The following is a 57,671-nucleotide window of genomic DNA, read 5'->3' on the forward strand; positions in this document are numbered from 1 at the left end:
GTGTGGAAGAGCGGCAACGCTTGAAGCTTACCGGTACTAATAGTTCGATCGGCTTGATCGTTCTCATTCCCTATGCCCATCACCAGCGCAATCCAAAGGATTGTCGCCGAGCGACAATCCTTTGGATTGCGCTGAGATGGATGGCACAAAAACAGCTTCTCGAGCAACGTGCGCTTTGCCGACCTGGTGGTTATGGCGGAGCGGCTGCACCCGATCCCATTCCGAACTCGGCCGTGAAACGCTCCAGCGCTGATGGTACTTCGTCTCAAGACGCGGGAGAGTAGGTCGCTGCCAGGTCTGCAAAACGCACGTCGCAAAAATCCAAATCTTCTCCTTACCAAAAGGCCCGCCAATCGGGAGCTCGGGCCGCGCAAGCGGCCCTTTCATTTGGCGAAAGCTTGAACCCAGNCGTCGCAAAAATCCAAATCTTCTCCTTACCAAAAGGCCCGCCAATCGGGAGCTCGGGCCGCGCAAGCGGCCCTTTCATTTGGCGAAAGCTTGAACCCAGTAAGCCAAGGCTTACTTCTAAGATTGACGCGGGGTGGAGCAGCCCGGTAGCTCGTCAGGCTCATAACCTGAAGGTCACAGGTTCAAATCCTGTCCCCGCAACCAAATACACAAAACGGCCCGCCTCGCGCGGGCCGTTTTGCGTTTGCGGCCTGCTGGCCGCCTTCTCCGGCACGGAAGCGATCATGCGGTTCAGGCCGCGTCTCTAGCGCAGGCTTTCCAGCTCGCGGATGCGTTTGGCGCCGTCGGCCTCAAGCTGCCGGGTAACGCCGCCGATCAGCGTTTCGGCAACGACGAAAAGGGCCGCCGAGGAGTCCCAGGCCGAGGGCACGGCGGTGCGCCCGGCTATGACATGGCGGGCGAAGCGGGCGATCGGCGACAGCCACTGGTCGGTGAACAGCACGATCTGCACGCCGCGCTGATGCGCCGTCTCGGCAAAGCGGACCAGGCTGTCCTGGTAGCGCCTGATGTCGAAGATCACCAGCACGTCGCGCTTGCCCATGTCGATCAGCCGGTCGCGCCAGACGCTTTCCTGTCCAGCGAGGTGAAAGACATTGGGCTGGATGATGGCGAGGTGGGCGGCCATGTAGCGCGCCAGCGGATCGGTGAAGCGGCCGCCGATGAGGAACGTCTTGCCGCGCCGGTCGGCAAGCTTTGCGACGATGTCGGCAAGCTGCTTGTCGGACAAGTGCCTGAACGTCTCGCGCAGGTTGTCGAGCGTCGCCTCCAGCATCGGCGACACCGCGCCGCCGTTCGGCGATGGCGGGTTGAGCGTCCGTGACGCCGGCGACTGCAGTTGCGCCGCCAGTTCGTCCTGCAACGCCGACTGGAATTCCGGGTAGTTCTGGAAGCCGAGCCGGGCGACGAAACGCAGGATCGTCGGCGAGGAGACGCCAGCGGCAGCTGAGAACTCGGCGACCGTCTTCAGGCCGATCAGCGGATAGTTGGCGATCAGCGTTTGCGCTGCGCGGCGTTCGCCCGCCGGCATCGTGCCGATGCGGTCCGAGATCAGTTCGGCAATGCTCGAAATCATCTTTTCCCCACCCGTGGCCGCTTTGCTGAAATCGCATTGGCCCGAAATCGCGTTTGACAAAGCCGGATAAACTGTATGAAATCATCCACAGGGACGCAATGAGACAAAATACGTAATATACGATACAGCGCTCTCCGGGGACTAAAACAATGGAGACAGCACGGCCCGCCAGCCTTGCATCGCCTGAAACCGTGAGGGTGACCAACCCCGGCGGATCGAGCCCTTTCGTGCTGACCTGCGACCACGCCTCCAATTTCCTGCCGCTGGAATTCGGAACGCTCGGCCTTGCTGCCGAAGAGCTTTCCCGCCACATCGCCTGGGATCCCGGCGCGCTCCCGGTCGCCCGCCGCATGGCAGCGGCGCTTGACGCGGCGCTGGTCGAGACCCGCATTTCGCGCCTTGTCATCGACTGCAACCGGCCACTGGATGCGCCTGATCTGGTGCCGCCGGTCAGCGAGACCACGACCATTCCGGGCAATGCCGGCCTGTCGGAGAAGCAGCGCGCCGCGCGCATCGCCCTGTCCTGGCAACCCTTCCATGATGCAGTCGCGAGCATCATCGACAAAAGGCTGGCGCGCGAGCTTGATACGCGGCTGGTTTCAATCCATTCCTTCACCCCGGTCTACAGGGGCAATAGCCGGCCCTGGCACATCGGTATCATCCATGACGAGGATCGCCGACTGGCAGCGCCGCTTGTCGCCGCGCTGCAGCGGCTCGCCGGCGTCACGGTCGGCATCAACGAACCCTATTCGCCGGCCGACCGCGTTTATTTTACGCTGGAAAGGCATGCGCGCCCGCGGGGGCTACCCTGTGCGATGATCGAAATCCGCAACGACGAAATATCCGACGAAGCCGGGCAGCGAAAATGGGCGGATCTGCTCACGGGGATTTTTTCCGATCTCGAGCCGTCATCCGGATCCCAGGGATCCGGCCGGCGCGGGCTCGGCCATCCGGTGGAACCAGTCAACTGACAAGAAGAAGGGGACTTTCAAATGGCAGGCGGTGATACGAAGCAAGTCGGCAGCGTCGCATACGCGAAGCGCGACAAATCTTATTTCGAGGACCGGCAACTGGTGCGTCATGCCAATGTCTGGCATCTGTGGGCGCTCGGCGTCGGTGCCGTCATATCCGGACATTTCTCGGGCTGGAATTTCGGATTCGGGACAGGCGGCTGGGGCGGCATGCTGGTGGCCGGCATCATCATCGCCATCATGTATATCGGCCTCGTCTTCTCGATCGCCGAGATGAGCCCGGCTTTGCCGCACACCGGCGCTGCCTACTCCTTCGCCCGGACGGCGATGGGGCCGTGGGGCGGCTTCATCACCGGGCTTTGCGAAAACGTCGAGTATGTCGTGACGCCTGCCGTCATCGCCTTCTTCATCGGCTCCTATATGGGAGGCATCTGGTCGGTCGCCTTTCCCGACTCCAGCGTCTGGCCACCACTCTGGTGGCTGGTGACCTATGCCGTGTTCCTGGCGTTGAATATTTTCGGCGTCGCGCTGTCCTTCCGCGTCACACTGATCGTCACGCTGCTGTCGCTCGCCGTGCTGATCGTGTTCTGGATCAGCGCCATTCCGAGCATGGACTTTTCGCGCTGGGCGCTGAACATCGGCGTCGGCCCGGACGGAGCGGCGATGGAGCTTCCCGAAGGCAATGGCTCGATGTTCCCGTTCGGCTTCTCGGGCGTGCTGGCGACGTTGCCTTTTGCGGTTTGGCTGTTCCTGGCGATCGAGCAGCTTCCGCTGGCGGCGGAAGAATCGGTCGACCCCAAGCGCGACATGCCGCGCGGCATTATCGCCGGCATGCTGACGCTGATGGTCTCGGCCTTCATGATCGTGCTGCTCAACCCGTCGGTCGTCGGAGTCGGTTCGTTCAAGCTCGCCACCTCCGGCGAGCCTTTGCTTGACGGGTTCCGGGCGATTTATGGCGACTCGGGCGCAGTGCTGCTTGGCGTCATCGCGCTGATTGGATTGATCGCAAGCTTCCACACCATCATCTTCGCCATGGGCCGCCAGGTCTATTCGCTGAGCCGCGCGGGCTATTTCCCGTCGGCGCTGTCGGTCACCCACAAATCCTACAAGACGCCGTATGTGGCGATGTTTGCGGGCGCTATCGTCGGCTTCGGCATCATGCTGATCATGTGGTTCGCGCTTGGCGGCGCTACGGCCGGTTCGCTCATCGGCTCGGTGTTGCTGAACATGGCGGTGTTCGGCGCCATGTTCTCTTACATCCTACAGGCGGTGTCTTTCATCTTGCTGCGTCAGAACCAGCCGAACATGGAACGTCCCTATCGGAGCCCGCTCGGCGTCCCGGGCGCCGTGCTGACGATCGTCATCGGCGTGGTCACCCTGCTCTACCAGATTCAGGACGCGAACTTCACCAAGGGCGTGGTGTGGGTGGCGCTGTGGTTCGCCATCGCGATCGTCTATTTCGGGCTGGTCGGCCGTCACAAGCTGATCCTGTCGCCGGAAGAAGAGTTCGCGCTGGAGCACGCGCAGAAAGCCTGACCTGTCTCGGGGACCCAAGAAACACCCGGCCGCTTCCCGCGGCCGGGTCCAGATTTGAACTCTCGAAGCGCCACAAAGGCGGCGGAGCTTGCAAGAATGGCCGGAAATTTTTCGTTCGATCAGTTGAAGAAGGCGGTCTCCAGCGGTGAGGTCGACACGGTGCTGGCCTGCATTGTCGACATGCAGGGGCGGCTGGCGGGAAAGCGGTTCCTGGCACAGTATTTCGTCGATTCCGCCCATGACGAGACGCATGGCTGCAACTATCTCCTGGCCGCCGACATCGACATGGAACCGGTGCCCGGCTACAAGGCGGCGAGTTGGTCGAAGGGTTACGGCGACTTCGTCATGAAGCCCGATCTGTCGACGCTGCGGCGCATTCCATGGCTGGAAAAGACGGCGCTGGTGATCTGCGACGTGCTCGACCACCACACCCATGACGACCTGCCGCATTCGCCGCGCGCCATCCTGAAGAAGCAGGTCAAGCGGCTGAGCGAACGCGGCTATGTCGGCTATTTCGCCTCCGAGCTCGAATTCTATCTGTTCAACGAGACCTACGATTCCGCCCGCAAGAAGCACTGGCAAGGCCTCGACACGGCCTCGCCCTATATCGGCGACTATCAGATCGGCATCACCACCAAGGAAGAAGGCGTCATGCGCCGGCTGCGCAACGAGATGCAAGCGGCCGGCATTCCGATCGAGAACTCCAAGGGCGAGTGGGGGCCCGGTCAGGAAGAAATCAATGTGCGCTATGCCGAGGCGCTCGACATGGCCGACCGCCACGTCATCCTGAAGAACGGCGCCAAGGAGATCGCCGAGTCCGAAGGCAAGGCGATTTCGTTCATGGCCAAGTACAATTACGGGCTGGCCGGCAATTCCAGCCACATTCATAATTCGCTGTGGAGCGCCGACGGCAAGACGCCGCTTTTTTATGACAAGAATGCCGAATGGACGCTGTCGACGCTCGGCCAGCAATGGGCGGCGGGCCAGCTCAAATATGCCAAGGAATTCACCTGGTTCCTGGCGCCCTACGTCAACTCCTACAAGCGTTTCCAGGCCGGCACCTTTGCGCCGACCAAGATCATGTGGAGCGAGGACAATCGCACCGCCGGTTTCCGCCTGTGCGGCGAGGGCACCAAGGGCATCCGCATGGAATGCCGCATCGGCGGCGCTGATCTGAACCCCTATCTCGCCTTCGCCGCGCTGATCGCCGCCGGCCTTGCCGGCATTGACGAAAAGCTCGACCTGCAGAAGCCCTTCGTCGGCGATGCCTACCAGGCTTCGCAGCTGCCGGAAATTCCGAAGACCCTGCGTGATGCCACCGAGACGCTGGCGAGATCGGAGATGCTGAAGCAGGCGCTCGGCGACGGCGTGCTCGAGCATTATGTCCATACGGCCCACTGGGAGCAGTTCGAATACGACCGCCGCATTACCGACTGGGAACTGCACAGGGGGTTTGAAAGGTATTGACGGCGTTGCGATTCACGCAATATTGTTGCGATTATCGCGCAGCGATATGCAGGAGGCAGCGTTGGCCAAAGGCAGAGTTCCCAAAGGTAGAGTTAATGTCGACAAGGCGTGGTTCGCGAGTCGGATGAAGGAGCACAACCTCACGATGCGCAGCATGGCTGATCGCCTGAACATGCACTACAGCGCCTTGTCGCGGACACTGAACGGTGAGCGGCGTATGCAGGTCGACGAGATGCGCAAGATCGCTGAGATTTTCGGCCGACCGGAAAGCGAGATCCTCATGCATTATGATTTCCCGGCCACTGAAGACGCAAAGCCCGGTGCTCAAGGGAGCGATCAGACGTTCGGCGAGTCTGCTGGCGGAAATGCAAGAGCGAGGCTGGCGCAGCGTGATAGTCCGGGCTTCATGGAGGGGCAGGTGGATTTTAAGGAAGACGATATGAGCGGCAACAAGGAGGAGTACATCGTGCCGCCTCGAGGCGCTGATCCGTTGTTTGGATGCATGGCCGGGACGCTCATCCTTCTTCCGGATGTCGATTACACTGCACCTGCAGATCCGGATTGGGGCAGGGTTTATGACGACTGATGGAGTGCTGCTCGACACATGCTTCATGCTGTGGCTGTCAACAGAGCAGCCGGTCGCGAGAACGGCGGTCGAGAAGGTGACCAGCGCGCGAAAAAATGGCGGCGTGATCGCCGTTTCCGTCATGTCCGCTTGGGAAATCGGAATGCTTGTCGCCAAAGGCCGGCTACCGTTTATCAAGTCGCCGCTCGCATGGTTCGAACGGTTCGTGCAAGCCGGGGCAACGAGTGTTGAGGGTATCGACAGTGAGCTTCTAGTCGAGTCTTCGTTCCTGCCTGGCGCCGTTCACAATGATCCGACAGATCGGATCATCATAGCTACGGCGCGTTCGAAGAACCTCGAGATTATCACCCGCGATCGCGCCATCCTTGCCTATGGCGCGGCTGGCTTCGTCAAAACAGTCCCTTGTTGATTTGGAGACGTTTACTTGGAAACCGTGAAAATAAAATCTCCCGTCGATGGTTCGATCTATGCCGAACGGCCTGTGGCCACGGACCAGGCGATCAATGCGGCGGTCGAGCTTGCCAAGGCGGCGCAGGAGAAATGGGTTGAGACGCCGATCGTCGAGCGCGGCAAATACATGCTTGCCATGCTGGAAGCGTTGGTCGCCATGACCGACGAGATCGTGCCGGAGATCGCCTGGCAGATGGGTCGTCCGGTGCGCTATGGCGGCGAGTTCGGCGGCGTCAGGGAACGCACCAACTACATGGTCGAGATCGCCGAAGGGGCACTCAAGCCGGTGATGGCCTCCAATCCGAAGGACGGGTTTCGCCGCTATGTGAAGAAGGTGCCGCTCGGCGTGGTCATGGTGATTGCGCCGTGGAACTATCCCTATCTCACCGCCGTCAACACTATCGTGCCGGCGCTGATGGCCGGCAGTGCCGTCATCCTCAAGCATGCGGCGCAGACGCTGCTGGTCGGCGAACGCTTTCAACAGGCGTTCGACAAGGCCGGCCTGCCCAAGGGCCTGTTCCAGAACCTGGTCATGAACCATGCGCAGACCGAAAAACTGCTCGGCTCGGGCAAGATCGATCATGTCAACTTCACCGGCTCCGTCGCTGGCGGCCGCGCCATCGAGAAGGCCGCGGCGGGCACCTTCATGACGCTCGGCCTCGAACTCGGCGGCAAGGACCCGGCCTATGTCCTGGCCGACGCCAAGATGGACCATGCCGTCGCCAACCTGGTCGACGGCGCCTTCTACAATTCCGGCCAGTGCTGCTGCGGCATCGAACGCGTCTATGTCCATGAGAAGGTCTATGACGAGTTCGTCGAAGGCTTCATCGCCGAAACCAAGAACTACGTCGTTGGCAACCCGCTCGACCAGGCGACGACGATGGGGCCGATGGCACAGGCGCGCTTCGCCGACCTGATCCGCGAGCAAAAGGCCGAGGCGCTGCGCAAGGGCGCCAAGGCGCTCATCAACATGAAGGTTGCCAGCGACGAGCAAGGCTCGCCCTATCTGGCGCCGGAAGTGCTGACCGAGGTCGACCACCAGATGAGCGTCATGCGCGAGGAGAGCTTTGGGCCGATCGTCGGCATCATGAAGGTGCGTAACGACGAGGAAGCGATCGCGCTGATGAACGACAGCCCCTACGGGCTGACGGCCTCGATCTGGACGCGCGACACCGATCAAGCAGCAGCGATCGGCGACCGCGTCGAGACCGGCACCGTGTTCATGAACCGCTGCGACTATCTCGACCCGGCGCTGGTCTGGACCGGCGTCAAGGACACCGGCAAGGGCGCGGCCCTGTCGGCCATCGGCTACGACAATCTGACGAGGCCGAAGTCATATCATCTGCGTGAAGCGATCTGAATTTCTGAAAGATAAAAATGACAAAATTGATTTCCAAATGGAACTATCCGACAACCGTGCGCTTCGGCGCTGGGCGCATCAAGGAATTGCCTGATGTGCTTGATGCCACCGGCATCAAGCGGCCGCTCTTCGTCACCGATCCGGGGCTGGCGAAGCTGCCGGTGGTCGCCTCGACGCTGAAGATCCTCGACGACGCCAAGGTGCCCTATGGCGTGTTTTCCGAGGTGAAGCCGAACCCGGTCGACTCCAACCTGACCGCCGGCATTGCCGTGTTCAAGAAGGGCAAGCATGACGGCGTCATCGCCTTCGGCGGCGGCTCGGCGCTCGACCTCGGCAAGCTGATCGCTTTCCAGGCCGGCCAGGCGCGGCCGGTCTGGGATTTCGAAGATATCGGTGACTGGTGGACGCGCGCCAACTCCGATGCGATCGCGCCGATCATCGCCGTGCCGACCACGGCCGGCACCGGCTCGGAGGTCGGCCGCGCCGGCGTCATCACCAATGAAGCGACCCACACCAAGAAGGTCATCTTTCATCCGAAACTTTTGCCGGCCATCGTCATCGCCGATCCGGAACTGTCGGTCGGAATGCCGGGCTTCATCACCGCCGGCACCGGCATGGACGCGCTTGCTCACTGCCTGGAGGCCTATTGCGCGCCGGGCTATCATCCGATGGCCGACGGCATCGCCGTCGAAGGCGTGCGGCTTGTCTTCGAGAACCTGCCGAAGGCCTTTGCCAACGGCAAGGATCTCGTCGCCCGCGCCCACATGATGAGTGCGGCCGCCATGGGCGCCGCCGCCTTCCAGAAAGGGCTGGGCGCCATCCACTCGCTGTCGCATCCGATCGGCGCGCTTTACGACACCCATCATGGCATGACCAACGCCGTGTTCATGCCCTATGTGCTGGCCTTCAACCGCGACGCCATAGAGGCGCGCATCGCCCGGCTCGCGGCTTATTGCGGCATCAAAGGCGGCTTCGACGGCTTCGCCAAGGCCGTCATCAAGCTGCGCAAGGAATTGAAGGTGCCGCACGCGCTGCCGGGCCTGATCAAGGGGCTCGACATGGACAAGAAGCGCAAGGGCCTGATCGCCGACATGGCGGTGGTCGATCCGACCGCCGGCGGCAACCCGGTCAAGCTGACCAGGAAGGCGGCGCTGACGCTGCTCGACAATGCCATTGCCGGCACCGTTTGAGACGGTTTTCGCGCCGAAAATTGATCTGGGAAATGAGGGCAAAGAAAGGGGAAGAGATGAAAGATAAGACCGAAATTCGTTAGCCGGAAAAATAGTCGCGGAGCGATTGCTACAGCCGGTTAAAAAGAGTTTACTTTTTCGTACTGCAGGGCATCGCTTTCACAAAGCTTTCATCGGGCTGTCACACGAAAACGATACCGCATCGCAGGCGTCCAACGGCGTCAGTTCAACGGAGAGAACACATGTTCAAATTCACGGGAAAAGTGCTTTCCCTTACGGCCGTCGCCCTGATGGCGACCTCTGCCATCTCGTCGGCGCAGTCCATGGATGAACTGGTCGCCGCCGCCAAGGCGGAAGGCCAGCTCACCACCATTGCGCTGCCGCACAGCTGGTGCGGCTATGGCGACGTCATCGCCGGCTTCAAGGCGAAATATCCGGAAATCACCGTCAACGAGCTCAATCCCGATGCCGGCTCCGGCGACGAGATCGAGGCGATCAAGGCCAACAAGGACAATAAGGGCCCGCAGGCGCCTGATGTGATCGACGTCGGCCTGTCTTTTGGCCCGTCCGCCAAGGCAGACGGCCTGATCCAACCCTACAAGGTGTCGACCTGGGATACGATTCCTGACAGCGCCAAGGATGCCGATGGCTACTGGTACGGCGACTATTACGGCGTGCTCGCCTTCGGCGTGAACAAGGCCGTCGTGCAGAACTCACCACAGGACTGGGCCGACCTGCTGAAGCCGGAATATGCCAACTCGGTGGCGCTCGCCGGTGACCCGCGCTCATCGAACAACGCCGTCATTTCGGTTTACGCTTCGGGCCTCGCGGCTGGCGGTACCGGCGGCCAGGATGCCGCCGCCAAGGGTCTGCAGTTCTTCAAGCAGCTCAACGATGCCGGCAACTTCGTGCCGGTCGATGGTGAAGCGGCAGCTGTCGCCCAGGGCACGACACCGATCGTGATGAACTGGGACTACAACCTGCTTGCCATGCGCGACAAGATGGCCGGCAATCCGGAAATCGAAATCGTCGTGCCAAAGAGCGCGGTGGTCGCAGGCGTCTACGTACAGGCGATCAGCGCCTATGCGCCGCATCCGAACGCCGCCAAGCTGTGGATGGAGTATCTCTACTCGGACGAAGGCCAGCTCGGCTGGCTGAAGGGCTACTGCCACCCGATCCGCTTCAATGACCTCGCCAAGAAGGGCGTGATCCCGAAGGAGATGCTGGACAAGCTGCCGGCCGCCGAGAACTACGAAAAAGCGATCTTTCCTACTTTGGAGGAACAGAACGCTGCCAAGAAGGAAATCAGCACGAACTGGGATGCCATCGTTGGCGCCGTCGTGAAGTAATTCATAGGGCGCCGGGCGGTTCGCCGCCCGGCGCCTTATGCCAACTTCGGGAAGTCCATGGCAGACTCCACAATGTCCCAGACAGCCAGCGTCAGTCCTGGCGCGCCGGAGATCAGCCGCCTTCGGCTGCCACTGCATTGGTTAGGCGTAACTCCATTCTTCATTTTCGCGCTGGTCTTTTTGATCTTGCCCACGGTAGGGCTGATCGCGGGCGCGTTCAAAAATGCAGCCGGCGACTATACGTTCGACAACATCATAGCGTTGTCGCAACCCAAGCTCGCCGCGGCCTATTGGGTATCCATTCAGATCAGCTTTGTCTCTGCGGTCCTTGGCGCCTTGATCGGCCTGGCAATGGCGGTGGCAGTGGTTCGCGGAGGCTTGCCGCCGTGGTTACGCTCGGCAACCTTGACCTTCTCGGGCGTCGCCTCGAATTTTGCCGGCGTGCCGCTGGCATTCTCGTTCATCGCGACTCTAGGTCGGCTCGGAGTGGCGACGATCCTGTTGCGAGACATTTTCGGCATTAACATCTATTCGCTCGGCTTCAGTATCTTTTCGTTCTGGGGCCTGATCCTCACCTACCTCTATTTCCAGATTCCATTGATGATCGTCATCATCACGCCGGCGGTCGATGGGTTGAAGAAGGAATGGGGCGAAGCTGCCGCGACGCTCGGCGCAACCAATTGGCAATATTGGCGCATGGTGGTAATCCCGGTGTTATGGCCGAGTTTTCTCGGTACGACGGTCCTCCTCTTTGCCAACGCGTTCGGTGCGGTCGCAACGGCCTATGCACTGACGGGGCCGTCACTCAACATCGTGCCCATCCAGCTGTTCGCGCAGATTCGCGGCGACGTGCTTTACAATCCGAACCTAGGCTACGCGCTTGCATTCGGCATGATCGTCATTACCGGCCTGGCCAATCTCTTCTATATTTTGTTCCAACGGCGAGCCGAACGGTGGCTGAAATGAAGCAAGGCAGCCGTTTTTGGGCCTGGCTCGTTTTTGGCGTGGGAACCACTTATTTTGTCCTGCCGCTTGTGGCGACCTTTGAATTCTCCTTGCGTAAGCGGCGAGGGGAATACTCCTTTGACGCCTACCGCTCGGTCTTCGAAGATCCGAATTTCCAGGCGACATTTACCTATTCCGTCGTTGTGGCGGTATTCACCATCCTTTTGGGCGTGCTCCTAGTCGTGCCGACGGCTTACTGGATACGGCTGCGGCTACCGAATCTGCGGCCGGTCGTAGAGTTCATCACCCTGCTGCCGCTGGTTATTCCCGCCATCGTCATCGTCTTCGGCTACATCAGAATGTTCGGTTCGAACTCAACGCTGCCTTTTCTGGCGACAGCGCGCGGCACCGATGCTCTGCTGGTTATCGGCTATACGACGTTGGCGCTGCCTTATATGTACCGGGCGGTCGATACCGGTCTCAGGACCATCGACGTCAGAACGCTTACCGAAGCCGCACAAATCCTCGGCGCCGGCTGGACCACCATCATCGCCCGCATCATCCTGCCGAACGTACTGATCGCCGTCTTATCCGGCGCGTTCCTGAGTTTTGCCATCGTCATCGGCGAGTTCACCATGGCGTCGCTGCTGAATCGACCGGCTTTCGGCCCCTATCTGCAGAACATCGGCGCCAACAGTGCCTATGAGCCGTCGGCACTGGCGCTCATTTCGTTCGCCATCACCTGGGGCTGCATGTCGCTGATCCAGATCCTGTCGCGTTTTGCGCCGCGATCGGCGAACCGGCCAAACTGATCGAAAAGTACTGACCGAAAGAAAAGCCATGGCCGAGCCATTCCTCTCCATCCAGCAGGTGCGAAAAGCCTTCGGCGCCACCACCGTCGTCCAGGACTTCAATCTCGACGTCGAGCCGGGCGAATTCGTCTCGTTCCTCGGGCCGTCGGGCTGCGGCAAGACGACGGTGCTGCGCATGGTCGCCGGCTTCGAGGAGCCGAGTGCCGGCAAGATCGTGGTGGCCGGCAAGGACATCACCCGGCTCAAGCCCAACCAGCGCAATGTCGGCATGGTGTTCCAGGCCTATGCGCTGTTTCCGAACCTGACCGTGGCGCAGAACATCGGCTTCGGACTGAAGGTCGCGGGCATGCCAAAGGCGGACGCCGACAGGCGCGTTGCCGAGATGCTCGACCTCATCAAGCTGCCGCAGATGGGCGACCGCTATCCCTATCAGCTCTCCGGCGGCCAGCAGCAGCGTATCGCGCTGGCGCGGGCGATTGCGCCGAAGCCGAAGCTCCTGCTGCTTGACGAGCCGCTGTCGGCACTCGACGCCAAGGTGCGCGTGTCGCTGCGCGAGGAAATCCGCTCGATCCAGAAGAAGCTCGGCATCACCACTGTCTTCGTTACCCACGACCAGGAAGAGGCGCTGTCGATCTCCGACCGCATCGCCGTCATGTATGGCGGCAAGGCCGAGCAGGTCGGCACGCCGTTCGAGATCTATAACCGGCCGGCGACCAAGTTCGTCGCCAATTTCGTCGGCACGCTGAATGTGCTCGAAGGCACCGTCACCGACGCTGCGTCGGGCAAGGTGCGCGTCAATTCGCAAGAGGTCTCGCTGCAGGGAAAGCTAAACGGCTCCAAGCCCGGCGACACGCTGTCCCTGGCGCTGCGGCCCGAGGCGATTTCGCTCGGCCGCCATCCCGGCCGCGACTCCAGTCTTTCGGGCGAGATCACCGAAGTGCATTTCCTCGGCTCGGTCATCCGGGTTCGCGTCGGCATCGGCGGCAGCACGGTGTCGCTCGACACGTTCAACAGCCCGGCCTCCCCGCCGCCCGCGGTCGGCGAAAAGGCCGAGATTTCGTTCTCCTCAGGCGACATGCTGGTGCTGCACTAGAGCGCTTGCGTTTTGGTGGAACCAAAACCGCGCTCCAGGGCTTGTTTGACGCATTTTGTCGGACGCCAAACGAAGACGTTTGGCTGCCGGCGCCGCCATCGTGTCATCCAGCCGAAGGTCCGCTCGACGACCCAGCGTCGCTGCAGATGGCGGCCATCCGGGCCCGATTCGCTGCTGTCCACATCAGAAGCTTGAATCATGGACCGCCTCAAACCGCCACCCCGTGTTCAAACAGTCTCTTAGGCTGCTGACGGCGGCTTTCGCGGGCGGCCCGGCCCGGGTTGACGACCTAATCGTGCTTAGCGAGAACGCGGCCGACCGAGGAGGGATGGACCTCGAACAGGCGGGTCGGCCTCGGACGCGCCCGCTGACATTGGTCACTTTTCGCCATTTGTCTTCGTATTGCGCTCAGCTGAGTTCTTGGGCGAGTCCGATGAGAAGCCCTTCAGGCCCACGGATGTAGCAGAGCCGATACGCGTCTTTATACTGGACTACTTCGCCTACGAGCTGCGCGCCGCGCGTGCGGAGCCTTTCAAGCGTCTCGTCGATGTCGTCCACGGCGAACATGACGCGGAGGTAGCCTAGGGCGTTGACCGGGGCGTTCCGGTGATCTGCGACGACAGGCGGCGTGACGAAGCGGGAGAGCTCGAGCCGGCTGTGGCCGTCCGGTGTGCGCATCATGGCAATCTCGACACGCTGATCGCCCAGTCCAGTGACACGTCCGGCCCATTCTCCTTCGATCGTGGCCCGCCCTTCGAGCTCGAGGCCGAGTTCGCGAAAGAAATCAATCGTCCCTCCGAGGTCTTCGACGACGATTCCTACGTTGTCCATCCGCTTGAGCGCCATGTTTCCAATCTCCAAGGTGTCGCCTAGTCTAACAACGGACGCTTGAGGTGCCCCCAACACCGGCGGCCATCCGGGCCCGATTCGCTGCTGTCCACATCAGAAGCTTGAATCATGGACGCCTCAAATCCCACCCCGTTTTCAAACGGTCTCTAACAGCGGCAGTATCCCGGACGTCGAAGTCAGGCCGGCGGGATGAACGGCTGGCTCACCGTCCTGAAGACCGGCAGCGCTTCCAGCCGCGCGGCATGGGCGGCGAGCGCCGGGAAGTCGGCGAGCGAAGCCAGGCCGGGATGCGCCTCGCCAAGGAAGCGGAGCACGGCGGCAACCGCGATGTCGGCGTGACCGATGCGATCGCCGAACCAGTAGGTTTCAGGCTTTGTGCTGCGATCGGCTTCCAGTACAGCCATCACGCCTTCTATCTGCTTGCGGCAGCGCTCGACCCAGAGGTCGGAGACCGGCTGGTGCAGTAGCTTCTCGTAGAACAGGCTGACCGCCTTGTCGCCCAGCCCGGTTGCCAAGGCGGCGATCTTCAGCGCTTGGCGGCGCGCCGGCTCGTCGGTCGGGAACATCCTGCGATCGGCCGCTACAAGGCTGTCCAGGTGGTCCAGCATGGCGTGGCTTTCGATCAGCACCTCGCCATTGTCCAGCACCAGGGTTGGCACACGCGTCAATGGATTGTAGGGCCTGATCTTGTCCGCATCGCTGAAAGTCGACCAGGGACGATGTTCAAACGGCAGGTTGTACAGAGTCAGCGCAATGCCGACGCGACGGACGAAGGGCGAGTCATATTGGCCGATGAGGATCATGACCCAAGCTTATACGCAGACAACCGCCTCAACGCATACTGCCAAGTCACGGCATACTGCCAAGTCAGGGCACCACGGCCAATCAACAGTAGCTTATGGTTTTGCCACTGCCAATAATCGCGCTTCGCCGCTACGATGACGCATGGCGCTTTTCGAGCTGACCCTTATTCTTCTGCTGATCGCTGTCGCGCTGACGGCGCTGTCGCGACGTCTCCAGGTTCCTTATCCCTCCCTGCTGGCGTTGGCAGGCGCGGGCATCGCCTTCCTGCCGTTTGCGCCGACCATCGAGATCGATCCCGAACTGGCGCTCGCCTTGTTCATCGCGCCGGTGCTTCTCGATGCGGCGTACGACACGTCGCTGCGCGATCTCAATCGCTACAGGCTGCCGCTTGTCCTGCTGGCACTTGGCGCCGTCGTTTTCACCACTGCTGCCGTGGCGCTTGTCGGATGGACAATGGCAGGCTTGCCGATCGCCGCGGCCATCGCCCTTGGCGCGATCGTCGCGCCGCCCGATGCCGTCGCGGCGTCGGCCGTGCTAGGACAGTTCAAGGTGCCGCACCGCGTCACCGCGATCCTGCAAGGCGAAAGCCTGCTCAACGACGCCACCGCACTCCTGATCTACCGCATGGCAGTTTCCTCAGCTGCCGGCTCCATCCTGCTGAGCAGCGCGGTTCCGATGATCTTGCTGTCGACGGTTGGCAGCCTTGCCGCTGGTTACGTGCTCGGCCGATTGTCTCTCGTCACCCTCAGCCGCATCAGAGATCCGGCAAGTGGCACGGTGGTGCAATTTGCCGGGACTTTCGGCGTCTGGATCCTGGCCGACAGGATCGGCCTCTCCGCCATCATTACGATCGTCGTCTATGCCATGACCATCGCGCGCACCGCGCCGCGCCGCATGCCGGCCAGAAATCGCGTCAGCTCCTACTCGGTCTGGGAGACGGCGGTGTTCGTGCTTAACGTGCTGGCCTTCGTCCTGATGGGACTTCAGGCGCGATTGATCGTCGGCCGGCTTGCCGAGCAGGGGCAGGTCGAAGCGTTCGTCTTCGCCGCAGCCGTGCTGGCTGTCGTCATCGTCTCGCGTCTTGTCTGGGTGCTGGGATGCGGCGCGATCATGAGGTGGCTTGCCAGCTTCGGTGACGCGGACCGGCAGGCCGAAGCCCCGTCGTTCCGCGGCGGCGTGCTGATCGGCTGGTGCGGCATGCGCGGCCTGGTCACGCTTGCGGCAGCGTTTGCCTTGCCGGCTGTTTTTCCCGGCCGGGACCCGATCGTGCTCGCCGCTTTCTCGGTCGTGCTCGGCACCTTGGTGCTGCAAGGCATCAGCCTAAAGCCGCTGCTGCGCTTGCTTCGTCTCGATCCGGACGGAACTGTCGACCGCGAGGTTGCGCGGGCACGCGTCGCCATCATGCAGGCCGCGCTGGACGTGTTGAGCGGCAAGACATCCAATGCCGCGGCTGTGGTCCGCGAGCAATTTACGGCGCAGCGCGTGATCGCCGAAAATCCTGACGATGCCCAGGCTGCAACCGAGTACGACAGGTTGCGCCTCTATGCCATCAAGAGCCAGCGTGACGCGCTGGAACAACTGCGTATCGACGGGACGATCGGCGACGAAGCGTATCATCGCCTGGAGGAGGAAATCGACTGGTCGGAATTGGCCGCGTCTCCGCCCGGGCGGTTCCAGCCGCTGACGACTTAGAGCGGCGGACATTCAAATCGAATCGTAGCGCCGCTCTATCTTTTTGTTTGAGCATCGGATTTTCCCAAAACCGGTACCACCCTCGGGTCAGGCCCTGGGTCAGGCCCGAGGGCAGGCTTTTGGATCCGATGCTCTAGCCGCGCGCTGCCTGGCCCAAGCTCTCTCCACCCGGCTGCACATTGCAACCAATCCGCCAAACGGCTACTGCCATCACGAAATTGAGCCGGTTAAGCGATGAAGCTGGTCAGCTACAACATCCAGTACGGCTTCGGCAGCGACGGCCGCTACGATCTCGCGCGCGCGGCACGCGTCGTGGCCGGCGCCGACATCATCGCCTTGCAGGAGGTGGAGCGGCACTGGCTGCGCAGCAGCGATGACGACCAGCCGGAACTTCTTTCGCGACTGCTGCCCGAATACTATTGGGTTTATGGGCCGGCCTTCGACATGGACGCCAGCGAGCGGCGTGACGGCCGCATCGTCAACCGGCGGCGGCAATTCGGCACCATGGTCCTGTCCAAGTTGCCAATCGCCTGGTCGCGCCTGCACACGCTGCCGCTGCGCCGCACCGTGCGGCCGCTCAACACCCGCAACGCAGCGCTCGAATGCATGATCCGCACCCCTGCCGGTCCGGTGCGGGTGCTGTCACTGCATCTCGCGCATATCGCCGCCGAAGAGCGGCTGGAGCAGATCGATTACCTCCTCGCCGAGCATCGCCGGGCGCCGTCCGACGGCGGCCCGTGGAGCGGCGCCGACGATGAGCCGGTGCGCAACTGGAGCAATGGCCAGCCGGAGCCGGAAAACCCGCTGGCGGCGATCTGGATGGGCGATTTCAACATGGAGCCAGGCAGCGTCGAGTACCGCCGCATCATCGGCAGCACGCCCTATCATCGCGGTGCCGCCTATCTCGACGGTTTCGTCGATGCCGCCGCCGTCGCCGGCGAACCAACGGCGGATTTCCACACCCATGTGAAAACCATCGACGGCAGGCTGACAAAGCGCCGGCTCGATCATTGCTTCGTCGGCGGGATGTTGGCGGGACGCGTGCGCTCGGTCAGCGCCGATCTCGGCGAAGTCGCTTCGGATCATTTTCCGCTGCGGGTCGACATCGACCTGGAAACGCCGTTCGCGACAGGGACCGGAGGCGGATGAGGCGCCGATGACCTTGTCCGTCTTCCTCGCGGTGCTTGCCGCCGCCGCCATGCACGCGATCTGGAACGCGCTGGTCAAGGTCCATCTCGACCGCTTCCTGTCGATCACGCTGATGACGCTCGGCATGGGCGCCGTGGCGCTTCTGGCACTGCCTTTCGTCGAGGTGCCGAGGGCGGAAGTGTGGCCGTATATCATCGCCTCGGTGATCTTCCATATGGGCTACAGGACGTTCCTGATCGGCGCCTACAAGGCCGGCGATTTCGCCCAGACCTATCCGCTGGCGCGCGGCACCGCACCGCTGCTGGCTGCACTTGGCGGCATGGTGGTCGTCGCCGAAGTTCCGGCGCCGCTCGCCATTGTCGGCATTGTTCTCCTGTCAGCCGGCACGCTGGTGCTGTCGTTTCGCGGCGGCGCACATCTGGAGAGGCTGAACCTGCGCGCGGTCGGCTTTGCGCTTGGCACCTCGATTTTCATCGCCGGCTATACGCTTTCCGACGGCAGCGGCGCGCGGCTGGCCGCTACCGCCTCAAGCTATGCGGCATGGCTGTTCGTCTGTGATGCGGCATGGGCATTGGTACTGTGCCTGATCTTTCGCGGACCAAAAGCGCTGCCGGTGCTGGCGCGCGACTGGAAGGCGGGCGTGTACACCGGCGTGCTCAGCGGCGCCGCCTACTGGATCGTGATGTGGGCGATGACCAAGGCGCCGATCGCCTCGGTCGCGGCGCTGCGCGAAACCTCGATCCTGTTCGCCATGATGATTTCGGTGTTTGCGCTCGGCGAAAAGATGACGGGATGGCGGGGTGCCGCCGTGCTCAGCATTGTTGCCGGCGTCGTCGCGCTGAGGCTTGGATAGCTAAGCGCCTATCTCGAGGTCGAACACCATCAGCCGGTCGGTTCCGCCTTCAAGCGCCGCGATCAGCCGAGCGCCGGCTCGGCTGTGAGCCTCATGCACCAGATAGGCGTCGCGTGCGGCGGCATCGCGGAAGTCGATGGTGAAGCCGTGCGTGAAGCCGCGCGCGAACGGCTCTGGGCTGGTGTTGGCGCTGAATTCGACCTTGCCCATACCGTCGATCACCCGCCGCAGCGCCTCAAGATCGGCATGGATTGCCGCGCGCTCGTCGTCGGCGACGTCATTGCGGAATCGAACGAAAACACAGTGCCTGATCATTCTTGGGATCTCATGCCGCTTGGTTGGTGGAAAACACGGCCGGCGGCAGTGGTTCGCGGCCAAGGATCAGATCGGCGCCCTTTTCTCCGACCATGATCGTCGGCGCATTGGTGTTAGAGGATGGGATGCGCGGCATCACCGAGGCGTCGCAGACGCGCAACCCTTCGATGCCGCGCAGCCTGAGATCCGGCGTCACCACGCTCATCGCATCATGACCCATGCGGCAGGTGCCGACAGGGTGGTGGTCGGTCTTGGAACTGCGGCAGGCGTAGTCGAATAGCTCGTCGTCGCTGATGAGTGCCGGTCCAGGCAGCACCTCGCGCAGCACGTAGGCGGCAAGCGCCTTCTGCCGCATGATCTCGCGCGCCAGCCTGAGCCCCTTGATCGACATGTCGCGATCGTAGGGATCGGACCAGTAGTTCGGGTCGATCAGCGGGTGGCCGGCAGGGTCGGCGCTGTTCAGCCGCACCGTGCCGCGCGAACGAGGGCGCAGGAAGGCCGAGTTCAGCGTCACGCCCGGATTTTTCAGTTTTTCGACACCGGCCTCGATGCCGGAGCCGAGGCCGAGATGGAGCTGGATATCGGGCGAGGCGGCGGTCGGGTCGGCGTACCAGAAGCCGCCGGTCTCGAACAGGCTGGAGGCAACCGGGCCTTTTTTCAACAGCAAATACTGCAGGCCGGCCCACACCGTCCGGTGCAGCTTGGCGTAGTTGTCGTAGGTGTGGTCGCCGGTGCATTCGGCAATGACGAACAGGTCGAGATGATCCTGCAGGTTGGAGCCGACGCCGGGCAGGTCGTGCACCGGCGTCACGCCAACCGACTTCAGATGGTCGGCCGGGCCGATGCCTGACTGCATCAAGAGCTTCGGCGAGCCGATGGCGCCGGACGAGACGATCACTTCGCGCGCGGCGCGCAGAATCTTTGGCCGCCCGCCCGGCCTGTCGACGATCTCGACACCCACGGCGCGGCCTTCCTCGACGACGATGCGCGTCACCAGCGCGCCGGTCCTGACGGTCAGGTTCTTGCGATCGCGGATCGGCCTGAGATAGGCGACCGAGGCGGAGGAGCGTCTCGCGTCCTTCTGCGTCAATTGGTAATAACCGACGCCTTCTTGGGCTATTCCGTTGAAGTCCGGATTGAAGGGAATGCCCATCTCCTGTCCGGCGCGGAAATAAGCCTCGCAGATCGGCAGCGGCGCAATCGGGTTCGACACGCCGAGCGGACCCTGGTCGCCGTGAAAATCGTTGGCGTAGCGCTGGTTGTTCTCGGCCCGCTTGAAATAGGGCATCACGTCGCGATAGCCCCAGCCGGCAAGGCCCTCTTCCTTCTCCCAGGCGTCGTAATCGCGGGCATTGCCGCGTGTATAGATCTGGGCGTTGATGGAGGAGCCGCCGCCGATCACCTTGGCCTGTGTGTACCGGAAGACGCGGTCCTTCATGTGCTTTTGCGGCACGGTCGACCAGCCCCAGGCGGCGATGCCCTTGGTCATCTTGGCGAAACCGGCGGGCATGTGGATCAGCGGGTGCCAGTCCTTGCCGCCGGCCTCGAGCAGCAGCACCTGATGCGACGGATCTTCGCTCAGCCGGTTGGCCAGGACGCAGCCGGCCGGGCCGGCGCCGACGATGATGTAGTCGGTCATGGCGTCACCTGTTCACAGTCTCGGCACCGACAGCGCACCGTCGACATTGATGATCGAGCCGGTCGAAAAACCGAGCTTGCCGCCGGCGAGTGCCACTACGGCGGCGCCGACATCGGCGGCTTCGCCCCAGCGCTTCGCCGGCACCAGACCGCCGTCGATCAGCGCGTCGTATTTGGCGGTGACGCCTGATGTCATGTCGGTGCGGATGATGCCCGGCCGCACCTCGAACACACCAATATTTTCGGGAGCAAGCCGCAGCGCCAGGGTCTTCACCCACATCGAAAGCCCGGCCTTGGATATGCAATAGTCGGCACGTTCGGGCGAGGCCATTTCGGCGCTGACCGAGGTGATGGTGATGATCGATTTTGGGTGATCACCCGGCGCTGCAAGCATCGCCCTGGCAACGGCCTGGCTGAGGAAGACGGTGCCGCGCAGGTTGATGCCCAGGATCCGGTCGAAGTTCTCCGGTTTCAATTCCAGCAGGTCGCTGCGTATGACGGCCCCGATGCCGGCATTGTTGACCAGGCAGTCGATGCGGCCGAAGGCGCTTATCGCGGCATCGACCAGTGCTGCATGGCGGTCGAGATCGGCGATGTCGCCGCAATGGTAGGCGAATTTCGCGCCGCGGGCGGTGATGCAAGCGGTAAGCCCGTCGCCGGCTTTTTCGGCAAGGTCCACGACAAGGATGTCGAAGCCCGCATCGGCCAGCGCTTCGGCGCAAGCCAGGCCGATGCCGCGCGCGCCGCCGGTGACGATCGCTGCCGGGCGGCTCATGCGACAAGATCCGTCTTGCGGATGTGGTCGGCGACGCGTAGCGCTTGTGCTGCGATCGACAGCGCCGGATTGACCGCGGCTGAGTTCGGCAGGAAGCCAGCGTCGACGACAAACAGGTTCTTGTGGTCGAACGAGCGGCAGAACGGGTCGAGCGGCGAGGTTGCCGGATCGTCGCCCATCTTGACCGTGCCGCACTGGTGCGATGGCGTGCGCTTGTCGAAAGGCCGCGACAGGACGATCGGATAGCCGCAGGCGCGGAAATTCTCGCGCATCACCTTGGTCAGTCCCTCAAGCGACTGCATGTTGGAGCGCCGCCACTGCATGACGATGTCCTTGCCGTCGACCATGATGCGGCTTTCGGGATCGGGCAGGTCCTCGCACATCAGGTACCAGTCGACGGCGTGGCCGGCCATGAAGTCCAGGGCGAATTTGGGTGCTAGCTTGACGTTGGCCCTCAGGATATAGCCGTCGATCTTGCCAAGAAGCTGGACGTTGCCGAGCGGCTTGCCGCCCTTGCCATCGGACAGATAGTAGTCGTTGAGCATCAGCGTCTTCTGGTAGACGGATGTGTTCCTGCGGCGCGGGTCGATCGCCAGCATGGCGCTCGAGTTGTGGTTCATGAAGTTGCGGCCGACCTGGTCGGAACGGTTGGCGAGTCCATTGCCGCCTCCCTTGCTGCTGGGAGAGGGCGAGCGCAGCAGAATGACCGCCGAATTGATCGCGCCGGCCGCGAGGATGACCAGCTTCGGCGTCACTTTCTTCAGCGCACCATTCTGGCGATAGTGAACGGCGGTGATCGTCCTGGCATCCGATGACGCTTCGAGATGTTCGACATGGGCACCGGTCTCGAGCCTGATGTTCCGGTCGGCTAGTGCCGCCGCGAGCGGCCCGGTTTGGGCGTCGACTTTGCCGGTCCCGGTGTTGGGAAACGCATCCCAGCCTGTCTTGCCATCCTTTAGCCAGGCATCGATGTCGACGCCGAGCGGCAGCGATGCCGGGTGCAGGCCGAGGCCTTTGAGTTCGGCGCGGGCGCGGGCGATCGGCGGCTCGTCGGGCACCGGCCCGAAGGGATAGGGTATCGAGTGGAACGGCTCGGTCGGGTCTTCGCCGAGTGCGCCGCGCACGCGAAAAAGCTGCTCGGCCTTGGAGTACCAAGGCTCGAACTCCTCATAGGAGAACGGCCAGGCCGGCGAGACGCCGCCATAGTGTTCCATGGCGGAAAAGTCTTCCCTGCGGTAGCGGATCAGCACCGCGCCATAGAATTTCGAATTGCCGCCGACATAGTAGTAGTTGCCGGGGTTGAACGCAGCACCCCCGGCCTCGCGCCACATCTCCTTCGGCCGGTAGTGGCCGTCGACGAAAATGGCGCGCGTGTCGCGCGTATGCGGCGTCGCCGGCAGTGGTTCGCCGCGCTCCAGCATCAGGATCGAGGCGCCACTGCCGGCAAGGCCGGAAGCGATCGTGGCGCCGCCGATGCCGGAGCCGATGATGACGATGTCCGGGTTTGTCATGGCTGTCAGAGGATACGGTTCTCGGTCGCCGGATCGAAGAACACCGCCTTGGTCAGATTGAAGGCGAGCGGCGTGACCGTGCCCGGCTGGATATTGGCGTCGGCGCGCAGCCGCGCCACCACCGCCTTGCCGCCGAGATTGGTGACGGCGAAGGTATCGGAGCCGGCCGGTTCCACGACTTCGATGTGACAGTCGGCGGTGGCGATGTTCGATGCGTTGCGTTCGGCTCCCTCAGGATCGGTCAGGGCTTCGGGGCGGACGCCAAAAATGATCGGCTTGCTGTGGAATGCCGACAGACCCGTCGGCGCATCGGCCAGCGGCAGCGAGATCGGCTCGCGCGCCTCGCGCTGCAGCACCACGGAAAGCGCATTGCCATTGCCGCCGATCGTCGCCGGGATCAGGTTCATCGCCGGCGAGCCCATGAAGTCGGCAACAAACAGGTTGGTCGGGTTGTTGTAGATTTCGGCCGGCGTGCCGAACTGCTGCACCTCGCCGTCGCGCATCACCGCGATCTTGGTGGCCAGCGTCATCGCCTCGATCTGGTCGTGGGTGACGTAGACGATTGTCGTGCCGGTGGTCGCATGCAGCCGCTTGATCTCGATGCGCATGTCGACACGAAGCTTGGCGTCGAGATTGGAGAGCGGCTCGTCGAAGAGAAAGAGCTTGGGGTCGCGCACCAGCGCGCGGCCCATGGCGACGCGCTGGCGCTGGCCGCCGGAAAGCTGGCTCGGCTTGCGCTGCAGGAGGTGGCCGATCTGCAGCACCTTCGCCACCTTGTCGATCGCCTTCTGGCGCTCCGCTGCCGGCACGCCGCGCATCTCCATGCCGAAGGCAATGTTCCCGGCGACGGTCATGTTCGGATAGAGCGCGTAGCTCTGGAACACCATGGCGATGTCGCGTTTCGAGGGGTGGAGATCGTTGATCGTCCGACCGTCGACACGGATTTCGCCTTCGGTGATGGTTTCCAGGCCGGCGATGGTGTTGAGCAAGGTCGACTTGCCGCAGCCGGACGGGCCGACCAGCACGAGGAAGCCGCCTTTTTCGAGATCGAGGTCGATGCCCTTCAGGATCTCGACCGATCCGAACCGCTTCCTCAGCCCATTAATTTCGAGAAAAGCCATTCGATTATCCTTTGACGGCGCCGGCCATCAGGCCGCGCACGAAATAGCGGCCAGCGACCACATAGACGAGAAGGGTCGGCAGTGCGGCGATCATCGCCGCCGCCATGTTGACGTTGTATTCGACGACGCCGGTCGAGGTGTTGACGACGTTGTTCAGCGCCACGGTCATCGGCATCGCGTCACCGGTGCCGGCATAGGCCGAGGCGAACAGGAAGTCGTTCCAGATGTTGGTGAACTGGTAGATGACGGTGACGACGAAGATCGGCATCGAATTCGGCAGCATGATGCGCCGGAAGATCTGGAAGAAGCTGGCTCCGTCGACCTGTGCCGCCTTGACCAGTTCGGTCGGGAACGCCTCGTAATAATTGCGGAAGAACAAAGTGGTGAAGCCGAGCCCATAGACGACGTGGACAAAGACAAGGTTGACTGTCGGATTGCCCAAGCCGAATGAAAATCCCGTTGCGTTTCGCAGCGTCACGCCGAAGCGGCCGAGGCTGCCGAGGATCGTCGCCATCGGCAACAGCACCGACTGGAACGGGATGAAGCAGGCAAACAGCATCAGCCCGAAAACCAGCGTGTGGCCGCGGAAGCGCCATTTGGTCAGGACATAGCCGTTGAGCGCGCCGAGCAGCGTCGAGATCAGCACCGCCGGAACCACCATCTTGATGGAATTCCAGAAATAGCCCTTGATGCCGGCGCAGGTCAGGCCGACGCAGGTCTCGCCCCACGCCTTCAGCCACGGCTCGAAGGTCGGCGCCTGCGGCAGCGCCAGCATGTTGCCGTTCTGGATCTCGTCCATCGTCTTGAACGAAGTCACCAGCATGACGAACAGCGGCATCAGGTAGAACAGCGCGAACAGCGCCAGCAGGCCATAGATGACGATGCGGTTGACGGTCCTGGCGCTGATGCCGCCAGTGCTCTGGCGAGCGGGAGTGGCAATGGCGCTCATCGCGGCCGCTCCCTGAGCTCGGAATAAAGATAGGGCACGATGATCGCGGTGATGGTCATCAGCATGATCACTGCGCTGGCCGAGCCGACGGCCATTTCGTTGCGCTTGAAGGTGTACTCATACATGAAGTTCGACGGCAGCCAGGCCGAGCCGCCCGGCCCGCCGCTGGTCAGTGCTACGACCAGATCGTAGGACTTGATGGCGAGGTGCGCGAGCACGATGAAGGCCGACAGGAAGATGGGCCGCAGCAGCGGGATGACGATGCGGCGATAGAGCTGGAAGGTGGTGGCGCCGTCGATCTGCGCCGCCTTCATGATCTCGCCGTCAATGCCGCGCAGGCCGGCGAGGAACATCGCCATGATGAAACCCGAGGCCTGCCAGACGCCGGCGATCACCACGGTGTAGATGACGAAATCCTTGTTCTTGATCCAGTCAAAATGGAAGCTCGTCCAGCCCCATTGATGCAGCGTCTGCTCGAGACCGAGGCCGGGATCGAGGAACCATTTCCATGCGACGCCGGTGACGATGAAGGATAGCGCCATCGGGTAGAGATAGATCGGTCGCAACATGCCTTCGCCGCGGATCTTCTGGTCGAGCAGGATGGCCAGGAAAAGGCCGAGCGCCAGGCAGATGAAGATGTAGAGAAAGCCGAAAATGCCCATATTGATAATCGACGTGTACCAGCTCGATGGCGGGTCGCTCTCGAAGGTCCAGCGCCACAGCCGCTGATAGGCCCGGGGCCCGGTGAGCGCATAGGACGGGAAGGTCTTGGAATTGGTGAACGACAGATAGACCGTCCACAGGATGAAGCCGTAGACGAAGACAACAGTGATCGCAAAGCTTGGCGCCAGTACGATCTTCGGCAGCGCGTCCTGCAGGCGCGAACGCATCGAGACACCCGGGCGGGCACTATGCTCCGGCGTCAGCTTGATCTGGGTCGTGACCGTAGTCATGGGCTCCTCCCTTTCGGGTCCCTTCACCGCCAGGCGGGAAGGTTAGCCCCGTCGAGACGGGGCGTGTTGGTTGATCGCCGGCGCCATTCCGACCAGAGGCCGACCATCCTGGCTTGGTGGAACCTTCCCCACCGGAGCGGGGAAGGTCCTTTCATGCCGGTTCTCATTTGGCGTCTTCGATTGCGTTAACCAGCTGGGTCACGGCCTCGTCCGAGGTCTTGATCTGGCCGTGGACGAACTTCGAGACGACGTCCTTATAGGCATTGGCGACGGCCGGCGGCGCGCCATAGCCTTGCGCCAGCGAACCGAACAGCGTGCCGCCTTCGTTGGCGGCCTTCAGGTCGGCCATGCCCTTCTTGCCGCAAGCGTCGAAGTCGGTGTCGGGCACGTCGGTGCGGGCCGGGACCGAGCCCTTGACGACGTTGAAAGCCGACTGGAAGCTCTTCGACAAAGTGGCGGTGGCCAAGGCGACCTGGGCGGCCTTGCGGTCCTCCGGAACGTCGAACATGCCGAACATGTCGGAGTTGTAGACCACGCTGCCGTCGGTGCCGGGGAAGCGGTAGCACAGGAAGTCGGTGCCCGGGGTCTTCTTGGCGGCGTTGAATTCGCCCTTGGCCCAGTCGCCCATCACCTGCACCAGCGCATCGCCCTTGATGACCATGGCTGTGGCGAGGTTCCAGTCGCGGCCGGAGAAGTTCGGGTCGACATAGGTGACGAGCTTGGCGAGGTTGTCGAACGACTTCTTCATCGTGTCGGACTTCAGCTGCTCCTCGTCGAGGTCGTTGAAGGCCTTCTTGTAGAACTCAGGTCCGCCGGTCGACAGCACGACCGAATCGAACATGGTGGCTTCCTGCCAGTTCTGGCCGCCGAGCGCGAGCGGGATGACGCCCGCCGCCTTGGCCTTGTCGAGCAGCGCGATGAATTCGTCGAAGGTCTTGGGCTCGGTGCCGCCGATCTTGTCCATCACCGCCTTGTTGATCCACAGCCAGTTGACGGAGTGGACGTTGACCGGAGCCGCGACCCACTTGCCGTCATAGACCGAGAATTTCTGCAGGGCGGCCGGAACGGATTTGTCCCAGCCTTCCTTTACCGCCGTCTCGGTCAGGTCGCCCATCACGCCGGCCGCGGCATAATCGAGCACGGTATAGCCGAGCATCTGCGAGGCGGTCGGGTAGTTGCCGGCCGCGACCATCGCCTTCAGCGCGGTCATGGCGGCGTCGCCGCCGCCGCCGGCCACGGGCACGTCCTTCCAGGCAAAGCCTTGCTTGGCCAGATCCTCCTTGAGCACGTTCAAGGCAGCCGCTTCGCCGCCAGACGTCCACCAATGCAGCATCTCGACTTCCTTGACGTCCTGGGCATGGGCCGCGAACGCAAGACCCGAGCCGAGAGCCGTTCCGATAAGCAATTTGCGCAACATGTACTTCCTCCCTTGTTGCAGCTACACGACCGGCGATTGTCCGCCGGGTTCTTCCCAACTCAGCCGACCCACCATCCGGTGCGCTGGCCGCGATGAAACTGGATCGTCTTTTCCTCGGTATAGTCCTCGACGGCGCGCTTGCCGAGTTCGCGTCCGAGACCGGACTGCTTGGAGCCTCCGAAAGGCAGCTCGGGATAACCTTCCATGAACGTGTTCACCCAAACGGTTCCCGAACGCACATTCCGCGCCACCGACATGCAGGTGTCGATGCTGGCGCTCCACACGCCCGCCGATAAACCATAGGGCGTGTTGTTGGCGATGCGCAACGCCTCTTCAATCGATTCAAACGTCAGCACCGAGAGCACCGGGCCGAACACTTCTTCACGTGCAATGGCCATGTCTTCGGTGACGCCGCGAAGGATGGTCGGGTCGAGATACTGACCGGCACTGGAGGCGATCTGCTTGCCGCCGCTATAGACGCTGCTGCCGTCGTTTGCCGCCGCCGCCACGTAGCCGGTCACCTTGGCCAGGTGCTCGGAAGAGATCATCGCGCCGACCTTGGTGCTGATATCGAGCGGATCGCCGACGGTGACCCTTGCGGTGAGCGCCTTCACTGCGCCGAGGAAGTCGTCGGCGATCGCCTCGTGGACGATCAGCCGGCTGCCGGCGTTGCAGCATTCGCCGGCGTTGAAAAAGCCGCCGAACACCGCCGCGTCGGCCGCCGCTTCGAGGTCGGCGTCTGGAAAGACGATCTGGCCGTTCTTGCCGCCGAGCTCCATCGAGACTTTCTTCAGAGAGTTCGCAGCCGACGCCATGGTCATCTTGCCGACCCGGGTGGAGCCGGTGAACGACACCATCTCGACCAGCGGATGGCTGACCAACGGCGCGCCGACATCGTCGCCCAGGCCAGCGAGGATGTTGACGACGCCATCCGGCAAGCCGGCCTGCATCAGGATGTCGCCGAGCACGAAGGTCGAGGCCGAGGTCATCTCGCTCGGCTTGACCACCGCCGTGCAGCCGGCGGCGAGCGCGAACGGCAGTTTCTGGCTGACGATGAGGAAGGGAAAATTCCACGGTGTGATGATCGAGACGACGCCGATCGGTTCGCGCAGCACGACGCCCAGCATGGCGTCGCCGAGATTGGCGTAGGTTTCGCCATGGAGCGTGCGGGCAAGCGCCGCGGCATAGCGCCAGATGTCGACGGCGCCGCCGATCTCGCCGCGCGCCTGGGCGATCGGCTTGCCGGACTCCAGCACGTCGAGCCGGGCGATCTCCTCGAGCCGCGCCTCGATCAGGTCTGCTGTCTTGAGGAGGATCGCGGCGCGCTCGCCGGCCTTCATACGCGGCCACGGACCCGTCTCGAAAGCCTTGTGCGCGGCGGTCACCGCCGCCTCGACTTCGGCCTCGCCGGCTTGTGCATAGCGCGAAACGGTGAAGCCGTGGCCGGGGCTGTTGCGCTCCAGCGTGCGGCCGTCGCGCGCATCGACGAACTTGCCGTCGATCAGCAGCCGGTAGGTCTTCGGCGTCGCGGATGCCTCGGCGGGCATGGCGATAGTGAGGGGCAAGTTCATGTGAGTTCTGGGTTCCGCATGCATTTTAGGATCTTGAAAACGCCGGTTTCTGCTTGGCCTTGAAAGCGTCGATGCCGGCCTTGAGGTCGCCGGTCAGCGCGATGAAGCCGCTGGCCAGCGCCTCTGTCGCGGCAGCACTTTCCTCGCCTTCGGCGACTGCGATCATCAGCTTGGCGGCCTCCGTTGCCAGCGGGCCGCGCTCGGCGATCTTGCCGGCCCAGGCCTTGGCCTCGATGAACGCCTTGCCCGTGTCGACCACCCGGTCGACGATGCCCAGAGCGAGTGCTTCGGCCGCCACGAACGTCTCGCCGCCGATTGCCATGCGCCGCACCGTCTGCGCGCCGAAGCGGCGCACCGCGCGCTGCGTGCCGGACCAACCGGGCACCACGCCGATCGAGGTTTCCGGGAAGCCTAATTTCACCTGCGCCTCGGCGACCCGGAAGTCGCAGGCGACCGCCAGTTCAAGCCCGCCGCCCAGCGCATGGCCGGACAGAACGGCTATGGTCGGCTGCCGTAGCCGCGCCAGCCGGTCGAAGACGCGGTGGCCATAGCGCACCCATTGCATCTGAAAATCGGCGGCGCTCATTCGCGACCACGCTTCGACGTCGCCGCCGGCGCAAAAGCCCTTGCCTTCGCCACACAGCAGCACGACGCGGACGCCGTCCGCGGCCTCGACCGTATCGAGTGTGGCTTCCAGCGCGCGTAGCATCGGGATGTCGAGCGCGTTGAATTTCTCCGGCCGGCGCAGCGTGACGATGCCGAGGTCGCCGTCGGTTTCAAAGGTGACGAGACGCTCAGCCATGCGCGCCTCCAAGCGAGGCGCCGCCATTGAGCGACAGTCCGATCGGCCGGTCACGGTAGAGCGCGTCCGGCGTGACTTTCAGGTTGTTGGCGACGGCGAGCGGGATCTCGGCCTGCGCCAACACGTCGCGCTGAAGATCGATGCCGGGTGCCAGCTCCGTCACCATCAGCCCACCCGGCGTCAGCTTCATGACGCAGCGCTCGGTGACATAGGTGATGTCCTGTCCTTGCGCGACCGCGCGCTTGCCCGAGAACGAGATGTGCTCGACCTCGCCGACCACTTTCTTCACCTTGCCCTCCTGGTCGATGCGGATGCCGCCATCGGCCAGCGACAGCTTGGCGCCGGCATTGAAGAAGCCGGAAAACACGATCTTCTTCGCTCGCGCGGTGATGTCGACGAAGCCGCCGGCGCCGGCGGTGACATGCGGCCGCGCTGAGAGCTTCGACACGTTCACCGAGCCATGGCGGTCGATCTGCAGGAAGGACAGCAGCGAGGCGTCGAAACCGCCGCCCTGAAAGTAGATGAACTGGTGTGGCGAAGGCATGAAGGCGTCGGCGTTCGACGAGCAGCCGAACTTGAAATCGAGCAGCGGCACGCCGCCGACCGCGCCCTGTTCGATTACCCAGGTGACCTTGCCGTGCTGGCCTTCCTCGATAAGGATGCGCGGCACGTTGGCCGAGATGCCGAAGCCGATATTGACGGCCATGCCGTCAGCAAGCTCCATGGCGACGCGCCGCGCGATCACCTTCTGGACGCTCATCTCGGCATTGCGGAAGGTCGACAGCGGCCGGAAGATCTCGCCCGAGATCGCCGGATCGTAGGATGTGAGCGTTGTCTGCAACTGGTCGGGCGCCACCACGATATGGTCGACCAGCACACCGGGGACGCGCACGTCATGCGGCTTCAGCGTGCCGTTCTCGACGACGCGCTTGACCTGCGCGATGACGATGCCGCCGTTGTTGCGGGCGGCGAGCGCCTGTTCCAGCCCACCGAGATAAGCGCCCTCGTGCTCATAGGTCAGGTTTCCCCGCTCGTCGGCCGTCGTCGCCCGGATGATTGAGACGTCAGGCACGATCGAGCGGAAGTAGAGCCATTCCTCGCCGTCGAATTGCTGCACCGAAACGATCGGCTCGCTGGCCGCCGCATTCATGGCGCAGCCCTGGTGACGCGGGTCGGCGAACGTGTCGAGGCCGACCTTGGTCAGCACGCCGGGGCGCTTGGCGGCGGCCTCGCGATGCATGTCGAACAAAATGCCGGATGGCACATTGTAGGCGGCGACCGAATTGTCGCCGATCATTTTCCAGATCTGCGGCGGCTCCGAAGATGACGGGCCGGAGGGATAGGAGCCGCACAGCGTGCGCTTCAACAGGCCGGGCTTGGCCAGATGGTCGATACCCCTGATGCCGTACATGTCGCCGGCGGCGATTGGATGCAGCGTCGTGATGTCCTTGGGATGGCCTTCTGCTTCGAAGCGCTCGCCGATGGAGGCGAGCACCGCATCCGGGCAGCCGAGGCCGCTCGACGACGACACGGAAACGACCATGCCGTCCCTGATCAGGCTGGCGGCTTGCGCTGCGGAGACGAGCTTGCTCACCCTGCGCCCCCGAGTTTCGGATCGATCGCGACTGATTTGCCGGACTTGGCTGATTGCAACGCCGCCTCGGCTGATGTCAGCGACCAGACGCCGTCCTCGCCAGTGGCCGACGGCTGGCCTTCGCCACGGATTGCCGCATGGAGTTGGCGCAGAGACCTGGCATAGAGATCTTCGCGGTCGAAGCTCAATTCCTCCTCGCCTTTTGCCGTGCGCAGCAGCACAGAGCCGATCGGCTTCTGGGTCATCACATCTTTTGCGATCAGGGAGCCTTCGCTGCCATGCACCTCGAAGCCGGTGCCGGCGAATTTGGTGGTGAAGCCCTCATGCGACTGGGCGATGATGCCCGATTTGAAGCGCCAGATGCACATGGCGCCGTCTTCCAGCCCGCCGGCGGCCATGCCTGCGGCCTGGGTGAACGCCGAAACCTCGAGCGGATCGTCGTCGAGCACGAAACGCAGCGTGTCGGCATCGTGCACGGTGATGTCGAGCACGACGCCGCCGCCGGCTTCCGGCCTGGTGATGCGCCAACCCTGCAAATTCTCAGGCAGATAGACCGAGTGGAAGACGCGCGCAGCAATCGGCTTGCCGATGCGGCCGGCGGCAATGGCTTCGCGCATCGCCCGGTGCGAGCCGGCATTGCGCAAATGATGGTTGGTGCCGAGCACGATGCCGGCCGCCTTGGCGGCGGCGACCATCTTGCGCGCATCGGCGCTGGTCAGCGCGAGCGGCTTTTCGCACAACACATGTTTTCCCGCCCTGATGGCGGCTAGTGCCTGTTCGAGATGCAGTTCATTGGTGGTCGAGATGTAGACGGCGTCGATGTCGGAGCCGAACAATGCATCGAGCGTCGAGACGGCGAGCGGAATGCCGTTCTCCTTGGCATAGGCAGCGGCGCGCTCCGGGCTGGAACTCATCACCGACGCGATCTCGCTGTTCGGTTGTGCATGAACGGCGTTGATCACGAATTGCCTGGCGATCGTGCTTGCGCCGATCAGTCCCCATTTGACGGTCATGCCGCGTCTCCCATTCCAGCACGGCGATCAGGACCGCAACTGTCCCTGACGACGAGGTTGACGGCGCCGATATGATCCTCGGCGCGCGTGGTGCGCGACTGAATCATCTTCAGCATGACATGGGCGGCACGCTCGCCAAGGCCTGCCGAATCCACCGCAACACTGGTCAGCGCCGGCATGTAATGCTGGGCTTCGATCACGTCGTCGAAGCCGACGACGGCGAAATCCGCGCCGGGCTCGAGGCCGCGCTTGCGCAGCGCCAGCATGACGCCGAAGGCGACCGCATCGTTGAAGCAAAGCGCCGCGGTCGGCGGCTCGGCCATCGCGAGGGCCGTCTCCAAACAGGCAATGCCGCCCTTGCGGCTGGTTTCGCCTTCGACGACGAGTGTATCGCGTTTGGCGATGCCGAGCGCCTCGCAGGCCTCGCGAAAACCGCCCAGCCGCTCGTGATAGACCACCAGATCCGATGAGCCGCCGAAGAAGGCCAGCCGGCGATGACGTTTGCCGATCAGATGGGCGGTGGCGAGCCAGGCGCCGCGATGATTGTCAGGCGCGATCACCGGGATGCGGCTTTCAGGAAGGCGGCGCATGGTGAAGACGATCGGAAGGCCCGCCGTCTCGATGCGGCGGAAAGCACCAGGGGTCGTGCCGCGCGCCGGCGACACGATCAGCCCGGCGACACCTTGCTCCATCAGCGATTTCAGCACCTCTTCCTGGCGCACCGGGTTCTCCGCCGTGTTGGCGATGAACGGCACGATGCCCGCCGACTGGAAGACACGCTCCATGCCGACCGCCATTTCGGCGAAAAACGGGTTGGTAAGGTCGTTGATGACCATGCCGATGACGTTGGAATGGGCCTTGCGCAGATTGGCGGCGCCGCGGTTGTAGACATAGCCGACATCCTCGATCGCCTTGCGAACCTTCAGCGCGGTCTCAGGCCGGATCAGATCGCTGCCCTGCAGCACGAGCGACACCGTCGACTTTGACACGCCCGCCTCACGGGCAATGTCGAGTATCGTCGCCTTGGGCCTGCTGGCCATCCAGATCGTCCTCCGGTATTTTTCTGGTCGAATTTATTGGAACGTTCTAATTCCGTGATGCATTTGAGTCAATCAGGATTTTTTCCCGAATCCAGAAAACGAGTACTCAGCGGCTGAGGGCGGTACTCTCAAAGGGCTTTGTCGTTGCGAGGCAGAATTTCGGGGCATGGATTGAGAATCAAAAAGGGTTCTTGATTTATTGGAACGTTCCATTTATAGGCGCGACCAAGGGAGAGATCGATGGACATTGCCTTGCCCGGGGAGGGCGGTCGCAGCACTCGCTACCGCCTTGTCGGCCAGCCGGCACAGCCGGTGATCGGCGCGCGGTTTTCGCGCATCGCCTATGCCGCCGCCCATGTCGTTGCCGATCCCCTTGAGATGACCGATCCATGGGCTCATCCAGCGGTCGACTGGGAGCGCACGATGGCGTTCCGCCATCATCTGTGGCGGCTCGGCTTCCGTATCGCCGAGGCGATGGATACCGCACAGCGGGGCATGGGTTTCGACTGGACAAACGCCAGGGAATTGATCCGCCGCTCGATCGCCGAGGCGCGAACCGTCGAGGGCGCCGACCTCGCCTCAGGTGCCGGAACAGACCATCTGGCGCGAGGCGCCGCCAGGACGCTCGACGATGTCATCGCCGCCTATGAAGAGCAGTTCTGTTTCATCGAAGGCCTGGGCGGCAAAGCGATCATGATGGCCAGCCGAGCGCTGGCGACCATCGCCAAGGGTCCCGCCGACTATGTCAGCGTCTATGACCGCATCCTGTCCCAGGCCTCCGGCAAGGTCATCCTGCACTGGCTGGGCGACATGTTCGATCCGGCGCTGAAGGGTTATTGGGGCAGCCATGATTTCGAGGCCGCGCTCGACACGGTCGTCGCCATCATCGAACGCCACGCCGGCAAGGTCGAGGGGATCAAGATATCGCTGCTCGATGCCGGTAAAGAGGTTGCTCTGCGCAACCGGCTGCCGGAAGGGGTCGTCATGTTCACCGGCGACGACTTCAACTACCCCGAACTGATCGCCGGCGACGGCGAAAGACACTCGCACGCGCTGCTCGGGATTTTCGACGCCATCGCGCCGGTCGCCAATGCCGCGCTGGCGAAACTGGCCGCCGGCGACCGCTCAGGCTATGACGCGCTGATGGCGCCGACGGTGCCTTTGTCGCGGAAAATCTTCGAGGCGCCGACCGAGTACTACAAGGCCGGTATCGTCTTGATGGCGTGGCTGAACGGCCACCAGGACCATTTTTCGATGGTCGGCGGCATGCAATCGGCGCGCGGCATTAGCCACTACGCCGATGTGTTCCGCCTTGCCGACCAGGCCGGATTGCTGGCCGACCCGGAGCTTGCCGTCGCAAGAATGAAGAGCCTGTGCGCCGTGGCAGGGGTCTGACCACGACATCACAGGAAGAGTTCGCCCAAATCTCCGATTTGCCTTGTCCGGGCAAATCTGTATGCGCTATGCGTCCGACGCAGGACCATCCGGCGCGGCGACGCCAGATGGTCATAGCGGCCGTTCTGCATAGGGATACGCCAATGGACTTCGACCTTCAGGGCAAGCGCGTTTTCGTGGCCGGGCATCGCGGCATGGTTGGCTCTGCCATCCTGCGCAGGCTGGCGGACGAGGACTGCGAGGTCCTGACTGCATCCCGCGATGAACTCGACCTGATGGATCAGGCCGGCGTGCGGCGCTGGATGGCAGGTCACAGGCCGGATGCGGTGGTGATGGCGGCGGCTAAGGTCGGCGGTATCCTGGCAAACAACAGGTTGCCGGTCGATTTTCTGCAGGACAATCTCATCATGCAGACCAATGTCATCGAGAGCGCCTTCCGCAACGAGGTGCAGAAATTGCTGTTTCTCGGCTCGTCCTGCATCTATCCGAAGTTTGCGGCGCAGCCGATCTCCGAGGACGCCTTGCTCACCGGTCCGCTCGAGCCCACCAACGAATGGTATGCGATCGCCAAGATCGCTGGGCTGAAACTGTGCCAGGCCTATCGGCGCCAATACGGTGTCGAGTACATCTCGGCGATGCCGACCAACCTCTATGGCCCCGGCGACAATTTCGACCTCTCCACCAGCCATGTCGTACCAGCCCTTATGCGCAAGGCGCACAAGGCCAAGCGGGCCGGCGACAAAACCCTGGAGGTCTGGGGATCGGGCACGCCGATGCGTGAGTTCCTGCATGTCGACGACGCCGCCGACGCTCTGGTCTGGCTGCTGAAAAACTATGCCGGCGACAGCCACGTCAACGTCGGCTCGGGCGAAGACATCACCATTGCCGAACTGGCCCGCACCATGCTCTCCGTCGTAGGCGCCGAGGCGGTGCTCACATTCGATGCGACGAAGCCGGACGGCACGCCGCGCAAGCTGATGGACGTGTCGCGCCTGTTTGCCACGGGCTGGCGCCCGCGGTACTCGCTTCGCAGCGGATTGGAGCAGACCTATGCCTGGTTTCTCCGGCATATCGAGACGGGCGATCTCCGCCTCGGCGCGGCCTGATCCTCAATCGACGCTGATTGCCGCCACCAGAGACGACGGCTTGTCGGCCGTCTCTTGGCCATGGCCAACGCAAAACTTGGATACCTTCGGATTCACCTGGACGAGCGATGCCCCAGGGACACCAAGTTTCATATCGTCGGTAGCCGAAAAGATATTCTCTGCCGACTTCATTTGAGAAGCATTGCTGGGACAAAAAAATCAAGGCGTCCGGTTTGGCGTTCTCGAAGATACGGCGTTCACGCGGTCCAGCCCGGAAGCGGCCGTGAGGCGAGGAAATCGGCGGGGTACTAGACGGCAGATTGTCTGGATGGTGGGCGTGACAGGGATTGAACCTGTGACCCCTGCAATGTCAATGCAGTGCTCTCCCGCTGAGCTACACGCCCATCTGAAGCCGCGCATACACCATTTTTGCTACGGCGCGTCAATAGCAGGAAAAAGGAAAGAAAGGTTCGCCTTGCCACGCCCGCTGGAGACGCGCCGGAACCCGGCGGCGGAAAGCGCGTCAGGCTGCCTGCAGCATCTTTTCGACCTCGTTGACGAGGTCGCGCAGATGGAACGGCTTCGACAGCACCTTGGCGTCTTTCGGCGCCTTGGAATCCGGATTGAGCGCAACGGCGGCGAAGCCGGTGATAAACATGACCTTGAGGTCGGGATCGATCTCGGTGGCGCGGCGGGCGAGTTCTATGCCGTCCATCTCCGGCATGACGATATCGGTCAAGAGCAGCGAGAAGGGCTCTTCGCGCAGCCGCTCATAGGCGCTGGCGCCATTGTCGAAATCGCTGACCTGGTAGCCGGCACGCTCCAGCGCCTTGACGAGGAACCGGCGCATGTCATCGTCGTCTTCCGCCAGTAGAATGCGTGCCATCTTATCCTGTCCGAATCACCCGCCCGAGACTGCCGTGGGCAGCCCGTTAACCATCCTGTATATGAGGAGGTGAGGGTAAACATCAAGTGAACGATAAAGGCCCGATCGGCCTTTAACAAAGCGGTCCGGACGCCGAAACGCTGGACATGCGGCCGGCGAGGTGGCACTTTTCCAATCATGATGCATTGGTGTTTCCGGATTCGTTCAAATTGAAAACGGCAGCCGAGGATTTTTCGGTCGTTCCCCCCTTCGAAATCCGGTCGGGCGCCGAACAGCGCGTCCCCTTCCTCTTCAACTCACCGCATAGCGGCCGTCACTATCCGGACCGGTTCCTGGCGATGGCAAGGCTGGACCGAAACGCCATCCGCCGCTCCGAAGATTGCTACGTCGACGAATTGTTCGGCGGCGCCGTCGCGCTCGGCGCGCCGATGCTGGCGGCAAACTTCCCGCGCGCCTATCTCGATGTCAACCGGGAGCCGTGGGAACTCGATCCGCGCATGTTCGCCGAACCCGTGCCGTCGTTCTGCAACATCCGCTCGGCGCGCGTAGCCGGCGGGCTTGGCACCGTGCCCAAGCTGGTGGGAGAGGGGCTCGAAATCTATGCCGGCCGCTTGCCGCTGGCGGAAGCCGTCGCGCGCATCGAGGCTGTCTACAAGCCTTATCACGAGACGCTAAAACGGCTTTTGACCAGGACCCATGCGCGGTTCGGCTTTGCCGTGCTGATCGATTGCCACTCGATGCCGGCGAGCATCAGGGTCGGCGACAGCGGTGTCAGGCCCGACTTCATCGTCGGCGACCGTTTCGGCATCTCCGCCTCCGCAGCGTTGACCGAGACGGCGATCGGCCTGCTGATCGGCATGGGCTACACCGTCGCCCATAACAAGCCTTACGCCGGAGGCTTCATCACCGAGCACTATGGCCGCCCCGTGCGCCATCTCCATGCACTGCAGATCGAGGTCAATCGCGGGCTTTACATGAACGAACGGACGTTCCAGAAATCCGCCGGCTTCGATGCACTCGCCGACGATCTGGCGCAATTCTCGGCCCACCTGATGGCGATGCCCGACCACAATTTTATCGATCTGCCGCTCGCCGCCGAATGATGCCGAAATCGGAATCGATTTTTACGTGGGATTCTGCGCGTGCGGGTCGGGGACGCGCGATCGGCTGGATGTTGTGCTGAAAAAAAGACCGCATCGTTTGCACGACACGGTCGAAGTCTAGGGAGGAAACGCCCAAGGAGGGCATGGACAGGAAAGCCTGTCCGAGAACAAATCTATTGTGCGATGCACAAATGTCAAGCCGTCGACCGGCGTTTTTAATTCACGGTGATGTGTAAACTGAATTCGAGGGCGCCAGCGTTGCATTCGAGCAACAGTTGACGATGCGCAAAAGTTCCGCACGCCCTTGTTTTGGCGGAAAACCACAGGCAAACGACGGTTCCAGCACGCTAAAGCGCGTCGCGTTTGACCGGCCTCATGCGACGCGCTTTAGGTTGTTGTTTTATGCATGTCGTTATCGCAAAACCGCTGCACACTTTTGCGCGACATGCATTACAACGCGGGAGAATCAGTTGGACATCAGCATCGATTTCATGCGGCGCATTGCGCATGCCGCCGCAGCCGAAACCTTGCCGCGCTTCCGCAGCCAAGGCGCGGTCGCCAACAAGGAGCAAGGCAGCTTCGACCCGGTCACCGAGGCCGACCGCGAGGCCGAGCGGGTCATACGGGCGCTTATATCAGCGGAATATCCCGATCACGGCATCCTCGGCGAGGAGCATGGCAGCGAGAACATTTCCAGCAGGCATGTCTGGGTGATCGATCCGATCGACGGCACGCGCGCCTTCATTTCCGGCCTGCCGGTGTGGGGGACACTGGTCGGGCTGACGGTCGACGGCGATGCCGTCGCCGGCATGATGTCGCAGCCCTTCACCGGCGAGCTTTTCTACGCCAACGCTTCCGGTGCCCATTATGAAGGCCCGGGCGGGCCGCGAAGGCTGACGACACGCAAGACGACAAGCCTTGCCGACGCGACGCTGTTCACCACCACGCCGGCACTGTTCAAGGGAGACGCGCGTCTGCGCTATGACCTGTTCGAGAAGCAGGTCCAGCTCGCCCGCTACGGCACCGACTGCTATGCCTTCGCCATGGTCGCGGCAGGAAGCGTCGACATCGTCGCCGACCCCGGTTTGAAACCCTACGATATCGTCGCGCTGATCCCGATCATCGAGAAGGCTGGTGGCGTCGTCACCACCTTCGAAGGTGGACCGGCGGAAAGCGGCGGCGACATCCTGGCTGCGGCAACGCCGGAGCTTCATGCCGCCGCGATGGCGGCGCTGCGTGGCTGAAACCGGCTGGCAGCTGGCCATTACGGACTGAGGTGCCCACGGCGACGATAACCCCATGCTCCTGACGGGAGGGTGTCAGCAGCTCTCGGTTAAGGAGACAATGTCACGGGAGGGAATCACATGCCGACGCAGTCAACAACCAGCCGTTCCGAAGATGCGCCGGCAGAAAATGCTCCAGCAGATGGCCGGGCCGATTTCGATTTCTTCTTAGGACGCTGGAACGTCAACCATCGAAGGCTGCAGAAGCGGCTGCAAGGCGACACGAACTGGGACGTGTTTGGCGGGACATGCGAAGTGCGCCCGATCCTTGGCGGCCTTGGCAATGTCGACGACAATGTGATTGAATTGCCGGGCGGCGCCTATCGCGCCGCCACGCTGCGGACGTTCGATCCAGCGACGAGACAATGGTCGATCTGGTGGATCGACGGCCGCAACCCGGCGACCATCGATATTCCGATGCGCGGCACCTTCGAAGCAGCCGTCGGCACGTTCCTGTGCGACGACGTCTTCGACGGACGCGATATCCAGGTTCGCTTCCTCTGGTCGCGGATCACTGAAAAATCGGCGCGCTGGGAGCAGGCTTTTTCACCGGATGGCGGCAAGACCTGGGAGACCAACTGGATCATGGATTTCGCCCGGCAGGGATAGCCCGACGATCGAGGTTGGCAGGCATTTTTCAAGCCGAGGCATGGACTTCAATGACTTGGAGCGCTCTTGGAGCGTCCGGAGGGAGTGCGGCACTCAATCAGGCCGTGTCGTCGCTTCCCGGGATGAAGGCATCGAAGGCGGCAAAGAACTGCTCGCGATAGAAGTCGGCTTCCTGCAATATTTCATGGCGTGCATCATCGATCACCAGCAGCGAACCGAGGCGCAGACGTCTGGTGTAGGTTTCCACCGCCCTGGTCGAGACGACCTGGTCGGCACCGGCGGCGATCACCAGCAAGGGTACCTGGATCCTCGCCATGTAGTCGGGATCGCTGATGGCCTCGGACGCCTGCGCCGCCGCTTTCAGCCAGCGTATCGTCGGGCCGCCGAGCGCCAGTTGCGGGTAGGTTTCGTAGATCAGCGTGTTGCGTCGATACCGCTCCGGATCTGATGTCACCATGTTGGCGGCAAACGGTATGGTTCTTCTGGGCCGCGGACCCCAGGCGGCATAAAGCTTGCCAAGGCCCAGCAGACAGAGCAGCGAGCAGAGGCGGCGAACGGCGGTTGTCGAGACCGGCAGGTCGGGAACGGCCAGGAATGGCGCGATCAGCACCATGCGCCGTACGCGGTTCACCATCGACGGTGCGGCAAGCAGCGTAATCACCGCCCCGGCCGAATGGGCCAAGATATAATACGGCCCCCGGCAGTCGGGCAGCACGATTTCCTCGAAGAACTGTTCCAGGTCGCTGGTATAGTCGAAGAAGCTCCGGACATAGCCGCGCTCGCGGTCGTTGATCAGCCGGTCGGAACCGCCCTGGCCGCGCCAGTCGAGGGTGGCGACGCCGAAGCCGCGATCGGCAAGGTTGCGGATGGTCTCGAAATATTTTTCGATGCACTCGTTGCGGCCGGTCAAGACGACCACGGTGCCCTTCATCGGGCGCGCAACGGCGGGAAAGAGGCCGTAGCGGATCTTCTTGCCATCGCGCGTTGTAAAGAAACCACCGGCCGCATTTTCCGGTAGCGGATTGCCCGGAATTTCGCGGAAGAGGGGACTTTTGTTGAGGAGGTCCGTCATTCGGCGCTGCGTTTGTGTGTCGCTGCCCTTATGGCGCAAGCTTTGGTAGGCATAGACGCCCATGCAGCAAAAGCAAAGGAATTCCGGACGCGTTGGAAAGGCTGAACGAGGCAGCCGGCGAGTGAGGCCGAAAGCAGCTTGCGGCACGCTTCCGGCCCCCCGTCGATCCGGGAGGAAGGGACGTTACACCCGGTCGGCCCCGTTGCGGCATCTCGCGCGTGACCCCGAAAATCGGACCCGATTTTCGCTGTGAATCATGCGCAATCAAAGTGTTACAGCGTCCTTTGCGTGTCCGAGAGGACGCGCGACGCCGTAACCGCCGCCTGTTCCTGATCCTGGAAGCAGTCTAGCTCCGCTTAGCTGAACGCCCGCCGAAGCCGCGGTTCATCTGCCGTTCATCGAGAAATCTTGAAATGCTTTCAGGTGTTCCCCAAATGTCTGCTGTGGCCGCCAATGTCGGGGCCGCTGGCCTATCCGGAACGCCGTCACGGGTTTCGCACCGGCCATACGCAAACCTTGTTGCTCAACAGGAGAACACACTATGCGTCACGTTGATTTTTCCCCGCTCTATCGTTCGACCGTCGGTTTCGACCGGCTGTTCACCATGCTCGATTCGCTTGCGCAGCCCGAAGGTGCGCAGACCTATCCACCCTACAACATCGAGCGCACCGGTGAGGATTCCTATCGCATCTCGATGGCGGTCGCCGGCTTCTCGGACGATGAGCTCTCGATCGAGGCTCACCGCAACGTTCTGACCGTCAAGGGTGAGCGCAAGGAAGAGGGGAATGGCGAAGGCTCCGAACTGCTCTATCGCGGTATCGCCAGCAGGGCCTTTGAGCGCCGCTTCCAGCTTGCCGACCATGTTGAAGTCGTCGGCGCCTCGCTGAAGAACGGCCTGCTCTTCGTCGACCTCAAGCGCAATATTCCCGAGGAGCTGAAGCCCCGCAAGATCGCGATCACCGCGGCTTCGGCGAAGGCCAAGCAGATCGAGGCAAAGACCGCCGCGTGAGCCGCGTCACAAAGACGACCTCAGGGACGAAGGGCGGCGCTTGGCGCCGCCCTTTTTTGTGGATGTGGATAAGGTGCCGCTATCCAGCAATTATCTGGCCAAAGCGGTCAACCTCTTCGGTCGTGGTCGCAAAGCTGGTAACGAAGCGGTAGAGCGCCTCGTCCTCGCCGATGTGGCCGTCAAAGTCGTGCGGCTTGTGCCAGTCGTAGAAGGCGGCACCGGCCACTTGTACTCGTTCAGCCTCGGCCTTTTTCATCACCGCGAAGGTCTCGTTCGCTTGCGGCAGCCAGGCAAGACGCGCCGACGGGGAATCCTCGATCAGTGCTGCAAGGCGCGCTGCCATGGCGTTGGCGTGCCGGGCCGTGTCGAGCCACAGGTCGTCCTTGAAATAGGCTTCGAACTGCGCAGCGACGAAGCGCGATTTCGAGAACAATTGCGCCGCGCGCTTGCGCAGGAAGGCCAGTTCCCTGGCGCGGTCGAGATCGAACAGCACGATAGCCTCGGCGCACCAGCAGCCGTTCTTTGTGCCGCCGAAAGAGAGGATGTCGATGCCGCCCTTCCAGGTCATCTCCGCCGGCGTTGTGTCGAGCGCGACCAGCGCATTGGCGAAGCGGGCGCCATCCATGTGCAGCGGCAGTTTGTGATGCTTGGTGATCGCCGAAATCCTGGCAATTTCGTTCAGTGTGTAGATGGTGCCGACCTCGGTCGACTGGGTGATCGACACCGCCATCGGGCGCCCGGAATGGACGATTTCAGGCGCGAACCGGCCCACCGCCCTGTCCAGGTCGTTCGGATCTATCTTGCCCAGCGCACCGTCGACGGCATAGAGCCGTGAGCCGCCGGTAAAGTATTCCGGCGCACCGCATTCATCCTCGATGACATGCGATTCTCGATGGCAGAAGGATATGCCGCCTGATTTGTTATAGGCGGTCAGCGACAGCGAATTGGCAGCGGTGCCGGTCGCCACGAAAAACACCGCGACCTCGCGCTCGAAGATTTCGTTGAAGCGCTGGTTTACGGTCTGGTCGAGGGCGCCGTCGCCATAGGCAGTGGAGAAGCCGCCGGCGTGGGCCGACAGGCCCGCGGCGATGCTGGGATGGGCGCCTGCCCAATTGTCGGAAGCGAAATTCATGCGTTTGCCTGTGCTGGGAAAGTCGATGCAACCTTGGCCGCTTTCGCTTGCCGCTCGCAAGTGCCAAGCGGCGGAAAAGCGGTAAAGCCAGCGAGAGGCCGGGACACAGGCCGACGACCGAAGGTTGCGTTTTGGCACGGTCGCGCGTAATTTTCTGTCTCTAAATGCCTAAGATTGTTGTGAATCGGTCTTGTGCGCATCCGCAATTTCTGTCATAAAAATTTAGGACAGTAGTGCTGTCTTATTTTGTCGCACAAAAAAGGCTGGATTGGCGTATCATCGGGCCTCTCCGGCCGTTGCCGCGAGCGACAGGTAGACAGCCCGGCTCTGGCCTGTACGATTGCCGGATGCGAACCAGGCCGCCTGGTTCGGCAAGGATTTCGCAAGACGTGCCGTAAGGATGAGAGGGAAGCTCATGCGCTTCCCAACGAAAACCAGCGCCCTTAGGGCTGGGAATGGAGGACAGGATGATGACGGAAATGACGCCATCTGCGACGAACGGCCCGGCCGCGCAGACGAAAGCGCCAGCTGTCAAAAATCGGTCCATCGCCACTGGCCTGACCAATATCGGGCGAACCCATGCCGGCTTTGCCGCGCAAGGCCTTTACGATCCGCGCAACGAGCACGATGCCTGCGGCGTCGGCTTCATCGTCAACATGAAGGGCGTGAAGTCGCATCAGATCGTCAAGGACGGCCTTGCGGTGCTCGAAAACCTGACGCATCGCGGCGCCGTCGGCGCCGATCCGCTGATGGGCGACGGCGCCGGCGTGCTGGTGCAACTTCCCGACCGCTTCTTCCGCGAGGAGATGGCCAGCCAAGGCGTCGAACTGCCCAAGCCCGGCCATTACGCCGTCGGCCATGTGTTCATGCCGCGCGATCCTGAGCTTCAGGCGCATATCGAAGGCATCATCGCCGAGGTGGCGCAGCTTGAAGGCCAGCCGCTGCTCGGTTTTCGCGATGTACCGGTCGACAATTCATTGCTGTCAAAGGCGCCTGATATCGCTGCTTCCGAACCGGTCCAGCGGCAGGTGTTTTTGGGTCGTGGCCCCGAGATCGAGAGCGACGATGATTACGAGCGGCGGCTCTACATCCTGCGCAAGGTCATTTCCGGTCGTATCCATGAAGAGACCAAGGGCGTCGATAATGGCTTCTACGTCGTGTCTATGTCATCGCGGACCATCGTCTACAAGGGCATGTTCCTGGCCTATCAGGTCGGCGCCTATTACAATGATCTGACCGATCCGCGTTTCGAGACGGCACTGATCCTGGTCCACCAGCGTTTCTCGACCAACACCTTCCCGTCGTGGAAGCTGGCGCATCCCTATCGCATGGTCGCCCACAATGGCGAGATCAATACGCTGCGCGGCAACGTCAACTGGATGGCGGCGCGGCAGGCCTCGGTCGATTCCGAATTGTTCGGCAACGACATCTCCAAGCTGTGGCCGATCTCCTATGAGGGGCAGTCGGACACCGCCTGTTTCGACAACGCGCTCGAATTCCTGACGCAGGGCGGCTACTCGCTCGCTCACGCGATGATGATGCTGATCCCTGAAGCCTGGGCCGGCAACAAGCTGATGGATCAAGATCGCAAGGCCTTTTACGAATACCACGCGGCCCTGATGGAGCCGTGGGACGGGCCGGCGGCGGTGGCCTTTACCGACGGCCGCCAGATCGGCGCCACACTCGACCGCAACGGGCTGCGCCCGGCGCGCTACATCGTCACCGACGACGATCGCGTCATCATGGCCTCGGAAGCCGGCGTGCTGCCGGTGCCGGAGGAAAGAATCGTCAAGAAGTGGCGGCTTCAGCCCGGCCGCATGCTTTTGATCGACCTGGAGAAGGGCCGCATCGTTTCCGACGAGGAGATCAAGTCGGAGATCGCGACCAGACATCCCTACAAGAACTGGCTCGCCAACACCCAGCTTATCCTCGAGGATCTGAAGCCGGTCGAGCCGCGCGCGCTGCGCAGGGACGTCAGCCTGCTCGATCGCCAGCAGGCGTTCGGCTACACCCAGGAAGACACCAAGCTGTTGATGTCGCCGATGGCAACCACCGGCCAGGAAGCGGTCGGCTCGATGGGCACCGACACGCCGATTTCGGCGATGTCGGACAGATCGAAGCTGCTCTATACCTATTTCAAGCAGAATTTTGCCCAGGTCACCAACCCGCCGATCGACCCGATCCGCGAAGAGCTGGTGATGAGCCTGGTGTCCTTCATCGGGCCGAGGCCCAACATCTTCGACCTCGTCGGCAATTCGCGTCGCAAGCGGCTCGAAGTGCGCCAGCCGATCCTGACCAATGGCGATCTGGAGAAGATCCGCTCCATCGGTCATACCGAGGACCGTTTCGACACCAAGACGATCGACATCACCTATGCTTCGAACGAAGGCGCGGCCGGCATGCAGGGCGCCATCGACCGGCTGTGCGAGCGCGCCGAGGCGGCGGTCGCCGGCGGCTACAACATCATCATCCTGTCCGACCGTCAGCTCGGGCCGGACCGCATCGCCATTCCGGCATTGCTGGCGACGGCGGCCGTCCACCATCATCTGATCCGCAAGGGCTTGCGCACGTCGGTGGGGCTCGTCGTCGAGTCCGGCGAGCCGCGTGAGGTGCATCATTTCTGCTGCCTTGCCGGCTACGGCGCCGAGGCGATCAATCCTTACCTGGCCTTCGACACATTGCTCGACATGCACAAGCGCGGCGAGCTGCCGGCGGAGGTCGACGCCTATGAAGTCGTCACCCGCTACATCAAGTCGATCGGCAAGGGCATCCTCAAGGTGATGTCGAAGATGGGCATCTCGACCTACCAGTCCTATTGCGGCGCGCAGATCTTCGACGCGATCGGGCTGAAGTCGGATTTCGTCCAGAAGTACTTCACCGGCACCGCGACGCTGATCGAAGGCGTCGGGCTGGAAGAGATCGCTGCCGAGACGGTCAGCCGCCATACCGACGGCTTCGGCAACGACCCGGTGCTGCGCAACAGCCTTGAGGTCGGCGGCGAGTACATGTTCCGCATGCGCGGCGAAGCGCATATCTGGTCGCCCGATGCGGTGGCCACCTTGCAGCACGCCGTGCGCCAAGGCTCATGGGAGACGTTCAAGGACTATTCCGCCCAGATCGACAGCGAGACGGCGCGGGCGCAGAGCATTCGCGGCCTGTTCAAGATCAGGCTCGCCGAAGAAACCGGCCGCAAGAAGGTCGCGCTCGACGAGGTTATGTCGGCGGCCGATATCGTCAAGCGGTTCTCGACCGGTGCGATGTCCTTCGGCTCGATTTCCAGGGAAGCGCACACCACGCTGGCGCGCGCCATGAACACGATCGGCGGCAAGTCGAACACCGGCGAGGGCGGCGAAGAGGCCGACCGCTACCTGCCGCTGCCGGGCGGCGGCAAGAACCCCGAGCGGTCGGCGATCAAGCAGGTCGCTTCCGGGCGGTTCGGCGTGACGGCCGAATATCTGGTGAATTCCGATGTGATGCAGATCAAGGTCGCGCAAGGCGCAAAGCCCGGCGAGGGCGGTCAGCTGCCCGGCCACAAGGTGGATGCCACCATTGCCAAGGTCAGGCATTCGACGCCCGGCGTCGGCCTGATCTCGCCGCCGCCGCATCACGACATCTACTCGATCGAGGATCTGGCGCAGCTGATCTTCGATCTCAAGAACGTCAATCCGGCGGCTGATGTCTCGGTCAAGCTGGTCTCGGAAGTCGGCGTCGGCACGGTTGCGGCCGGCGTCGCCAAGGCGCGCGCCGATCACATCACCATTTCCGGCTATGACGGCGGCACCGGCGCATCGCCGCTGACCTCGCTCAAGCACGCCGGCAGCCCGTGGGAAATGGGCCTTGCCGAGACGCACCAGACGCTGGTGCTCAATGGCCTCAGGTCGCGCGTCGCGCTGCAGGTCGATGGCGGCCTGCGCACCGGTCGCGACGTCGTCATCGGTGCATTGCTTGGCGCCGATGAATTCGGCTTCTCGACCGCGCCGCTGATCGCGGCCGGCTGCATCATGATGCGCAAGTGCCACCTCAACACCTGCCCGGTCGGCGTCGCGACGCAGGATCCGGTGTTGCGCAAGCGTTTCAAGGGCACGCCGGAACACGTCATCAACTTCTTCTTCTATGTGGCGGAAGAGGTGCGGGCGCTGCTCGCCGAGATGGGCTACACCCATCTCGACCAGATCATCGGCGACACCGATCTCTTGGAAAAGCGGGCGCTGATCCAGCACTGGAAGGCGCGCGGGCTCGATTTCAGCAGGATGTTCTTCAAGCCGGATGCCCCGCATGAGGCGGTGCACTGGACCGAGCGGCAGAAGCATCCGATCGACGACGTGCTCGACCGCAAGCTGATCGAGTTGGCCAAGCCGGCGCTCGAGGCCAGGCAGCCGGTCAGCATCGAGCTGCCGATCCGCAATGTCGACCGTTCCACCGGCGCCATGCTGTCCGGTGAAGTGGCAAAGCGCTTCAAGCACAAGGGCCTGCGCGAGGACACGATCTCGGTGAAGCTCACCGGCACCGCCGGCCAGTCCTTCGGCGCCTTCCTGGCTCGGGGGGTTTCGTTCGAGCTGATTGGCGCCGGCAACGACTATGTCGGCAAGGGGCTGTCGGGTGGACGCATCGTCATCCGCCCGCCGGAGAACACGAAGATCGTCGCCGCGGAGTCGATCATCGTCGGCAACACCGTGCTCTACGGCGCAACCGAAGGCGAGGCCTATTTCTGCGGCGTTGCCGGTGAGCGTTTTGCGGTTCGCAATTCGGGCGTGGCCGCCGTCGTCGAAGGCGTTGGCGACCATGGCTGCGAGTACATGACCGGCGGCATTGTCGTCGTCATCGGCCAGACCGGCCGCAACTTCGCCGCCGGCATGTCGGGCGGCGTCGCCTATGTGCTCGACGAGGAAGGTGATTTCGCCGAGCGTTGCAACATGGCGATGGTCGAACTGGAACCCGTTCCCGAAGAAGACGACCTGATGGAGAAACTGCTCCATCATGGCGGCGATCTCGACCACAAAGGCCGCGTCGACGTGTCCGGCGACATGACCAGCCATGACGAGGAGCGGCTCTATCAGCTGATCTCGAACCACGTCCATTATACGGGTTCGGTGCGAGGCCGCGAGATCCTCGACAACTGGGCGACTTTCCGGCCGAAATTCCGGAAGATCATGCCGGTCGAATACCGCCGCGCGCTGATCGAAATGGAACGCATGCGCATGGGCGTGGCGGCGGAATAGGCTTTGGGAGTTGCCGGGAAGCCAGGCTTCCCGGTCGACGCCTTCATCAACAATCCTGGCCTCGCACTGAAGGTTGCCATGGCTGCCTTATGAGGTTAACGGGTGCGTCGTCGAGCGCGCCATCTGGACAGCAGGGACTGGACTATGGGCAAGGTAACAGGGTTTCTCGAGATCGACCGGCAGGTGCACAAGTACCAGCCGGCTTCCGACCGCATCCGGCATTTTCGCGAGTTCACGCTGCCGATGTCGGATAAGGAGGTCGAGAAACAGGCCGCGCGCTGTATGGATTGCGGCATTCCGTACTGCCACGGGCCGACCGGCTGCCCGGTCCACAACCAGATCCCGGACTGGAACGACCTCGTCTACAATGGCGACTGGGACAATGCGATCCGCAACCTGCACTCGACCAACAATTTCCCGGAATTCACCGGCCGCATCTGTCCGGCACCTTGCGAGGAAGCCTGCACGCTGAACCTTGAGGACATTCCGGTCGCCATCAAGACGATCGAGCAGGCGATCGCCGACAAGGCCTATGAAACCGGTCATATCCGGCCCTACCCGCCGGAAAAGAAGACCGGCAGGCGCGTCGCCGTCATTGGCTCGGGGCCGGCCGGCATGGCGGCCGCCCAGCAGCTTGGCCGCGCCGGCCACGACGTCCACGTCTTTGAGCGCGAGAGCCGGCCGGGCGGGCTGATGCGCTACGGCATCCCCGACTTCAAGATCGAGAAGCACTATATCGACCGGCGCATCGAGCAGATGCAAGGCGAGGGCGTGAGCTTCCATTGCGGCGTCAATGTCGGCGTCGACAAACCGGTGGCGCAGCTGCTCGCCGAATACGATGCTGTGCTCTATTGCGGCGGTTCGGAAACGCCGCGCCCGGCCAACATTCCCGGTGACGATCTCGACGGCGTTCATGACGCGATGCCCTATCTGGTGCAGCAGAACAAGCGCATCGGCGGTGAGCCGATCCAGTCGGTGGCGTGGCCCTCGCCGCCGATCGTCGCCGGCGGCCAGCATGTCGTCGTCGTCGGCGGCGGCGACACCGCCTCCGACTGCGTCGGCACCGCCTTCCGTCAGGGCGCCGTGCGCGTCACACAGCTCGACATCCGGCCGCAGCCGCCGGAAAAGGAAGACAAGCTTTCGGTCTGGCCTTACTGGGCGACGAAGATGCGCACCTCGTCCTCGCAGGCTGAAGGCGCCGAGCGCGAGTTCCAGGTGGCAACGCTCGAATTCATCGGCGAGGACGGCGCGTTGACCGGCGTCAAATGCTGCGAGGTCGATGAAAAGCGCAAGCCGATCGCCGGCACGGAATTCGTCATCCGAGCGGATCTCGCCTTCATCGCCATCGGCTTTGCCGGGCCGGCTACCGTCGGACCGGTGTCGGAGCTGGCTGGCCAGATGAAGATCGTCATCGACAGCCGCCGCTCGAACAACGTCGAGGCCAATGACCGCGACTACAAGACCAGCGTCGAAAAGCTCTATGCGGCGGGCGATGTGCGCCGCGGTCAATCGCTGGTCGTCTGGGCGATCCGCGAGGGCCGGCAGGCGGCTCGTTCGATCGACGAGGCGCTGATGGGATCGAGCGTGCTGCCGCGCTGAGTCTGTCTCGAGCGCTACTCCTGCGGCCATCTGAAGGCGCTTTCTGCCCTTCCGCTGCCCGGGGCAGGTTTATGGAGTGATCGCCGTGGTCGTTTCGGTCGCGGCTGCCGCCGCAGGCTGTCTCCTGGGCGGCCAGGAAAAATCGTCGGCGCGGCCGGGCGAAGCAGCGGGCGCCTTGCCCTCGACGACGAGTTTTTCGCCGTGCCCGTCCGCCTTCGCCGGCGGTGCGGCGCCGAGAAGTTCAGAACCGCCATCGAGCGCCGGGTCGTTGAGCAGCATCGGCACGGTGCGATCGACGGCCATGGGTGCTGGTGCCGGCGCCTCGACGGGAGCGCCCGCTGGCGCGTAAGCTGCCGGTGTGCCCGTGGGCGCGGTCATTCCAAGGATCTTCATCAAGGGTTTTTCGGCATAGAAGGCGAGCTTGCGTTTGCCGGCTTTCGACACATAGATGCCGTCGTCGGTGCGCAGGCGCACCGGCTGGCCGTTGATATCAGGTCCGCTGGTGACAAAGGCGCCGTCCTCGTCGACGAAACCGTCCCAGATGTCGACGAATTCGCCGCCATGGCTTTCGGCCGTCGAGCGGTAAATGTCGTTGAAAGCCAGCATGTCTGAGGTCATCTTCGGCGCCTTGAATGCCGGCATGCCGACCCATAGATACGGCACCTTGGCCGCTGCAATGGCCTTACCGAACGCTTCGGTCCGGCCTTCGTATTCCTTGGTCCAGGCCTCGGACCGCGGCTGTTCGCGTTCACCGTTCACGCGCATTTGCTGCCGATCGTTGGAGCCCAGCATGACGATCACGGCCGCGGGCTTTTCGGTCTCGATCAGCGACTTGATCTGTTCGGGCCAGTTGTAGAAATCGTCACGCACGAAACCGGACGAACCGTTGCTGCGCACGACGATCCTGACGTTGGTGTTTTCGGCAAAGGCGGTATCGAGACCTTCGGCGAGGCCGCTCGCCATGAAATCGCCGACCACCAGAACGGTGCGGGCATCCGGCGCCTTCTCGACAATCGGGGTTGCCGGCTCAGCCCGCCGGCGCGGCGCGGCGCGGGGCTTTCTTGCTTTTAGCTTCCGTGGCCCGGCCCTCTGGATCTGTCGCGGTGGTTCCATCCACTCGGTTCGGCCCACCCGCTCGCTTCGGCGCAGAAACAACAAGTCGCGCAGCGACCAGCCACGCCTTTGTTCTTCCTGCGCCATGGCCGGCGTGTGAAAGACGGCGGCAGTACTGACGGCCAGAACCGCAATAGCCAGAATCAGGATCGGCACGCGACGAAGGATTACCCGGATACGCGCAGCCGAAACCAATTACCCTCTCCATCCCTTAAGAGCGCCGATCCTCAACCGTGCCGCCGCTCTATCTTTTTTGAGCATCGGATTCCCCAAAACCGGTTTGGGTCCGATGCTCCAGGTCTGCCCCTGTGCGATGCTAGTTCTGCCTGAGCCATTTGAGCACTTCCATGCTCGGATGTCCGTCCTGGGTCAAGCCAGCCTTCGCCTGGAGGGCCATGATGGCGGCTTTCGATCCCTCGCCGATCTTGCCGTCGAACTTGCCGTCATAGTAGCCGTACTGGGAAAGCCGCTGCTGAAGCTCTTGCCTCTCCTCGAAGGAGAGCTTCGTGAAAGGCCGTTTCCAGTCCTGCACAAGCCCACCATAGCCGGCGATTCCGTCGGCAAGAAGGCCAACGGCAACCGCGTATTTGTCGGCATTGTTGTAGCGCTTGATGACCGAAAAATTCTTGATCATCAGGAAAGCCGGGCCGCCGCGGCCGCCTGGCACCTTCAGCGTGGCCTTCTCCGCGCTATTCTTGAACGGCTTGCCGTTGACACGCGTGACACCCAGCGCTTGCCATTGCGATAGTGACTTCGATCCGGCCGGGAACTTCTTTCCGTCGGGAAGGCTGACTTCATAGCCCCAGGTCTTGCCGGCCTGCCAGCCGTTCTTCTTGAGCAGATTGGCGGCCGTTGCCAATGCATCGGGAATCGAATTCCAGATGTCGCGCTTGCCATCGCCGTCCATATCGACCGCATAGGCCTGATAGCTGGTGGGAATGAATTGGGTATGGCCCATGGCGCCGGCCCATGAGCCGCTGAGGTGGCTTTTATCGATGTCGCCCCTTTGCAGGATTTTCAGCGCCGCGATCAACTGGGTGCGGGCAAATTTCGATCGTCTCGAATCGGCATAGCCAAGCGTTGCCAGCGAACGGACGACATTGCGCATGACATCGTCGCGCTTGAGGATTTCGCCGTAATTCGATTCCATCGACCAGATGGCCAGCAGGATATGACGGTCGACGCCGTATTTTGCCTCGATCCTGTCCAGCCACGGCTTCCACTTCCTGGCCATCTGCCGGCCAACAGCGACCGACTGGTCGTGGACGCGGTTGTCGAAATAGTCCCAGGCGGGCGCGGTGAATTCGGGTTGATAACGCGCTTTTTCCAGCACGACCGGGTCGGCATCGCTGACGCCCTCGAATGCGCGGTCGTAAACGGCGCCGGAAACGCCGCTCCGCACCGCGGTGGCGCGGAAGCTCGCCACCCATTGCCGGAAACCGGCGTCGGCAAAAGCCGATCCGGTGGGCATCAGCAAGGCAAGCGACAGGCTGGCGGCCGCAACGAAGCTTGTGAAGCGCGTTGCGACGTTGCGAACGGACATCTTTTCCTCCTTCTTCATCACAGGAAGATCATTCATCGCCGAACCCGGTTAGCATTTAGTTTACCATAGGTGCCGTTGGGAACGAAAAGGCGGGTTGGTGCTTTACGGACTACAAATTTTTTTCTGACCAGTCGTTCCATAATCCTCGATTCCGGCACGAAAATGTCTTGAAGCAGGATTGCCGAACAGGCTTAGAAGCGGATAATTGACAGCATGAAGAGAGTTCGCAAGGCAGTTTTCCCGGTCGCCGGTCTCGGCACGCGTTTTCTCCCGGCCACCAAGGCCATACCCAAGGAAATGCTGACGGTCGTCGACAGGCCAGTCATCCAGTATGTGGTCGACGAGGCACGCGAAGCCGGCATCGAGCATTTCATCTTCGTGACCGGCCGCAACAAGGCGGTCATCGAGGACCATTTCGACGTCCAGTTCGAACTCTATGACACGCTCGCCCAGCGCGGCAAGGACGACGAGCTCGCCCGCCTGCAGCGGCTGCAACCCTCGCCGGGGCAGACCAGCTTCACGCGCCAGCAGGTACCGCTTGGCCTCGGCCATGCCGTCTGGTGCGCCCGCGAGCTGGTCGGCGACGAGCCCTTCGCGCTGCTTTTGCCTGACATGATCATGCAGTCGGAAAAAAGCTGCATGAAGGAGATGGTCGAGCTTTATGCCGAGACCGGCAACAACATCGTCGCGGTTCAGGAATGCGACCCCGCCGAGGCCCATAAATACGGCATCGTCGGCCGCGGCGAGGATACGCATCACGGTTTCCGCATCACCGGCATGGTGGAGAAGCCGAAGACCGGCACGGCACCCTCCAATCTATACATCAACGGGCGCTACATCCTGCAGCCGGAGATATTTGGGATTCTCGAGGGCCAGGAGAAGGGCGCCGGCAACGAGATCCAACTCACCGATGCGATGCTGAAGCTGGAGAAGCAACAGCCCTTCTATGGCTGCCACTACCAGGGGCGCACCTTCGATTGCGGATCGCCGGAAGGCTTTGTCGAGGCCAACGTCGCCTTCGCGCTGTGGCGCAGCGACATAAACGGCCGCATGGCGGGCGTTATCCGCAAGCTTCTCGACGAGATGAAACCGTCGGAGCAGAGGGGCGCGGCGTTCTAATGCATGTCGCGCAAAAGTGCGCAGCGGTTTTGCGATAACGACTTGCATAAAAACAAGAACCTAAAGCGCGTCGCATGAATCCGTTCAAATGCGACGCGTTTTAGGAAATCGCATACCCCAATGTAGGCCGCGTTCAGGTCTCGAAACCACCGTTCTCGCCACCGCCTGACCCGAATCTCGACATACCTCAAACCTTCAACGGTTTGCTTTACGGCTGCAGCTTCACACCGACGAAGACGCTGTGGGCGGTGTAGTCGCGGCCTTCCAGGTTGCTGGTCTGTTTTTCGGTTCTGGCGCGGGTGGTCAGTCCGGCATACCGGTTCAGCCACCATGTCAATCCGGCCTCCGCGCTCAGCGTCAGATCATGGCCGTCGGACCCGATGTAGTCGCGCCAGTCCACGCCGAGAGCTGCGTTCCCGATCAGGTTGGCACGGATTTCCCGCTCGCCGGTGAGGCGGCCGGAGTAAAGGATGTCGCCGCTTTCGTTGGGGGTTGTCGTGCCCTCGACGATCGTCTGCCCGGTGAGGCCGATCGTGGTGCCGCGTTCCGGCGACCATCTGAGGTCGGCGTTCACCGTGGCACCCGAAATAGCCGGCAGGCGGTCGTCGTCGATCGCCTCCCGCAGCCAGCCGGCCGAGAATTCGCCGGCAAGCTTCTCACCGAGGTCGAGTTCGGCGCCGGCCCGAACGCCGAGCCGCGTCGAAGATCGTTCGAAACCATTGGTGTCGACGCGCAAATCATAGACCCGGCGGCCGATTTCGACCTCGGTGAAAGGGGTGATGGCGGGAGAAATCTCATAGCCGGTGCGCAAGGTGGCGGTATAGAGCGTCGAATCGCGGTCTTTCTGCGACAGCGTTCCGCCCGTCGAAAGCTTGGCGTCGCCGTAAATGTCGTGTTCGACTGCGCCGGTCAGGGCGAAGCGCATCTTGCCGGCATCCTTCTCGACCGCAAGGCTGCCGTCAATGGTCTGGCGCACCGGCTGCTCGACGGTGCCTTCGATGACGACCGGCGACGAAGCCGATTCCGGTGCCGCCTCGTAACCGAGCTTGGCGATAGCGCGCAGATCGTTGTCGAGGTCGACGTTGAGCGTGCCATCGACACGGCCCCGTGCCTCCTGAACCTCGTCGCCCGATATCGTTTTGAGAAAGGTGCCATAGCCGTCGATGACAGCCGAATTCTCACGCCAGTCGGAGATGGCATTGAAACGCAGCGTCGTTTCGGACAGCAGGGCCGGCTTGCCTTCGCTGCTTGAATCGGCATTCGACGACGCCGTCAGGCCCTGCTCGAGCGTCGGCCTGATCACAAAGGAGCCGAGTTTGATGCCGGTGGCGGCGAACGGGTCGTCCTCGGCCCTCTTGTCCCGGCCTTCGATGGCTTCGGTGCGCTCGGCGCCCGGATCGAGCTGCTGCCTGTCGGCGGAATCAATGGTCACGGCACGGCGATTGGTGGCGTCCTGGTCCGTCTCGGCGGTGTCCGTGTCATCTGTCGTGGCTGCAGTCGCGGCGGCGGCTTGCGTCTCGGCGGCCGCGGCCTCGTCTAGATCGACCGCGCGTTGCGTTGCGCTCGATGGCCGGCGCGGCGGGACGGGAGCGGGGGTGTCCGCAAACGCATCGTCGGTGGCTTCCGGCGGATCGAAAATGCTGCCGGTCGCGGGCGCCATGTCGTCGTCCTGTACGGCGCCCGGGCTGGCCGGCTGATAGGTAGGCGCCGGCGCATTGCTCTGGGTGGTTGCGCCGGCCTGTGCCGTCTGATCCTGGGCGCTGGCCATGCTCAACTGCCTGGTCTTGCGCTGCTGGTCGTCCAGAATTGCCGATTCCGAAACCTCGCCGCGCAGCTCGGTTACCTGGGCATAAGCCTGCGCAGGCCGCAGCAAGGCGAAGACGCTGGTCGCCAGCAGCAAGGCGCAGACCGCCTTGCCGTTTCGTCTTCTTTTCTTTTCAGGCTGAGCCCCGGACATCGCCACCACTGCTTGCGCGGCGCACGCGCGCCATACTTACCGAACCGTAAACAGGGATGGTTAACGGAGGATTGAGGCGGCTGTTGATCAGGCCTCGCTGGATGGCAATTCCGTTGGACAGGCGCGCGGCAAAGCGCTAATCGCATCAGCCATGCATGCGGGATCCCCAGACAAGAAGCGGCTCGACGGGCAAGCTTCGATCGCCTCGGCGCTCAGAACGGTAGCGACCGAGCAGGCCGGTGTCGCGGCGCTGGCGGCCGCGCTCGAAAACGGATTGACCGAACCGTTCGCGCGCGCCATCGACATGGTGTCGCAGATCGAGGGCCGCGTCATCGTCACCGGCGTCGGCAAGAGCGGCCATATCGGCTCAAAGATCGCGGCGACGCTCGCCTCGACCGGCACGCCGGCTTTCTTCGTCCATCCTGCCGAAGCCAATCACGGCGACCTCGGCATGATCGCCAAGGACGATGCCATCATCGCCATGTCGTGGTCGGGCGAGAGCCGAGAGCTCAAGGGCATCATCGCCTACTCCAGGCGCTTCTCGATTCCGCTGATCGCGGTCACCGCCGGAGAGCGATCGGCGCTGGCGCGCGCGGCCGATGTGGTGCTTCTGCTGCCGCGTGCGCCGGAAGCCTGCCCGCATGGCCTGGCGCCGACGACATCGACGCTGCTGCAACTGGTGATCGGCGATGCGCTGGCCATCGCGTTGCTCGAAGCGCGCGGCTTCACGCCGGATCATTTCCGCACCTTCCATCCCGGCGGGCAACTTGGCGCCAATCTGACGCAGATCCGCGACATCATGCATGTCGGCGACAGGCTGCCGCTGGTGCCTTCCGGCACTGGAATGCGCGAAGCGATCCTCGAATTGTCGCGCAAGGGGTTTGGCTGCGTGGCGATAACCGCTGCGGATGGTGCGCTGATCGGCATCGTCACCGACGGCGATATCAGGCGCCACATCGGCAGCAATCTTCTGGCGATGAGTGTCGATCAGGTGATGACCAAGGAGCCGAAGACGGCCGGGCCGGATACGCTGGTGGCGACGGCGCTGCAGACGATCAACAATTCGGCCATCTCCAGCCTGATGGTTGTCGAGGGCAGACGGCCAGTCGGACTTGTCCATCTGCACGACCTGCTGCGCATCGGCGCGGCTTGACACCTCAGGCCTGTTTGAAAAGTCGTCCCGCCGAGATTGGTGGGATCAGTCCTAAACCGGCTCGACCGTCAGTTCCAGATCGGTATCGGCCGCGCCCGTCACGCGCACCTGCGTGCCGGCCGGCAGATCGGGCCCGGAGACGCGCCATAGCGTGTCGCCCAGTTTTATGCGGCCGCGGCCGTCCTTGATCGGCTCGGCCAGCGTCGCCGTCCTGCCGATCATCTGTGCGCCGCGGCGGTTGAGCAGCGGCTGGTCTGTCGGGTCGTGGCGTTCGCCCGCCAGTCTCTTGCCGACATAGGTTGAAACCAGCGACATCGCGAGGAAGGCGAGAACCTGGATCTGCCAGGTCCAAAAACCTGCGTCCCAGATGAGCAGGGAGACAGCACCGACCAGCAGCGCGGCGATGCCGATCCATAGCATGAAGATGCCCGGTGCGATGACCTCCATCACGAGGAGGACGAAGCCGAGAACCATCCAACTCCAAGGGCCGAGTTCGGAAATGATGCGGTCGAACATGGGATCGGCCTCAGGTCTGGCTGGGGCGAACCACGGGCGGGCGTGACGCTTGCCGCGCGGCGCCGGCATTGCCTTCGCCCCCGAAGACTTCCTTGGCGATCTCTCCGATGCCGCCGAGCGTGCCGATCAGCGACGAAGCTTCTATCGGCATCAGCACGACCTTGCTGTTTGTGGCAGAGCCGATCCTGGTCAGCGCTTCGGTGTATTTCAGCGCAACGAAGTAGTTGAGCGCCTGCACGTCGCCCTTGGAGATCGCTTCCGACACCACCTGCGTGGCGCGGGCCTCGGCCTCGGCCGAGCGTTCGCGCGCCTCGGCGTCGCGGAAGGCGGCTTCCTTGCGGCCCTCGGCTTCCAGGATCTGCGACTGCTTGAGGCCTTCGGCGTCAAGGATCTGCGCGCGCTTGTTGCGTTCGGCCATCATCTGGCGACCCATCGATTCGACGAGATTGGCCGGCGGATTGATGTCCTTGATCTCGACACGAGTGATCTTGATGCCCCAGGGATGCGCGGCCTCGTCGACGACGCGCAGCAGG

At 62.8% G+C, this 57,671-nt stretch carries 48 protein-coding genes, 2 tRNA genes and 1 rRNA gene (1 of these 51 running past the window's edge); 26 read left to right on the top strand and 25 right to left on the bottom strand.

All coding sequences use genetic code 11. The annotated features are described in order from the left end of the window. Window positions 1–182 precede the first annotated feature (182 nt). Together rrf and CIT26_RS11195 are read left to right on the top strand one after the other, a co-directional pair. A 5S ribosomal RNA gene (gene rrf, locus CIT26_RS11190) occupies window positions 183–297 on the top strand. Between the two features lie 238 nt (window positions 298–535). Further along, window positions 536–612 (top strand) — tRNA-Met (locus tag CIT26_RS11195). Window positions 613–712: 100 nt separating this feature from the next. On the opposite strand, the gene CIT26_RS11200 is transcribed toward CIT26_RS11195, so the two are convergent. Beyond that, a complete protein-coding gene (locus CIT26_RS11200) occupies window positions 713–1,540 on the bottom strand; it encodes a MurR/RpiR family transcriptional regulator (RefSeq protein ID WP_095492630.1) in 828 nt (275 codons plus the stop codon). 149 nt (window positions 1,541–1,689) lie between these two features. On the opposite strand from CIT26_RS11200, the gene CIT26_RS11205 reads away from it, so the two are divergent. The 11 genes from CIT26_RS11205 to CIT26_RS11255 all read left to right on the top strand — a co-directional run bounded on the left by CIT26_RS11205 (window position 1,690) and on the right by CIT26_RS11255 (window position 13,299). Next, complete coding sequence (locus tag CIT26_RS11205) at window positions 1,690–2,511, top strand: N-formylglutamate amidohydrolase (protein WP_095492631.1); 822 nt, start codon at window positions 1,690–1,692, stop codon at window positions 2,509–2,511. A gap of 21 nt (window positions 2,512–2,532) precedes the next feature. Continuing rightward, the gene (locus CIT26_RS11210) at window positions 2,533–4,047 is read left to right on the top strand and encodes an amino acid permease (RefSeq protein WP_095492632.1); all 1,515 of its coding nucleotides are present in this window, start codon (window positions 2,533–2,535) and stop codon (window positions 4,045–4,047) included. A gap of 96 nt (window positions 4,048–4,143) precedes the next feature. Next, window positions 4,144–5,514, top strand: a complete 1,371-nt coding sequence (locus CIT26_RS11215; protein WP_095492633.1) for a glutamine synthetase family protein — start codon at window positions 4,144–4,146, stop codon at window positions 5,512–5,514. Beyond that, window positions 5,501–6,100, top strand: a complete 600-nt coding sequence (locus CIT26_RS11220) for a helix-turn-helix domain-containing protein (protein WP_167391367.1) — start codon at window positions 5,501–5,503, stop codon at window positions 6,098–6,100. The genes CIT26_RS11215 and CIT26_RS11220 overlap by 14 nt, the downstream gene beginning before the upstream one ends. After that, entirely contained in the window at window positions 6,090–6,509 is a 420-nt protein-coding gene (locus CIT26_RS11225) for a type II toxin-antitoxin system VapC family toxin (RefSeq protein WP_095492635.1), read from the top strand. The genes CIT26_RS11220 and CIT26_RS11225 overlap by 11 nt, the downstream gene beginning before the upstream one ends. 15 nt (window positions 6,510–6,524) lie before the next feature. Continuing rightward, a complete protein-coding gene (locus CIT26_RS11230; protein WP_095492636.1) occupies window positions 6,525–7,910 on the top strand; it encodes an aldehyde dehydrogenase family protein in 1,386 nt (461 codons plus the stop codon). Window positions 7,911–7,927: 17 nt separating this feature from the next. Next, window positions 7,928–9,100 carry an iron-containing alcohol dehydrogenase gene (locus CIT26_RS11235; protein WP_095492637.1) on the top strand — a complete coding sequence of 391 codons (1,173 nt, stop codon included), beginning with the start codon at window positions 7,928–7,930 and terminating at the stop codon, window positions 9,098–9,100. A 242-nt stretch (window positions 9,101–9,342) separates the two neighbouring features. Further along, entirely contained in the window at window positions 9,343–10,449 is a 1,107-nt protein-coding gene (locus CIT26_RS11240; RefSeq protein ID WP_095492638.1) for an ABC transporter substrate-binding protein, read from the top strand. A 72-nt stretch (window positions 10,450–10,521) separates the two neighbouring features. Next, the gene (locus CIT26_RS11245) at window positions 10,522–11,415 is read left to right on the top strand and encodes an ABC transporter permease (protein ID WP_245319361.1); all 894 of its coding nucleotides are present in this window, start codon (window positions 10,522–10,524) and stop codon (window positions 11,413–11,415) included. Continuing rightward, window positions 11,412–12,206 (top strand): ABC transporter permease, encoded by a 795-nt coding sequence (locus CIT26_RS11250; protein WP_095492640.1) that lies wholly within the window; start codon window positions 11,412–11,414, stop codon window positions 12,204–12,206. Before CIT26_RS11245 ends, CIT26_RS11250 begins: the two co-directional genes overlap by 4 nt. Before the next feature lie 28 nt (window positions 12,207–12,234). Continuing rightward, on the top strand, window positions 12,235–13,299 hold the full coding sequence (locus tag CIT26_RS11255; RefSeq protein ID WP_095492641.1) for an ABC transporter ATP-binding protein: 1,065 nt from the start codon (window positions 12,235–12,237) through the stop codon (window positions 13,297–13,299). Between the two features lie 408 nt (window positions 13,300–13,707). On the opposite strand, the gene CIT26_RS11265 is transcribed toward CIT26_RS11255, so the two are convergent. Both CIT26_RS11265 and CIT26_RS11270 read right to left on the bottom strand, forming a co-directional pair. Next, window positions 13,708–14,145 carry a VOC family protein gene (locus CIT26_RS11265; protein WP_095492643.1) on the bottom strand — a complete coding sequence of 146 codons (438 nt, stop codon included), beginning with the start codon at window positions 14,143–14,145 and terminating at the stop codon, window positions 13,708–13,710. 179 nt (window positions 14,146–14,324) lie between these two features. Then, window positions 14,325–14,951, bottom strand: a complete 627-nt coding sequence (locus CIT26_RS11270; RefSeq protein WP_095492644.1) for a glutathione S-transferase family protein — start codon at window positions 14,949–14,951, stop codon at window positions 14,325–14,327. Between the two features lie 142 nt (window positions 14,952–15,093). On the opposite strand from CIT26_RS11270, the gene CIT26_RS11275 reads away from it, so the two are divergent. From CIT26_RS11275 to CIT26_RS11285, 3 genes are all read left to right on the top strand, one after another. After that, window positions 15,094–16,644, top strand: coding sequence for a cation:proton antiporter (locus CIT26_RS11275; protein WP_095492645.1), 1,551 nt, complete (start codon window positions 15,094–15,096; stop codon window positions 16,642–16,644). 234 nt (window positions 16,645–16,878) lie between these two features. Beyond that, window positions 16,879–17,793, top strand: a complete 915-nt coding sequence (locus CIT26_RS11280) for an endonuclease/exonuclease/phosphatase family protein (RefSeq protein WP_095492646.1) — start codon at window positions 16,879–16,881, stop codon at window positions 17,791–17,793. 7 nt (window positions 17,794–17,800) lie between these two features. Next, window positions 17,801–18,646 carry an EamA family transporter gene (locus tag CIT26_RS11285; protein ID WP_095492647.1) on the top strand — a complete coding sequence of 282 codons (846 nt, stop codon included), beginning with the start codon at window positions 17,801–17,803 and terminating at the stop codon, window positions 18,644–18,646. On the opposite strand, the gene CIT26_RS11290 is transcribed toward CIT26_RS11285, so the two are convergent. From CIT26_RS11290 to CIT26_RS11350, 13 genes are all read right to left on the bottom strand, one after another. Beyond that, on the bottom strand, window positions 18,647–18,961 hold the full coding sequence (locus CIT26_RS11290) for a Dabb family protein (protein ID WP_095492648.1): 315 nt from the start codon (window positions 18,959–18,961) through the stop codon (window positions 18,647–18,649). A gap of 10 nt (window positions 18,962–18,971) precedes the next feature. Beyond that, window positions 18,972–20,600 (bottom strand): GMC family oxidoreductase, encoded by a 1,629-nt coding sequence (locus CIT26_RS11295; RefSeq protein WP_095492649.1) that lies wholly within the window; start codon window positions 20,598–20,600, stop codon window positions 18,972–18,974. 12 nt (window positions 20,601–20,612) lie between these two features. Beyond that, window positions 20,613–21,374 (bottom strand): 3-ketoacyl-ACP reductase, encoded by a 762-nt coding sequence (locus CIT26_RS11300; protein WP_095492650.1) that lies wholly within the window; start codon window positions 21,372–21,374, stop codon window positions 20,613–20,615. Beyond that, on the bottom strand, window positions 21,371–22,885 hold the full coding sequence (locus CIT26_RS11305) for an FAD-dependent oxidoreductase (protein WP_095492651.1): 1,515 nt from the start codon (window positions 22,883–22,885) through the stop codon (window positions 21,371–21,373). Before CIT26_RS11305 ends, CIT26_RS11300 begins: the two co-directional genes overlap by 4 nt. Before the next feature lie 5 nt (window positions 22,886–22,890). After that, window positions 22,891–24,006 (bottom strand): ABC transporter ATP-binding protein, encoded by a 1,116-nt coding sequence (locus CIT26_RS11310; protein ID WP_095492652.1) that lies wholly within the window; start codon window positions 24,004–24,006, stop codon window positions 22,891–22,893. A gap of 4 nt (window positions 24,007–24,010) precedes the next feature. Next, a complete protein-coding gene (locus CIT26_RS11315; RefSeq protein ID WP_095492653.1) occupies window positions 24,011–24,955 on the bottom strand; it encodes a carbohydrate ABC transporter permease in 945 nt (314 codons plus the stop codon). Then, complete coding sequence (locus tag CIT26_RS11320; RefSeq protein WP_095492654.1) at window positions 24,952–25,908, bottom strand: carbohydrate ABC transporter permease; 957 nt, start codon at window positions 25,906–25,908, stop codon at window positions 24,952–24,954. Before CIT26_RS11320 ends, CIT26_RS11315 begins: the two co-directional genes overlap by 4 nt. A 163-nt stretch (window positions 25,909–26,071) precedes the next feature. Beyond that, window positions 26,072–27,325: an ABC transporter substrate-binding protein gene (locus tag CIT26_RS11325; RefSeq protein ID WP_036262246.1), complete on the bottom strand. Its 1,254-nt coding sequence runs from the start codon at window positions 27,323–27,325 to the stop codon at window positions 26,072–26,074. 59 nt (window positions 27,326–27,384) lie between these two features. Next, window positions 27,385–28,896 carry an aldehyde dehydrogenase family protein gene (locus CIT26_RS11330; RefSeq protein ID WP_095492655.1) on the bottom strand — a complete coding sequence of 504 codons (1,512 nt, stop codon included), beginning with the start codon at window positions 28,894–28,896 and terminating at the stop codon, window positions 27,385–27,387. A 25-nt stretch (window positions 28,897–28,921) separates the two neighbouring features. Beyond that, window positions 28,922–29,698 (bottom strand): enoyl-CoA hydratase/isomerase family protein, encoded by a 777-nt coding sequence (locus CIT26_RS11335; RefSeq protein WP_095492656.1) that lies wholly within the window; start codon window positions 29,696–29,698, stop codon window positions 28,922–28,924. Next, the gene (locus tag CIT26_RS11340; protein ID WP_095492657.1) at window positions 29,691–31,292 is read right to left on the bottom strand and encodes an acyl CoA:acetate/3-ketoacid CoA transferase; all 1,602 of its coding nucleotides are present in this window, start codon (window positions 31,290–31,292) and stop codon (window positions 29,691–29,693) included. The genes CIT26_RS11335 and CIT26_RS11340 overlap by 8 nt, the downstream gene beginning before the upstream one ends. Further along, complete coding sequence (locus CIT26_RS11345) at window positions 31,289–32,305, bottom strand: Gfo/Idh/MocA family protein (RefSeq protein ID WP_095492658.1); 1,017 nt, start codon at window positions 32,303–32,305, stop codon at window positions 31,289–31,291. The genes CIT26_RS11340 and CIT26_RS11345 overlap by 4 nt, the downstream gene beginning before the upstream one ends. Then, a complete protein-coding gene (locus CIT26_RS11350; protein WP_095492659.1) occupies window positions 32,302–33,345 on the bottom strand; it encodes a LacI family DNA-binding transcriptional regulator in 1,044 nt (347 codons plus the stop codon). Before CIT26_RS11350 ends, CIT26_RS11345 begins: the two co-directional genes overlap by 4 nt. Before the next feature lie 240 nt (window positions 33,346–33,585). Here CIT26_RS11350 and CIT26_RS11355 point away from each other — a divergent pair, with 240 nt between their 5' ends. Together CIT26_RS11355 and fcl are read left to right on the top strand one after the other, a co-directional pair. Next, on the top strand, window positions 33,586–34,740 hold the full coding sequence (locus CIT26_RS11355) for a dihydrodipicolinate synthase family protein (protein ID WP_095492660.1): 1,155 nt from the start codon (window positions 33,586–33,588) through the stop codon (window positions 34,738–34,740). Window positions 34,741–34,883: 143 nt separating this feature from the next. After that, window positions 34,884–35,846 (top strand): GDP-L-fucose synthase, encoded by a 963-nt coding sequence (gene fcl, locus CIT26_RS11360; RefSeq protein ID WP_095492762.1) that lies wholly within the window; start codon window positions 34,884–34,886, stop codon window positions 35,844–35,846. Between the two features lie 308 nt (window positions 35,847–36,154). Here fcl and CIT26_RS11365 read toward each other — a convergent pair. Both CIT26_RS11365 and cpdR read right to left on the bottom strand, forming a co-directional pair. Further along, window positions 36,155–36,229 (bottom strand) — tRNA-Val (locus tag CIT26_RS11365). A 119-nt stretch (window positions 36,230–36,348) separates the two neighbouring features. After that, window positions 36,349–36,711 (bottom strand): cell cycle two-component system response regulator CpdR, encoded by a 363-nt coding sequence (gene cpdR / locus CIT26_RS11370; protein WP_006199474.1) that lies wholly within the window; start codon window positions 36,709–36,711, stop codon window positions 36,349–36,351. Between the two features lie 146 nt (window positions 36,712–36,857). Here cpdR and CIT26_RS11375 point away from each other — a divergent pair, with 146 nt between their 5' ends. The 3 genes from CIT26_RS11375 (at window position 36,858) to CIT26_RS11385 (ending at window position 39,706) form a co-directional block, all read left to right on the top strand. After that, window positions 36,858–37,814 carry an N-formylglutamate amidohydrolase gene (locus tag CIT26_RS11375; RefSeq protein ID WP_095492661.1) on the top strand — a complete coding sequence of 319 codons (957 nt, stop codon included), beginning with the start codon at window positions 36,858–36,860 and terminating at the stop codon, window positions 37,812–37,814. A gap of 470 nt (window positions 37,815–38,284) precedes the next feature. Beyond that, window positions 38,285–39,058 carry a histidinol-phosphatase gene (hisN, locus tag CIT26_RS11380; RefSeq protein WP_095492662.1) on the top strand — a complete coding sequence of 258 codons (774 nt, stop codon included), beginning with the start codon at window positions 38,285–38,287 and terminating at the stop codon, window positions 39,056–39,058. Window positions 39,059–39,178: 120 nt separating this feature from the next. Then, window positions 39,179–39,706: a DUF1579 family protein gene (locus CIT26_RS11385; protein ID WP_095492663.1), complete on the top strand. Its 528-nt coding sequence runs from the start codon at window positions 39,179–39,181 to the stop codon at window positions 39,704–39,706. A 97-nt stretch (window positions 39,707–39,803) separates the two neighbouring features. Here CIT26_RS11385 and CIT26_RS11390 read toward each other — a convergent pair whose 3' ends face one another. Next, window positions 39,804–40,778 (bottom strand): alpha/beta fold hydrolase, encoded by a 975-nt coding sequence (locus CIT26_RS11390; RefSeq protein ID WP_095492763.1) that lies wholly within the window; start codon window positions 40,776–40,778, stop codon window positions 39,804–39,806. Window positions 40,779–41,319: 541 nt separating this feature from the next. Between CIT26_RS11390 and CIT26_RS11395 the strand changes: the two genes are divergently transcribed. Then, window positions 41,320–41,787 (top strand): Hsp20 family protein, encoded by a 468-nt coding sequence (locus tag CIT26_RS11395; RefSeq protein ID WP_095492664.1) that lies wholly within the window; start codon window positions 41,320–41,322, stop codon window positions 41,785–41,787. 79 nt (window positions 41,788–41,866) lie between these two features. Here CIT26_RS11395 and CIT26_RS11400 read toward each other — a convergent pair whose 3' ends face one another. Further along, window positions 41,867–42,919: a threonine aldolase family protein gene (locus CIT26_RS11400; RefSeq protein WP_095492665.1), complete on the bottom strand. Its 1,053-nt coding sequence runs from the start codon at window positions 42,917–42,919 to the stop codon at window positions 41,867–41,869. 470 nt (window positions 42,920–43,389) lie between these two features. Between CIT26_RS11400 and gltB the strand changes: the two genes are divergently transcribed. Then, entirely contained in the window at window positions 43,390–48,138 is a 4,749-nt protein-coding gene (gltB, locus tag CIT26_RS11405) for a glutamate synthase large subunit (protein ID WP_095492764.1), read from the top strand. A 144-nt stretch (window positions 48,139–48,282) separates the two neighbouring features. Then, window positions 48,283–49,737, top strand: a complete 1,455-nt coding sequence (locus CIT26_RS11410) for a glutamate synthase subunit beta (RefSeq protein ID WP_095492666.1) — start codon at window positions 48,283–48,285, stop codon at window positions 49,735–49,737. Between the two features lie 69 nt (window positions 49,738–49,806). Here CIT26_RS11410 and CIT26_RS11415 read toward each other — a convergent pair whose 3' ends face one another. Beyond that, the gene (locus CIT26_RS11415; protein WP_095492667.1) at window positions 49,807–51,045 is read right to left on the bottom strand and encodes an SGNH/GDSL hydrolase family protein; all 1,239 of its coding nucleotides are present in this window, start codon (window positions 51,043–51,045) and stop codon (window positions 49,807–49,809) included. 121 nt (window positions 51,046–51,166) lie between these two features. Next, a complete protein-coding gene (locus CIT26_RS11420; RefSeq protein ID WP_095492765.1) occupies window positions 51,167–52,393 on the bottom strand; it encodes a lytic murein transglycosylase in 1,227 nt (408 codons plus the stop codon). 213 nt (window positions 52,394–52,606) lie between these two features. On the opposite strand from CIT26_RS11420, the gene galU reads away from it, so the two are divergent. Next, the gene (galU, locus tag CIT26_RS11425; RefSeq protein WP_095492668.1) at window positions 52,607–53,512 is read left to right on the top strand and encodes a UTP--glucose-1-phosphate uridylyltransferase GalU; all 906 of its coding nucleotides are present in this window, start codon (window positions 52,607–52,609) and stop codon (window positions 53,510–53,512) included. Between the two features lie 208 nt (window positions 53,513–53,720). Here galU and CIT26_RS11430 read toward each other — a convergent pair whose 3' ends face one another. Continuing rightward, the gene (locus CIT26_RS11430; protein ID WP_095492669.1) at window positions 53,721–55,469 is read right to left on the bottom strand and encodes an outer membrane beta-barrel protein; all 1,749 of its coding nucleotides are present in this window, start codon (window positions 55,467–55,469) and stop codon (window positions 53,721–53,723) included. A 151-nt stretch (window positions 55,470–55,620) separates the two neighbouring features. Between CIT26_RS11430 and CIT26_RS11435 the strand changes: the two genes are divergently transcribed. After that, window positions 55,621–56,622 (top strand): KpsF/GutQ family sugar-phosphate isomerase, encoded by a 1,002-nt coding sequence (locus tag CIT26_RS11435; protein WP_095492670.1) that lies wholly within the window; start codon window positions 55,621–55,623, stop codon window positions 56,620–56,622. A gap of 51 nt (window positions 56,623–56,673) precedes the next feature. On the opposite strand, the gene CIT26_RS11440 is transcribed toward CIT26_RS11435, so the two are convergent. Both CIT26_RS11440 and CIT26_RS11445 read right to left on the bottom strand, forming a co-directional pair. Then, the gene (locus tag CIT26_RS11440) at window positions 56,674–57,138 is read right to left on the bottom strand and encodes an NfeD family protein (protein ID WP_095492766.1); all 465 of its coding nucleotides are present in this window, start codon (window positions 57,136–57,138) and stop codon (window positions 56,674–56,676) included. A gap of 10 nt (window positions 57,139–57,148) precedes the next feature. Further along, window positions 57,149–57,671 carry the 3' portion of an SPFH domain-containing protein gene (locus CIT26_RS11445; protein WP_095492671.1) on the bottom strand. Its footprint extends 428 nt past the window's final position, so only the last 523 of its 951 coding nucleotides appear in the window; its start codon lies beyond the right edge, outside the window — the gene reads right to left on this strand; the stop codon is at window positions 57,149–57,151.

The sequence above is a fragment of the Mesorhizobium temperatum genome (assembly GCF_002284575.1).
Classification (GTDB): Bacteria; Pseudomonadota; Alphaproteobacteria; order Rhizobiales; family Rhizobiaceae; genus Mesorhizobium; species Mesorhizobium temperatum.

Coding starts and splice junctions, on each gene's coding strand:
- CIT26_RS11330 (WP_095492655.1), bottom strand. CDS start 28,896: ATGAACTTGCCCCTCACTATCGCCATGCCCGCCGAGGCATCCGCGACG.
- CIT26_RS11215 (WP_095492633.1), top strand. CDS start 4,144: ATGGCCGGAAATTTTTCGTTCGATCAGTTGAAGAAGGCGGTCTCCAGC.
- CIT26_RS11300 (WP_095492650.1), bottom strand. CDS start 21,374: ATGAGCCGCCCGGCAGCGATCGTCACCGGCGGCGCGCGCGGCATCGGC.
- CIT26_RS11240 (WP_095492638.1), top strand. CDS start 9,343: ATGTTCAAATTCACGGGAAAAGTGCTTTCCCTTACGGCCGTCGCCCTG.
- CIT26_RS11410 (WP_095492666.1), top strand. CDS start 48,283: ATGGGCAAGGTAACAGGGTTTCTCGAGATCGACCGGCAGGTGCACAAG.
- gltB (WP_095492764.1), top strand. CDS start 43,390: ATGACGGAAATGACGCCATCTGCGACGAACGGCCCGGCCGCGCAGACG.
- CIT26_RS11325 (WP_036262246.1), bottom strand. CDS start 27,325: ATGTTGCGCAAATTGCTTATCGGAACGGCTCTCGGCTCGGGTCTTGCG.
- CIT26_RS11315 (WP_095492653.1), bottom strand. CDS start 24,955: ATGAGCGCCATTGCCACTCCCGCTCGCCAGAGCACTGGCGGCATCAGC.
- CIT26_RS11280 (WP_095492646.1), top strand. CDS start 16,879: ATGAAGCTGGTCAGCTACAACATCCAGTACGGCTTCGGCAGCGACGGC.
- CIT26_RS11335 (WP_095492656.1), bottom strand. CDS start 29,698: ATGGCTGAGCGTCTCGTCACCTTTGAAACCGACGGCGACCTCGGCATC.
- CIT26_RS11235 (WP_095492637.1), top strand. CDS start 7,928: ATGACAAAATTGATTTCCAAATGGAACTATCCGACAACCGTGCGCTTC.
- CIT26_RS11310 (WP_095492652.1), bottom strand. CDS start 24,006: ATGGCTTTTCTCGAAATTAATGGGCTGAGGAAGCGGTTCGGATCGGTC.
- CIT26_RS11210 (WP_095492632.1), top strand. CDS start 2,533: ATGGCAGGCGGTGATACGAAGCAAGTCGGCAGCGTCGCATACGCGAAG.
- CIT26_RS11345 (WP_095492658.1), bottom strand. CDS start 32,305: ATGACCGTCAAATGGGGACTGATCGGCGCAAGCACGATCGCCAGGCAA.
- CIT26_RS11200 (WP_095492630.1), bottom strand. CDS start 1,540: ATGATTTCGAGCATTGCCGAACTGATCTCGGACCGCATCGGCACGATG.
- CIT26_RS11275 (WP_095492645.1), top strand. CDS start 15,094: ATGGCGCTTTTCGAGCTGACCCTTATTCTTCTGCTGATCGCTGTCGCG.
- CIT26_RS11435 (WP_095492670.1), top strand. CDS start 55,621: ATGCATGCGGGATCCCCAGACAAGAAGCGGCTCGACGGGCAAGCTTCG.
- CIT26_RS11305 (WP_095492651.1), bottom strand. CDS start 22,885: ATGACAAACCCGGACATCGTCATCATCGGCTCCGGCATCGGCGGCGCC.
- fcl (WP_095492762.1), top strand. CDS start 34,884: ATGGACTTCGACCTTCAGGGCAAGCGCGTTTTCGTGGCCGGGCATCGC.
- CIT26_RS11250 (WP_095492640.1), top strand. CDS start 11,412: ATGAAGCAAGGCAGCCGTTTTTGGGCCTGGCTCGTTTTTGGCGTGGGA.
- CIT26_RS11255 (WP_095492641.1), top strand. CDS start 12,235: ATGGCCGAGCCATTCCTCTCCATCCAGCAGGTGCGAAAAGCCTTCGGC.
- CIT26_RS11270 (WP_095492644.1), bottom strand. CDS start 14,951: ATGATCCTCATCGGCCAATATGACTCGCCCTTCGTCCGTCGCGTCGGC.
- cpdR (WP_006199474.1), bottom strand. CDS start 36,711: ATGGCACGCATTCTACTGGCGGAAGACGACGATGACATGCGCCGGTTC.
- CIT26_RS11320 (WP_095492654.1), bottom strand. CDS start 25,908: ATGACTACGGTCACGACCCAGATCAAGCTGACGCCGGAGCATAGTGCC.
- CIT26_RS11400 (WP_095492665.1), bottom strand. CDS start 42,919: ATGAATTTCGCTTCCGACAATTGGGCAGGCGCCCATCCCAGCATCGCC.
- CIT26_RS11285 (WP_095492647.1), top strand. CDS start 17,801: ATGACCTTGTCCGTCTTCCTCGCGGTGCTTGCCGCCGCCGCCATGCAC.
- CIT26_RS11355 (WP_095492660.1), top strand. CDS start 33,586: ATGGACATTGCCTTGCCCGGGGAGGGCGGTCGCAGCACTCGCTACCGC.
- CIT26_RS11395 (WP_095492664.1), top strand. CDS start 41,320: ATGCGTCACGTTGATTTTTCCCCGCTCTATCGTTCGACCGTCGGTTTC.
- CIT26_RS11205 (WP_095492631.1), top strand. CDS start 1,690: ATGGAGACAGCACGGCCCGCCAGCCTTGCATCGCCTGAAACCGTGAGG.
- CIT26_RS11350 (WP_095492659.1), bottom strand. CDS start 33,345: ATGGCCAGCAGGCCCAAGGCGACGATACTCGACATTGCCCGTGAGGCG.
- galU (WP_095492668.1), top strand. CDS start 52,607: ATGAAGAGAGTTCGCAAGGCAGTTTTCCCGGTCGCCGGTCTCGGCACG.
- CIT26_RS11245 (WP_245319361.1), top strand. CDS start 10,522: ATGTCCCAGACAGCCAGCGTCAGTCCTGGCGCGCCGGAGATCAGCCGC.
- CIT26_RS11440 (WP_095492766.1), bottom strand. CDS start 57,138: ATGTTCGACCGCATCATTTCCGAACTCGGCCCTTGGAGTTGGATGGTT.
- CIT26_RS11420 (WP_095492765.1), bottom strand. CDS start 52,393: ATGTCCGTTCGCAACGTCGCAACGCGCTTCACAAGCTTCGTTGCGGCC.
- CIT26_RS11295 (WP_095492649.1), bottom strand. CDS start 20,600: ATGACCGACTACATCATCGTCGGCGCCGGCCCGGCCGGCTGCGTCCTG.
- CIT26_RS11375 (WP_095492661.1), top strand. CDS start 36,858: ATGCGGCCGGCGAGGTGGCACTTTTCCAATCATGATGCATTGGTGTTT.
- CIT26_RS11225 (WP_095492635.1), top strand. CDS start 6,090: ATGACGACTGATGGAGTGCTGCTCGACACATGCTTCATGCTGTGGCTG.
- CIT26_RS11390 (WP_095492763.1), bottom strand. CDS start 40,778: ATGACGGACCTCCTCAACAAAAGTCCCCTCTTCCGCGAAATTCCGGGC.
- CIT26_RS11385 (WP_095492663.1), top strand. CDS start 39,179: ATGCCGACGCAGTCAACAACCAGCCGTTCCGAAGATGCGCCGGCAGAA.
- CIT26_RS11430 (WP_095492669.1), bottom strand. CDS start 55,469: ATGTCCGGGGCTCAGCCTGAAAAGAAAAGAAGACGAAACGGCAAGGCG.
- CIT26_RS11290 (WP_095492648.1), bottom strand. CDS start 18,961: ATGATCAGGCACTGTGTTTTCGTTCGATTCCGCAATGACGTCGCCGAC.
- CIT26_RS11265 (WP_095492643.1), bottom strand. CDS start 14,145: ATGGCGCTCAAGCGGATGGACAACGTAGGAATCGTCGTCGAAGACCTC.